The organism is Oceanisphaera sp. (assembly GCF_048268965.1).
Classification (GTDB): domain Bacteria; phylum Pseudomonadota; class Gammaproteobacteria; order Enterobacterales; family Aeromonadaceae; genus Oceanimonas.
In genome coordinates, this window is the sequence record NZ_JBLWUK010000015.1 from 1 (window position 1) to 57,542 (window position 57,542).

General features: G+C 56.5%; 47 protein-coding genes, 2 tRNA genes and 1 pseudogene (1 of these 50 running past the window's edge). 17 read left to right on the top strand and 33 right to left on the bottom strand.

What is annotated here, in order from left to right; all coding sequences use genetic code 11:
* Window positions 1–221 precede the first annotated feature (221 nt).
* The 5 genes and pseudogenes from ACN0VL_RS08520 to rpsU form a co-directional block, all read right to left on the bottom strand.
* Window positions 222–298: transfer RNA gene (locus tag ACN0VL_RS08520), tRNA-Ile, on the bottom strand.
* Window positions 299–489: 191 nt separating this feature from the next.
* Window positions 490–2,328: pseudogene (rpoD, locus tag ACN0VL_RS08525) on the bottom strand (RNA polymerase sigma factor RpoD); the annotation flags it as partial.
* Between the two features lie 229 nt (window positions 2,329–2,557).
* The gene (gene dnaG / locus ACN0VL_RS08530; protein WP_417616406.1) at window positions 2,558–4,336 is read right to left on the bottom strand and encodes a DNA primase; all 1,779 of its coding nucleotides are present in this window, start codon (window positions 4,334–4,336) and stop codon (window positions 2,558–2,560) included.
* An 82-nt stretch (window positions 4,337–4,418) separates the two neighbouring features.
* Window positions 4,419–4,862, bottom strand: a complete 444-nt coding sequence (locus tag ACN0VL_RS08535; protein WP_417616408.1) for a GatB/YqeY domain-containing protein — start codon at window positions 4,860–4,862, stop codon at window positions 4,419–4,421.
* 15 nt (window positions 4,863–4,877) lie between these two features.
* Window positions 4,878–5,093: a 30S ribosomal protein S21 gene (gene rpsU / locus ACN0VL_RS08540; RefSeq protein ID WP_417616410.1), complete on the bottom strand. Its 216-nt coding sequence runs from the start codon at window positions 5,091–5,093 to the stop codon at window positions 4,878–4,880.
* Between the two features lie 180 nt (window positions 5,094–5,273).
* Between rpsU and tsaD the strand changes: the two genes are divergently transcribed.
* Entirely contained in the window at window positions 5,274–6,290 is a 1,017-nt protein-coding gene (gene tsaD, locus ACN0VL_RS08545; RefSeq protein WP_417616412.1) for a tRNA (adenosine(37)-N6)-threonylcarbamoyltransferase complex transferase subunit TsaD, read from the top strand.
* Window positions 6,291–6,373: 83 nt separating this feature from the next.
* Here tsaD and plsY read toward each other — a convergent pair whose 3' ends face one another.
* Window positions 6,374–7,000: a glycerol-3-phosphate 1-O-acyltransferase PlsY gene (gene plsY, locus ACN0VL_RS08550; protein WP_417616414.1), complete on the bottom strand. Its 627-nt coding sequence runs from the start codon at window positions 6,998–7,000 to the stop codon at window positions 6,374–6,376.
* Between the two features lie 147 nt (window positions 7,001–7,147).
* Between plsY and folB the strand changes: the two genes are divergently transcribed.
* Both folB and ACN0VL_RS08560 read left to right on the top strand, forming a co-directional pair.
* Window positions 7,148–7,501 (top strand): dihydroneopterin aldolase, encoded by a 354-nt coding sequence (gene folB / locus ACN0VL_RS08555; protein ID WP_417616416.1) that lies wholly within the window; start codon window positions 7,148–7,150, stop codon window positions 7,499–7,501.
* Between the two features lie 102 nt (window positions 7,502–7,603).
* Window positions 7,604–8,407: an undecaprenyl-diphosphate phosphatase gene (locus ACN0VL_RS08560; protein ID WP_417616418.1), complete on the top strand. Its 804-nt coding sequence runs from the start codon at window positions 7,604–7,606 to the stop codon at window positions 8,405–8,407.
* On the opposite strand, the gene ACN0VL_RS08565 is transcribed toward ACN0VL_RS08560, so the two are convergent.
* The 10 genes from ACN0VL_RS08565 to putA all read right to left on the bottom strand — a co-directional run bounded on the left by ACN0VL_RS08565 (window position 8,404) and on the right by putA (window position 23,052).
* On the bottom strand, window positions 8,404–9,633 hold the full coding sequence (locus ACN0VL_RS08565; RefSeq protein ID WP_417616420.1) for a multifunctional CCA addition/repair protein: 1,230 nt from the start codon (window positions 9,631–9,633) through the stop codon (window positions 8,404–8,406). The two genes, ACN0VL_RS08560 and ACN0VL_RS08565, sit on opposite strands and share 4 nt — an antisense overlap.
* A 54-nt stretch (window positions 9,634–9,687) precedes the next feature.
* Complete coding sequence (fdhD, locus tag ACN0VL_RS08570; protein WP_417616422.1) at window positions 9,688–10,503, bottom strand: formate dehydrogenase accessory sulfurtransferase FdhD; 816 nt, start codon at window positions 10,501–10,503, stop codon at window positions 9,688–9,690.
* Between the two features lie 45 nt (window positions 10,504–10,548).
* Window positions 10,549–10,644, bottom strand: a tRNA-Sec gene (locus tag ACN0VL_RS08575).
* 27 nt (window positions 10,645–10,671) lie between these two features.
* The gene (selB, locus tag ACN0VL_RS08580; RefSeq protein WP_417616424.1) at window positions 10,672–12,597 is read right to left on the bottom strand and encodes a selenocysteine-specific translation elongation factor; all 1,926 of its coding nucleotides are present in this window, start codon (window positions 12,595–12,597) and stop codon (window positions 10,672–10,674) included.
* Entirely contained in the window at window positions 12,594–14,024 is a 1,431-nt protein-coding gene (selA, locus tag ACN0VL_RS08585; RefSeq protein WP_417616426.1) for an L-seryl-tRNA(Sec) selenium transferase, read from the bottom strand. The genes selB and selA overlap by 4 nt, the downstream gene beginning before the upstream one ends.
* Window positions 14,021–14,959, bottom strand: a complete 939-nt coding sequence (gene fdhE / locus ACN0VL_RS08590) for a formate dehydrogenase accessory protein FdhE (protein WP_417616428.1) — start codon at window positions 14,957–14,959, stop codon at window positions 14,021–14,023. The genes selA and fdhE overlap by 4 nt, the downstream gene beginning before the upstream one ends.
* 119 nt (window positions 14,960–15,078) lie before the next feature.
* A complete protein-coding gene (locus ACN0VL_RS08595; protein ID WP_417616430.1) occupies window positions 15,079–15,711 on the bottom strand; it encodes a formate dehydrogenase subunit gamma in 633 nt (210 codons plus the stop codon).
* Window positions 15,704–16,606 carry a formate dehydrogenase subunit beta gene (gene fdxH, locus ACN0VL_RS08600; protein ID WP_417616432.1) on the bottom strand — a complete coding sequence of 301 codons (903 nt, stop codon included), beginning with the start codon at window positions 16,604–16,606 and terminating at the stop codon, window positions 15,704–15,706. Before fdxH ends, ACN0VL_RS08595 begins: the two co-directional genes overlap by 8 nt.
* Window positions 16,607–16,616: 10 nt before the next feature.
* Window positions 16,617–19,679, bottom strand: a complete 3,063-nt coding sequence (gene fdnG, locus ACN0VL_RS08605) for a formate dehydrogenase-N subunit alpha (RefSeq protein ID WP_417616434.1) — start codon at window positions 19,677–19,679, stop codon at window positions 16,617–16,619.
* A gap of 205 nt (window positions 19,680–19,884) precedes the next feature.
* Window positions 19,885–23,052 (bottom strand): bifunctional proline dehydrogenase/L-glutamate gamma-semialdehyde dehydrogenase PutA, encoded by a 3,168-nt coding sequence (putA, locus tag ACN0VL_RS08610; RefSeq protein ID WP_417616436.1) that lies wholly within the window; start codon window positions 23,050–23,052, stop codon window positions 19,885–19,887.
* Between the two features lie 450 nt (window positions 23,053–23,502).
* Here putA and ACN0VL_RS08615 point away from each other — a divergent pair, with 450 nt between their 5' ends.
* Entirely contained in the window at window positions 23,503–24,477 is a 975-nt protein-coding gene (locus tag ACN0VL_RS08615) for a hypothetical protein (protein ID WP_417616438.1), read from the top strand.
* Window positions 24,478–24,840: 363 nt separating this feature from the next.
* Here the strand turns inward: ACN0VL_RS08615 and ACN0VL_RS08620 are convergent, their stop codons facing one another.
* From ACN0VL_RS08620 to ACN0VL_RS08630, 3 genes are all read right to left on the bottom strand, one after another.
* A complete protein-coding gene (locus ACN0VL_RS08620) occupies window positions 24,841–25,458 on the bottom strand; it encodes a TIGR04211 family SH3 domain-containing protein (RefSeq protein ID WP_417616440.1) in 618 nt (205 codons plus the stop codon).
* Window positions 25,459–25,554: 96 nt separating this feature from the next.
* A complete protein-coding gene (locus ACN0VL_RS08625) occupies window positions 25,555–26,820 on the bottom strand; it encodes an inorganic phosphate transporter (RefSeq protein ID WP_417616442.1) in 1,266 nt (421 codons plus the stop codon).
* A gap of 21 nt (window positions 26,821–26,841) precedes the next feature.
* Window positions 26,842–27,522 carry a TIGR00153 family protein gene (locus tag ACN0VL_RS08630; RefSeq protein WP_417616444.1) on the bottom strand — a complete coding sequence of 227 codons (681 nt, stop codon included), beginning with the start codon at window positions 27,520–27,522 and terminating at the stop codon, window positions 26,842–26,844.
* Window positions 27,523–27,689: 167 nt separating this feature from the next.
* Between ACN0VL_RS08630 and ACN0VL_RS08635 the strand changes: the two genes are divergently transcribed.
* Window positions 27,690–29,204, top strand: a complete 1,515-nt coding sequence (locus ACN0VL_RS08635; RefSeq protein ID WP_417616446.1) for a CYTH domain-containing protein — start codon at window positions 27,690–27,692, stop codon at window positions 29,202–29,204.
* 88 nt (window positions 29,205–29,292) lie between these two features.
* On the opposite strand, the gene ACN0VL_RS08640 is transcribed toward ACN0VL_RS08635, so the two are convergent.
* Genes ACN0VL_RS08640 through ACN0VL_RS08650 form a run of 3 tightly spaced genes read right to left on the bottom strand, consistent with a single transcriptional unit; the run spans window position 29,293 to window position 30,669 of the window.
* Window positions 29,293–29,622: a hypothetical protein gene (locus tag ACN0VL_RS08640; RefSeq protein WP_417616448.1), complete on the bottom strand. Its 330-nt coding sequence runs from the start codon at window positions 29,620–29,622 to the stop codon at window positions 29,293–29,295.
* Window positions 29,619–30,245, bottom strand: coding sequence for a hypothetical protein (locus tag ACN0VL_RS08645; RefSeq protein WP_417616449.1), 627 nt, complete (start codon window positions 30,243–30,245; stop codon window positions 29,619–29,621). Before ACN0VL_RS08645 ends, ACN0VL_RS08640 begins: the two co-directional genes overlap by 4 nt.
* A 10-nt stretch (window positions 30,246–30,255) precedes the next feature.
* Entirely contained in the window at window positions 30,256–30,669 is a 414-nt protein-coding gene (locus ACN0VL_RS08650; protein WP_417616451.1) for a YjfI family protein, read from the bottom strand.
* 437 nt (window positions 30,670–31,106) lie between these two features.
* On the opposite strand from ACN0VL_RS08650, the gene glnE reads away from it, so the two are divergent.
* Entirely contained in the window at window positions 31,107–33,965 is a 2,859-nt protein-coding gene (gene glnE, locus ACN0VL_RS08655; RefSeq protein WP_417616453.1) for a bifunctional [glutamate--ammonia ligase]-adenylyl-L-tyrosine phosphorylase/[glutamate--ammonia-ligase] adenylyltransferase, read from the top strand.
* A gap of 150 nt (window positions 33,966–34,115) precedes the next feature.
* Here the strand turns inward: glnE and lpxL are convergent, their stop codons facing one another.
* Window positions 34,116–35,039, bottom strand: coding sequence for an LpxL/LpxP family Kdo(2)-lipid IV(A) lauroyl/palmitoleoyl acyltransferase (gene lpxL / locus ACN0VL_RS08660; RefSeq protein ID WP_417616455.1), 924 nt, complete (start codon window positions 35,037–35,039; stop codon window positions 34,116–34,118).
* 231 nt (window positions 35,040–35,270) lie between these two features.
* Between lpxL and hldE the strand changes: the two genes are divergently transcribed.
* The gene (gene hldE, locus ACN0VL_RS08665; protein ID WP_417616457.1) at window positions 35,271–36,698 is read left to right on the top strand and encodes a bifunctional D-glycero-beta-D-manno-heptose-7-phosphate kinase/D-glycero-beta-D-manno-heptose 1-phosphate adenylyltransferase HldE; all 1,428 of its coding nucleotides are present in this window, start codon (window positions 35,271–35,273) and stop codon (window positions 36,696–36,698) included.
* A gap of 84 nt (window positions 36,699–36,782) precedes the next feature.
* Here the strand turns inward: hldE and ACN0VL_RS08670 are convergent, their stop codons facing one another.
* From ACN0VL_RS08670 to ACN0VL_RS08680, 3 genes are read right to left on the bottom strand one after another with little or no spacing between them, the layout of a single operon-like run.
* Entirely contained in the window at window positions 36,783–37,847 is a 1,065-nt protein-coding gene (locus tag ACN0VL_RS08670; RefSeq protein ID WP_417616458.1) for an ABC transporter substrate-binding protein, read from the bottom strand.
* The gene (locus ACN0VL_RS08675) at window positions 37,844–39,253 is read right to left on the bottom strand and encodes a sensor histidine kinase (protein WP_417616460.1); all 1,410 of its coding nucleotides are present in this window, start codon (window positions 39,251–39,253) and stop codon (window positions 37,844–37,846) included. The genes ACN0VL_RS08670 and ACN0VL_RS08675 overlap by 4 nt, the downstream gene beginning before the upstream one ends.
* Window positions 39,250–39,921 carry a response regulator transcription factor gene (locus ACN0VL_RS08680; protein ID WP_417616462.1) on the bottom strand — a complete coding sequence of 224 codons (672 nt, stop codon included), beginning with the start codon at window positions 39,919–39,921 and terminating at the stop codon, window positions 39,250–39,252. Before ACN0VL_RS08680 ends, ACN0VL_RS08675 begins: the two co-directional genes overlap by 4 nt.
* Window positions 39,922–40,045: 124 nt before the next feature.
* On the opposite strand from ACN0VL_RS08680, the gene ACN0VL_RS08685 reads away from it, so the two are divergent.
* Genes ACN0VL_RS08685 through ACN0VL_RS08700 form a run of 4 tightly spaced genes read left to right on the top strand, consistent with a single transcriptional unit; the run spans window position 40,046 to window position 44,037 of the window.
* Window positions 40,046–41,035 carry a Bug family tripartite tricarboxylate transporter substrate binding protein gene (locus ACN0VL_RS08685; RefSeq protein ID WP_417616463.1) on the top strand — a complete coding sequence of 330 codons (990 nt, stop codon included), beginning with the start codon at window positions 40,046–40,048 and terminating at the stop codon, window positions 41,033–41,035.
* Window positions 41,036–41,046: 11 nt separating this feature from the next.
* Window positions 41,047–41,481: a tripartite tricarboxylate transporter TctB family protein gene (locus ACN0VL_RS08690; protein WP_417616465.1), complete on the top strand. Its 435-nt coding sequence runs from the start codon at window positions 41,047–41,049 to the stop codon at window positions 41,479–41,481.
* A 4-nt stretch (window positions 41,482–41,485) separates the two neighbouring features.
* The gene (locus ACN0VL_RS08695) at window positions 41,486–43,009 is read left to right on the top strand and encodes a tripartite tricarboxylate transporter permease (RefSeq protein WP_417616467.1); all 1,524 of its coding nucleotides are present in this window, start codon (window positions 41,486–41,488) and stop codon (window positions 43,007–43,009) included.
* Window positions 43,006–44,037 (top strand): AbrB family transcriptional regulator, encoded by a 1,032-nt coding sequence (locus tag ACN0VL_RS08700; protein ID WP_417616469.1) that lies wholly within the window; start codon window positions 43,006–43,008, stop codon window positions 44,035–44,037. The genes ACN0VL_RS08695 and ACN0VL_RS08700 overlap by 4 nt, the downstream gene beginning before the upstream one ends.
* A 178-nt stretch (window positions 44,038–44,215) precedes the next feature.
* Here ACN0VL_RS08700 and ACN0VL_RS08705 read toward each other — a convergent pair whose 3' ends face one another.
* Both ACN0VL_RS08705 and tolC read right to left on the bottom strand, forming a co-directional pair.
* Complete coding sequence (locus ACN0VL_RS08705; protein WP_417616471.1) at window positions 44,216–45,919, bottom strand: SulP family inorganic anion transporter; 1,704 nt, start codon at window positions 45,917–45,919, stop codon at window positions 44,216–44,218.
* Window positions 45,920–46,421: 502 nt separating this feature from the next.
* On the bottom strand, window positions 46,422–47,726 hold the full coding sequence (tolC, locus tag ACN0VL_RS08710; RefSeq protein ID WP_417616473.1) for an outer membrane channel protein TolC: 1,305 nt from the start codon (window positions 47,724–47,726) through the stop codon (window positions 46,422–46,424).
* A 213-nt stretch (window positions 47,727–47,939) separates the two neighbouring features.
* On the opposite strand from tolC, the gene nudF reads away from it, so the two are divergent.
* From nudF to parC, 6 genes are all read left to right on the top strand, one after another.
* Window positions 47,940–48,557: an ADP-ribose diphosphatase gene (gene nudF, locus ACN0VL_RS08715; RefSeq protein WP_417616475.1), complete on the top strand. Its 618-nt coding sequence runs from the start codon at window positions 47,940–47,942 to the stop codon at window positions 48,555–48,557.
* A gap of 126 nt (window positions 48,558–48,683) precedes the next feature.
* On the top strand, window positions 48,684–49,160 hold the full coding sequence (locus ACN0VL_RS08720; protein ID WP_417616477.1) for a DUF1249 domain-containing protein: 477 nt from the start codon (window positions 48,684–48,686) through the stop codon (window positions 49,158–49,160).
* Window positions 49,161–49,219: 59 nt separating this feature from the next.
* Window positions 49,220–50,017 (top strand): 3',5'-cyclic-AMP phosphodiesterase, encoded by a 798-nt coding sequence (gene cpdA, locus ACN0VL_RS08725; protein WP_417616529.1) that lies wholly within the window; start codon window positions 49,220–49,222, stop codon window positions 50,015–50,017.
* A 1-nt stretch (window position 50,018) separates the two neighbouring features.
* On the top strand, window positions 50,019–50,588 hold the full coding sequence (locus ACN0VL_RS08730; RefSeq protein ID WP_417616478.1) for a YqiA/YcfP family alpha/beta fold hydrolase: 570 nt from the start codon (window positions 50,019–50,021) through the stop codon (window positions 50,586–50,588).
* A 202-nt stretch (window positions 50,589–50,790) separates the two neighbouring features.
* Window positions 50,791–52,686, top strand: coding sequence for a DNA topoisomerase IV subunit B (gene parE / locus ACN0VL_RS08735; protein ID WP_417616480.1), 1,896 nt, complete (start codon window positions 50,791–50,793; stop codon window positions 52,684–52,686).
* A gap of 13 nt (window positions 52,687–52,699) precedes the next feature.
* Window positions 52,700–54,946 carry a DNA topoisomerase IV subunit A gene (gene parC, locus ACN0VL_RS08740; protein WP_417616482.1) on the top strand — a complete coding sequence of 749 codons (2,247 nt, stop codon included), beginning with the start codon at window positions 52,700–52,702 and terminating at the stop codon, window positions 54,944–54,946.
* Window positions 54,947–55,009: 63 nt separating this feature from the next.
* Here the strand turns inward: parC and mutT are convergent, their stop codons facing one another.
* The 5 genes in view from mutT to rdgB are tightly spaced (at most 50 nt apart) and all read right to left on the bottom strand, a layout consistent with a single transcriptional unit that may run on beyond the window.
* Window positions 55,010–55,417, bottom strand: a complete 408-nt coding sequence (gene mutT / locus ACN0VL_RS08745; RefSeq protein ID WP_417616484.1) for an 8-oxo-dGTP diphosphatase MutT — start codon at window positions 55,415–55,417, stop codon at window positions 55,010–55,012.
* Window positions 55,407–55,598, bottom strand: a complete 192-nt coding sequence (gene yacG, locus ACN0VL_RS08750; RefSeq protein WP_417616486.1) for a DNA gyrase inhibitor YacG — start codon at window positions 55,596–55,598, stop codon at window positions 55,407–55,409. The genes mutT and yacG overlap by 11 nt, the downstream gene beginning before the upstream one ends.
* A complete protein-coding gene (zapD, locus tag ACN0VL_RS08755) occupies window positions 55,595–56,329 on the bottom strand; it encodes a cell division protein ZapD (RefSeq protein WP_417616488.1) in 735 nt (244 codons plus the stop codon). The genes yacG and zapD overlap by 4 nt, the downstream gene beginning before the upstream one ends.
* Window positions 56,330–56,379: 50 nt before the next feature.
* The gene (gene hemW, locus ACN0VL_RS08760; protein WP_417616490.1) at window positions 56,380–57,525 is read right to left on the bottom strand and encodes a radical SAM family heme chaperone HemW; all 1,146 of its coding nucleotides are present in this window, start codon (window positions 57,523–57,525) and stop codon (window positions 56,380–56,382) included.
* Window positions 57,525–57,542, bottom strand: partial view of an RdgB/HAM1 family non-canonical purine NTP pyrophosphatase gene (gene rdgB, locus ACN0VL_RS08765; RefSeq protein WP_417616492.1) — the final stretch only. The gene runs 594 nt beyond the window's last position; 18 of the gene's 612 nt are visible here — the last part of the coding sequence; its start codon lies off the right edge, out of view; its stop codon occupies window positions 57,525–57,527. Before rdgB ends, hemW begins: the two co-directional genes overlap by 1 nt.

Sequence of the window (57,542 nt, forward strand, 5' to 3'; positions counted from 1 at the left end):
GTGTCGGTGGAGGAGGCCCTTTATCCGACCTTTATAGAGCAAGAAAATAGATCTGCTATTTAATCTGTTTGGTATAAGTAGGGAGCCTGAAGGGACACATGATGTTTTCTAACGCTGCTAACTGCAGTTAGCGCCATCGTAACTACAGGTATTACTACAGGTAAAACCGCAGACAACAAAAAAGGGTTAGCGGCTGTTAACCTGCTAACCCTTGCTGTATATGGTGGCCCCTCCCAGACTCGAACTGGGGACCTAACGATTATGAGTCGTGTGCTCTAACCAACTGAGCTAAGGGGCCGAAAGTGGTGGTGATTATAAGTAAAGCCGTGGGGGCTGTCTAGTCGGGTGGGCTGATATCCGTTTGATTTTTAGACGGTTGGCATGGCTTGGTGAAATAAAAGAGGGGAGGCTGAAATTAAAAACACTTGGCAAAAGAAAAAGGGCGCTATTGCGCCCTTTTGTCATTGTGCAGTGTCCGGTGCGTAGAGCTTACTCGTCGAGGAAGCTGCGCAGCACTTCGGAACGGCTGGGGTGGCGTAGCTTGCGCAATGCCTTGGCTTCAATCTGACGAATACGCTCACGGGTAACGTCAAACTGTTTGCCGACTTCTTCCAGCGTGTGGTCGGTATTCATGTCGATACCAAAACGCATGCGCAGTACCTTGGCTTCACGAGCGGTCAGGCCCGACAACACGTCTTTGGTTGCGTTGCGCAGGCTTTCGCTGGTGGCCTGGTCCGCAGGCAACGACAAGGTCGTGTCCTCGATAAAATCACCCAGATGGGAGTCTTCATCATCACCGATGGGGGTTTCCATCGAGATTGGCTCCTTGGCAATTTTAAGGACCTTGCGGATCTTGTCTTCCGGCATGATCATGCGGTGTGCCAGCTCTTCTGGTGTCGGCTCGCGACCCATTTCCTGCAGCATTTGGCGCGAAACACGGTTGAGCTTGTTGATGGTCTCAATCATGTGCACCGGAATACGAATGGTGCGCGCCTGGTCGGCAATGGAGCGGGTAATGGCCTGACGGATCCACCAGGTAGCATAAGTTGAAAACTTGTAGCCTCGGCGATACTCAAACTTGTCTACCGCCTTCATCAAGCCGATGTTGCCTTCCTGGATCAAGTCGAGGAACTGCAAACCACGGTTGGTGTACTTTTTGGCGATGGAGATCACCAGACGCAAGTTGGCTTCAACCATCTCTTTCTTCGCACGGCGAGCCTTGGCTTCACCTATGCTCATGCGACGGTTGATATCTTTAATCTGCGAAATGGTCAGTCTGGTTTCTTCTTCTACCAGCTTGAGCTTGCCAATGGAGCGCAATACGTCTTCGGACACATCTTCCAGTCTGGCAGACCAGGTTTTGCCCGCGGCCAGCTGCTTGTTGAACCATTCTGGATCACTTTCGTTTTGCGCAAACGCCTGCACGAAGGTTTTCTTCGGCATTTTACACTGCTCGACGCACAGCTTCAGGATCAGACGTTCTTGAACGCGTACCCGGGTCATGGTGTCGCGCATGGCATTAACCAGGCGGTCAAACTGCTTGGGTATCAACCGGAATTCGCGGAAGATGTAAGCCAGCCCGGCTATCTCTGCGGCCGCTTCGGGTGAGGTACGGCCTTTGCTGTCAATGACAGCCCGCATGATGTCGTACTGCTCACGCAGGGCACCAAATTTTTCGCGTGCCAGCTCGGGATCGGGACCAGTATCAACTTCTTCCTCGTCCTCTTCGTCCTCATCTTCGTCTTCTTCTTCCAGCTCTTTATCGCTCAGCTCCGAGCCGATGTGCGTCGCGGTTGGCGCTGCAGGCTCGGTAGAGTCTGGGTCGAGGAAACCGGTGATGATGTCGCTCAGTTTGATATCGCCTGCTTCAAAGCGGTCAAACTGGTCAAGCAAAGTGGTAATGGTCTCGGGGTATTCAGACACCGAGCTTTGTACCTGGTTAATACCTTCTTCGATCCGCTTGGCGATGTCGATTTCGCCTTCGCGGGTCAGCAGTTCTACCGTGCCCATTTCGCGCATGTACATGCGCACGGGATCGGTGGTACGGCCAATCTCGGATTCAACAGAAGCCAGCGCTTGTGCTGCGGCTTCGGCTGCGTCTTCATCGGCCGAGGTTTCAGACATCATCAATTCATCGGCATCGGGGGCAGTTTCTACCACCTGAATACCCATGTCATTGATCATTTGAATAATATCTTCAATTTGATCAGAATCGACTATGTCTTGAGGAAGATGATCGTTAACGTCGGCATAAGTCAGGTACCCCTGTTCTTTACCTTTGGCAACGAGAAGTTTAAGCTGTGACTGTGGGGTTTGCTCCATAGAACTCGTCCGGTTAGATGTTGCAAGAGGGTGTAGGCAATTCGGCTCACTTTTATGTGGCGCACAATTAGCCGATTATAACAAAACTTAACCAACGCCGCTATGTTGTTGGTGTGCTTGCCAACACGCCCTGCCTTGATAGTCGGTGAGAGTGTTGCAGCTTTCTAGGGTTGAATATTACCCGCTGACCGGGCCTGTGTTACTTTATGGGGGCGGAGCTCCCAATTTTCAATGTTCAGTTATTACCTGCTTTGCTTTCGCTGAGCAATAGCATGAGTTCTTGTGTTTCTACCGCTGTTAGACCCCCGTGCCTGCTTTTTTGTTGCAGCACTTCTATGCGGCCCGCCAGATAATCGTTAATTAACACCACGAAAATATCCTGCAGCTCTTGCTCTATGTGCTCACCGGCGAATAAATCGTCCGCCATGGCCAACCGCGCGAGTGCCCGGCCAGTGTCATGGCCACGCCAATGTTCAAGCAGTTGGGCTGTGGTGATATCCGGCTGGCGTTGTACCAGGGCTAACAGGCTTTGCAATAAGTCCATTCCCGGGGTCGATAGTTCGGCCAGGTCCGGCATTGGCGGCAGTTTGGCAGCCGCAGCCGGATATTGTAGCACAAGGGCAATGGCTCGGCGAATAGGCGTCAGTTTTATCTTTTTGCCGGCCGGTCTGGTTGCCGGAGCTGATGCTTGTCCGCCCGGTTGCAAACGATGGAACAGCTCGCGAACCCGGCGCTCGTTTTCTCCCCAGTCCAGCTGGCGAGACAGCTGAGTGATCAGCCCCTCACGGGTAAACCCTTCCGGCACTCGAATAATGGCTTCCGCGGCCTTGTTGGCCAATTCATGCTGGCCGGCATCGCCACCCATGGCGTCTTGCGCCAGACGTTCAAATAAGAAGTCACCAAAATCCTGAGCCTGATCCAGCTGCTGGGCAAAGGCATCGGAGCCTAGCTTGCGCACCAGGGTATCCGGGTCTTCACCGTCGGGCAGGAACACAAATTTAAGGCTGCGTCCGTCTTGCAGCAGCGGCAAGGCATTCTCCAGCGCCCGCCATGCCGCTTCGCGGCCGGCCCGGTCGCCATCGTAACAGCAGATGACTTCTCTGGTGGTGCGAAACAGCAGCTGCAGATGCTCGGGGGTGGTGGCCGTGCCCAGGCTGGCGACGGCGTAGTCGATGCCATACTGCGCCAGCGCCACCACATCCATATAACCTTCGACGATTAAAATACGCTCCGGGTTACGATGTGCCTGGCGTACTTCATACAAACCATAAAGCTCGCGCCCCTTATGGAATACCGGTGTTTCCGGCGAGTTTAAATACTTGGGCGTACCATCGCCCAGCACTCGGCCACCAAAGCCGATCACGCGACCACGACGGTCATGAATAGGAAACATGATGCGATCGCGAAACCGGTCGTAAACACGGCCATTGTCGCTTTTAAGCAGCATGCCGCCTTCAATCAGCTGGTTTTCGGCCTCGGTGTTGGTCGCAAACTTGCGTTTTACGCCATCCCATTGCTCGGGTACGTAGCCGATATTAAAGCGCTTGACCACTTCACCGCTCAGGCCTCGGCCTTTCAGGTAGCCAATGGCGGCTTGCGACTGGCGTAGTTGGGCCTGATAAAAACGGCTGATGTCTTGTAGCTGGGCGTATAAATCCTGGCGTACGGCCTTGGCCGCTGCTTGTTGTTGTGGGGTCAGTGAAGAGCGGCTGTTCTCGCGTGGTACTGTCAACCCGTGCATGCCGGCGAGTTCGTCGATGGCATCCAGAAACTCCAGCCCGTCATATTCCATTAAAAAACCCAGCACAGTGCCGTGAGCACCACAGCCAAAGCAATGGTAGAACTGTTTTTCGTGACTTACGGTAAAGGAGGGGGATTTTTCGTTATGAAAGGGGCAGCAGGCCTGGTAGTTTTTGCCGGCTTTTTTCAGTTTTACCCGCTGATCGATAAGATCGACTATGTCGGTTCTGGCCAACAGGTCGTCAATAAAAGATTGGGGGATTCTGCCTGACATTATTCACCGGGAAAGCGAAGAAAAAAACAAAGCCGTGCATCGTAAAGAGGCACGGCCCGTTGGCAGGGAGCAGCGGAAGAGATTAAGCCAGTTTGGCTTTAATGCTTGCGCTGACCTTACCCATATCTGCACGTCCCTGGATTTGCGGCTTGAGCACCGCCATGACTTTGCCCATATCCTGCATGCCACTAGCGCCAGTGTCGGCGATGGCCTTTGCGAGCAAAGCGTCCAGTTCGTCTGCGGTAAGAGGTTGCGGCAGGAATTCCTGCAGCACCACGATTTCCTGGCGCTCACCATCGGCCAGCTCCTGACGTCCAGCCTGCTCAAATTGAGAGGCGGCATCTTTGCGCTGTTTTACCATTTTGGTAACGATGGCAATAATGGCGTTATCATCCAGGCTTTCGCGGCTGTCTATCTCTTTTTGTTTGATCTCTGCCAGCAGCATACGCAAGGTGCCGAGGCGCGCCTTGTTTTTGGCACGCATGGCAATCTTTTGTTGTTCAGACAGTTGGTCTTTTAAGGACACGAGATCAATACCAACTTAGTACAGACGAATACGGCGTGCGTTTTCGCGAGACAGCTTCTTGGCGTGACGCTTGACAGCGGCAGCCTTGGCGCGCTTGCGTTCAGTGGTCGGCTTCTCGTAGTGCTCGCGACGACGCACTTCAGACAGAATACCGGCCTTTTCGCAGGAACGCTTGAAACGACGTAGAGCTACGTCGAAGGGCTCGTTTTCACGTACTTTAATTACTGGCATGTGCCTCTCACCTCGGTTAACTGGTTTTTTAGTAAACCAGTTTGTCTAATAAAAATGGTGCGAAATTTTACTCTGAACCGGAACCTAAAGTAAAGTCCGGTGCGCGGTTCGCTGGTTAAAAAATCACTTACAGGGTAACATAAGTCCCACTTTTTCGACAGCCTTGAATGATAGACCGACATGCGTGTACTAGGAATAGAAACCTCCTGTGATGAAACCGGCATTGCCATATATGACGACAAGCTGGGCATTATGGCTCACCAGTTATACAGCCAGGTGGCGCTGCATGCGGACTATGGCGGTGTGGTGCCCGAGCTGGCCAGCCGGGATCATATTCGTAAAACCATCCCCCTGATTGAAGCCGCTCTGGCCGATGCCGGCTGCAGCAAAGACGATATTGACGGTGTCGCCTTTACTGCGGGCCCGGGATTAATGGGCGCGCTGCTGGTGGGGGCGACCATTGGCCGCAGCCTGGCCTTTGCCTGGAACAAGCCGGCCGTGGCCGTGCACCACATGGAAGGTCATTTACTGGCTCCCATGCTGGAAGAGCGGGCACCGGACTTTCCGTTTGTGGCCTTGCTGGTGTCCGGTGGTCACACCTTGTTGGTGCGAGTAGACGGTATCGGGCGCTATGAAATACTGGGCGAGTCGGTGGACGATGCCGCCGGCGAGGCGTTTGATAAAACGGCAAAGCTGATGGGGCTGGATTATCCCGGCGGCCCGCGTTTGGCAAAACTGGCCGAGCAGGGGCAGGCCAATCGCTTCAGGTTTCCCCGTCCCATGACGGACAGGCCCGGGCTGGACTTCAGTTTCTCCGGTCTGAAAACCGCCACCGCCACCACCATAGCCGCCGAAGGCGATGACGATCAGACCCGTGCCGATATTGCCCATGCGTTTCAGCAAGCGGTAGTGGATACCCTGGCCATCAAGTGCAAGCGGGCATTAAAGCAAACGGGCTTGAATCGTTTGGTGGTGGCGGGGGGCGTGAGTGCCAATGTCTCGCTGCGGGCCCAGTTGAGCGAGCTGATGGACAGCCTGCAGGGTGAGGTGTTTTATCCGCGCAATGAATATTGCACCGATAATGGCGCCATGATTGCCTTTGCCGGTTTGCAACGTTTGAAAGCCGGTGACCAGGAGCCACTGGCGGTACGAGCCCGGCCGCGCTGGCCGCTGGACGAACTAACGCCGGTTGATTAAGAGCCGTGAGGTGTGAGGCGTAATATGGCGAGGGGGACAAGCACCCCGAACCTGCAATATAGTGGTGTTTTACACCTCACGATTCACTTGTCAGGCGGTTTTTTTTCACCCTCTGAGCGTTTGAATCTGTCTAGAATCGGCTTTTCCTGTCGGTGATACAGGCGGCTGATGTTGCCATGATGGCGCAAGATAATCAGGCAGGAGAGCAGGGCAACCGACAGCGTATATTCCGGCTTGATGAAATAGACATACAGCGGGGCGACCAAGGCGGTAAGAAGGGACGCCAGCGAGGAATAGCCAAACAGGCCCAGGCACACCAGCCAGGTCAACAGCATCAGGCCGGTCATGTCCATGCCAAGGGGCAGCAGGGTGCCCAGCGCGGTTGCCACCGCCTTGCCACCGCGAAAATGAAAAAACAGCGGAAACATATGACCCAGGCAGGCTGCCATGCCGATAAAGGCCAGATATAAGGGGCTGATATCCAGATACCACCCCACATAAACCGGCAGTGTGCCTTTTAAAATATCGAGTAACAGCACCCAGACGGCGGCGCTGCGATTACCGGTACGCAGCACATTGGTGGCCCCGGGATTACCCGAGCCATGAGTGCGGGGATCGGGTAAACGGTAGAGCCGGGAGATCAGCACGGCGCTGGAGATGGACCCTCCAAGATAGGCGAGCATGATCATAAATAAGATGAGGGCCGTCATTCGCGGTTTATACCTCGGGGGCAATCCGTTATTATTGCGGGCTTAAAACCGAGCTATTGGTTGGCTAAAGCCTGGAATGCAGGGCCTGCCGCGCAAGCGTGGCTCGATTAGCAACGTATAGCCACAGCTTAACAGAAGATAGAGACTATGGATAAAGTGTTTGTGCAAGGCCTTGAGGTGCTTACCACCATAGGCGTTTATGAGTGGGAAAAGGGTATTAAGCAGAAGCTGCGTTTCGATCTGGAAATGGGCTACGACATTGCTCCTGCCGCCCTGGACGACGATATTAACAAGACGCTCGATTACGCCACTCTGTCAAAAAAGGTGACGCAGCACGCAGAGCAAAATCATGTGGAGCTGGTGGAAACCATGGCCGAGCAGATAGCACAGCTGATTCTGGCGGAATTTGCGGTGCAATCGGTAAAGGTGCGCCTTACCAAGCCCAATGCGGTAGCCAATGCGGCCGGGGTCGGGGTAGAAATAGAGCGCTTCGCTAATTAAGGTGTAAGCTCCCAAAGTTCTAACCGGATAGTTTTGTACCGTCATCAAAGTGACATTGCACTTTGCTAGCCTGTCTCTGTGACAGGCTAAAGGAAATACGTAATGGAAGTACACGCTATATTACTGGCCCTTATTCAGGGGCTTACCGAGTTTTTACCTATCTCCAGCTCGGCACACCTGATCTTGCCCTCGGTGTTGCTGGGGTGGCGCGATCAGGGGATGGCCTTCGACGTGGCCGTGCATCTGGGCAGCCTGTTGGCGGTGTTGTACTACTTCCGCAAGGAGGTCGTTACCCTGACTCTGGCCTGGTCCAGCTCTGTACGTGGCAAAGGGCATAATGCCGAGTCGCGGCTGGCCTGGAGCATAGTGCTGGCGACGATACCGGCCTGTGTGGTGGGGGCGTTGTTTGGCGGTGTGATTGCCGAGTACCTGCGTTCTGGCTGGGTGATAGCATCGGCTACTGTGATATTCGGCTTGTTGCTGTGGGGCGCAGACAAGATGGCGCAGCTGCACAAAGACGAATATCAGGCCGGCTGGCGGGGCGCCTTGCTGTTGGGGTGCGCCCAGGCTCTGGCCCTTATTCCGGGTACCTCGCGCAGCGGCATTACCCTGACCGCAGGGCTGATGCTGGGGATGACCCGAGCCGCCGCCGCCCGCTTTTCATTTTTGATGTCCATTCCCATCATCTTTCTGGCGGGTAGCCACCAGGCGACCGGTTTGATTGGCAGCGGAGCCCTGATGCCCTGGTCGATTATCGGCCTGGGTGTGGTGGTCTCTTTTGCCAGTGCCCTGGCCTGTATTCACCTTTTTCTCGTCCTGCTCAACCGTATCGGTGTCATGCCCTTTGTGTGGTATCGATTAGGGTTGGGGGCAGTATTATTCTGGGTGATGGCCGGGCAGCTTTAAGCGGCCAGCCAGAGTCTGAGCTGCTGCAGGCGGGCGTCAGCAATGGCCTCGCCGATGGCCGGGCCTTTCAACCCCTGCGCCACAAACGGCCCGGCGGTAATGGTTCTCAGCTCGCACAACCATTGCCACAGCAGTTCCCGCTGGGGGTAAGGACGTTGCTCGAAGCCGGCTCTGCCCTGCAAGTCAGCCTGGGCACACAAGAGCAACTGGGCGAAACGCTCGGGCTTTCGCCAGGCATCGGTCTGCTGAAACAACTCCAATATATCTTCGGCCTGCTCCGGCGTTGGGTTGACCAGCCGATGCAGGCAGATATGCCAGCGGCTCATGAGGATGGCCAGCTCCTTGTGTTCGGTGGGCACCTTGAATCGTGCGCACAGTGCCGCTATCGGTGCTACTCCCAGTTCGCCATGACCGTGATGGCCGGGCCACTGGTCCGAAGGGGTCAGCGCCTTGCCGAAATCATGGCAGAGGGCGGCAAAACGGCCGGGAAGCTCCGCACCCAGTTCGGCGGCACGTTTGAGCACCATCATGGTATGCAGGCCGGTATCGATTTCCGGATGCCACTGCTTCGGGCCGGGTACACCGAACAGCGCGTCCATTTCCGGAAACAGGGCCTTGAGCGCACCGCACTGACGCAACACCTCGAAAAACACCTGGGGGTTGTCGCAGGCCAACGCCTTTTCCGTTTCTTTCCATACCCGCTCCGGGGTGAGCGTGCTCAGCTCGCCACTGGCGGCCATGTTCTGCATCAGGGCCATGGTCTCGTCGGCCACACTAAAGCCCAGGTGGTGAAAGCGAGCGGCAAAACGGGCTACTCGTAACACACGCAGAGGGTCTTCGGCAAAGGCATCGGACACATGGCGCAAGGTGCGGGCGCTAATATCGGCCTGACCATGATAAGGGTCGAACAGGGTGCCATCTTCGCCCTGGGCGATGGCGTTAATGGTGAGATCCCGGCGACTCAAGTCTTCTTCCAGGGTCACCTCGGGGCCAAAGTCGCAGATAAAGCCGGTATAGCCGGTACCTGCCTTGCGCTCGGTGCGCGCCAGGGCGTATTCATCCTTGCTTTTGGGATGCAGGAACACCGGGAAGTCTTTGCCGACTTGCTGATAGCCCAGTTGCAGCAGCTGTTCGGGCTGGGCGCCCACCACCACGTAGTCGCGATCGTATACGGTTAAGCCCAAGAGCGAATCCCGTACTGCGCCTCCCACTAGATAAATGTCCAACGGTTATTCCTCAATCAAGATGGTACGCCTTCGGTGAGCGGACCAAAGAGGTCGTCAGGCGTAGTGAGAGCACTCAGACGCCGCATAGACTCTGGGTTGCTGCTGATAGGGCAAGTGTATCAAGTTGAGCCGATAGTGCCGAGCCTGTTCTACCGCCAGCAGGGTGGGCGCGCTCAAGGTGAGCAGGGTAGGATTGTGTGTGCGCACCATCTTCAAGATCAGCTCTATGCTGCAACGGCTGGTCACCAATATCATGCCACTTGGCGGGTTGGGTTGCCGGTGCCGCCAGCCCAGTAGTTTATCGAGGGCATTATGGCGGCCCACGTCTTCACTGGCATGTTGTATCTGACCCTGTTCATCGGCAAAAAAAGCGGCGTGCAGGGCGCCACAGTCTCGATTCAATTTTTGCCAGTCAGGCAGTTGAGCGCGCAGCCCCATCAGCGCCTCTGTGCCGGGCAGCGGACTGGCCGACAAAGGAGGCAGCTTGGGTAAGGCGGCTTGCAAAGACTCTATGCCACACAGGCCACAACCGGTACGGCCAGCCAGATTGCGCCTTTGCTCCTGCCAGGGCTGATGGCAGCGGTTGGCCAGGGTCACGCTGGCGATGATGGCATTTTGCTGACGAGTAAATTCGAGATCATGAATATCCCTGTGATGCCGGATAATGCCTTCCGTCAGCAGGAAGCCGATAATAAAGGCTTCCAGCTGATAGGGGCTGACCATCATCACCGCATGGTTCACACCATTGAGGGTAATGGCTAACGGGACTTCATTGGCCAGGGTATGCGTTGTGCCTTCCAGGGTGTTGACAGTCTGGCTGGGGGCCAGGTTATCGAAGATAGCATCGTCCATCATATTTTCCTGCGCCATAAGATGACTCGCAATGAGCTTTGGGACAAGGTGGGTGCAGTGTTATGGCGGAAAGTAGTAGGAGTCGAACCTACCTGGGAGCGTCTAACACCCCCAACCGGGTTTGAAGCCCAGCCGCACCACCGGATACGATTACTTTCCACAAACATTTACATTGCCAACATGCGGCTAGCTTGTAAACAGCATATTGTCGGAACGGATAAAATGTTTGTCCTGCAAGCGCCGACTATAGCCAATGCGTTGAAAGAACTCGAGTATTTGCAGGGTTCTTTTTCGTCCCAGCCCGAGCTCATCTCTAAGCTCGGCGGCTTTAACACCTTGATCCTGGGGATACTGGCGCAAGAGCTGGGCGAGTTGTTCAATATGCTGATGATGATAGAGCAAATCGGGTTGTACCTGATAGAGCTTGCCGTGTTGCACCAGTTTGCGGCCAAGTTGGCGAATGTCTTGCTCGGGAACCTCCAGCAGGGTCGCCATGTCTCGCACCCAGGGAGGATCATAGCGCCCCTGGTGGGACAAGCTCAGGATTTGCTCCGCCAGGTGCTGCTCTTGTTCACTGAAGCTGACGGTGTGCTGGGGGAGGTGATACCAGGCTCCCTTAACCCTAAGGCGTTGCTGTTGCACCAGGGTGTGTAATGCACTCTGCCACAGAGACAACGGCATGGAGGGATCCGTCATGCGGCGCAATCGGGCAGCCTCTATACCCGGCTCATCGGGATAGCGTTGGTGGGCCTGCTCCAGTGTGGTTTCAATCCGCTGCAGCAGGGGTTGCCACACCCCTTGATGAATCAGCACCGCCACTTGTTTGCTCGTGGCCGGCTTGAGCCACACGGATTCATCGGGCAGGGCAAGCTGTTCGACCTCTCCCTTGACCAGGCGCTGCAAGTCCGGGGAGGCGATGCCGTAAGGGGCCTGCTGCAGCAAGGGGGCCAGGTTCTGGCTGGTCAGGTAGTCGGCAATGGCCGCCAGCCAGGCCAGGCGAGCCGGGGAGCGACGTTTGCGGTCCGGGCCCTTGGCATCCAGCACGCGGCCGCCGCCTAGGGTGTGCCTGGCCTGGGCGTTGCGAATAATAAAGCGATCGCCGGGCATGGCACACAGGGGGCGCTCGAAGACCAGTTGCGCCAGGGTCTGCTGCCCCCCATGCACCGACTCCTGAACCAGCGGAACCAGATGCGCCATGACATGATCCGCCCCTATATGCACATGCAAAGGGGTCCAGGTGGTGAGCGGCTGAGGCAGATTGGCGAGCAGCTGCAGCTCGACATCCATGCGCATTGAGGGCGTAAAACAGCGCTCATCGGCCAGCCAGTCGCCGCGATTGACGGCCTCTTTGGCAATATTGGCGATATTGAAGGCGCAGCGCTGGCCGGCATGGGCGCGGGTGTCGGGTCTGTTTTGCGCATGAATGCTGCGTACCCGGATGGGGGTATTGGCGGGCATCAGGCGTAACCGGCTCTCGCCTTGCAGATCGAATGCTCCACCGTGTACCGTGCCGGTGACCACAGTGCCTTGCCCCTTCAGGGTAAAGGCGCGGTCTATGGCCAGGCGAAACAGGCCGGTACGGGTCGTGGCTTGTTGCCGGCGGGCCTCTTGTTGGTGGGCTATTTGTTGTAAATAGGAGCTTAGGTTTGCTATGCCTGCGCCCGACAAACTATCGATGATAAAATGCGGCGCCGTGGCCAAAAACGTATTGGCCAGCGCCTGACTCAGCTGCTGTTGTGTCCGGGCCAGTTGCTCTGGCTGGGCCTTGTCTTGCTTGGTGATCACCACGCACCCTTGTGACAGCCCCAGCAAGGATAAAATAGCAATATGCTCAATGGTTTGCGGCATGATGCCATCATCGGCCGCCACCACCAGCATGGCATAGTCGATGCCGGTGGCTCCCGCCACCATGGTATGGATGAGCCCTTCATGGCCGGGGACATCCACAAAGCCCAGGGTGATATCCTGATCCAGCTGCTGATAGGCATAGCCCAGACTAATGGTAATGCCTCTTTCCTGTTCGTCTTTTAACCGGTCGGTATGGATGCCGGTCAGCGCACGCACCAGGGCGGTTTTGCCGTGGTCAATATGACCTGCTGTACCAATAATCATAACCGGGTATGACTCCATCTTTCTTGTAGCATCTTTGCTTGCTGATCCGTCAGGCAGCGGCAGTCCAGGTAGAGGGTGTTTTTATGAATGCGACCCAGTATGGGTTGAGGCTGAGTGCGCAACCAACGCTCCAGGTGCATGATCTGGCGTCCCGCTTTTTCCGGGCCTTGATACTGGATGGCCAGCCCATAACTGGGCAGGGAGTCAATCGGCATGGCGCCGCTGCCAATCTGGCTGTGCATGGCCACACAGGTCACCTGATAGTCCTCACCCACGGCTTGCTGCAGGCTGGGTTGCAGCTGTTGTGCCTGCTGCTGTATCTCTGGCTGGGGACGGGTCAGTAGCCGCAGGGTGGTCAGGCGTTCGGGTAATAATTCGGGGCTGCGATATAACGCCAGCACCGACTCCAGTGCTGCCAGGGTTAATTTCCCCACCCGCAAGGCGCGCTTTAAGGGATGTTTTTTAATGGTCTCAATCAATGCCTTGCGACCGACAATAAAGCCCGCTTGCGGCCCGCCAAGCAGTTTATCGCCACTGAAGGTCACCAGATCCACCCCGACTTCCACCGTCTCTCTGACGGTGGGCTCGTGGGGCAGGCCCCATTGTGCCAAATCGACCAGGGTGCCACTGCCCAGATCCACGGTAACTGGTACCTGGTGCTGCTGGCCGATCTCGACCAGCTCGGCAAGGGTGGTTTCCTTGGTAAAGCCCACTACCGCATAGTTGCTGCAGTGTACCTTCATCAGCATGGCGGTACGCTCATTGATGGCACGCTCGTAGTCGGCATAATGAGTGCGGTTGGTGGTGCCTACTTCCACCAGGGTGCTGCCCGCGCTACTCATGATGTCGGGGATACGAAATGAGCCACCAATTTCCACCAGCTCGCCGCGAGAGACCACCACTTCTTTTTGTGCGGCCAGGGCGTTGAGCATCAGCAGTACGGCGGCGGCGTTGTTATTCACGACGGTGGCGGCTTCGGCGCCGGTCAATTCGCAGATCAGCGCTTCAACCAGGCTGTCTCTGTCACCGCGCTTGCCACTGGCCAGATCAAACTCGAGATTGGTGGCTTGAGTCAGTACCTGAGTAACGGCGGCCACGGCGCTGTCGGGTAATAATGCGCGACCCAGATTGGTATGCAGCACTGTGCCAGTAAGGTTGATGACGGTTTTCAGCTTGGGCTCGGTTAAGGCGGATAACCGCTGGACGAGCTGTTGGATAATGTGTGCGGGCACCACTTCGCTCTGGGGCAGTTGCTGCTGAACGGCCCGCGAGCGCAAGTTGGCCAGCAGCAAGCGCAATTGCCGGGTGACCAGCGTGCGCCCGTATTGATCGATGACCGGGATTAACTCGGCCTGATGCAGCAGCTTGTCCAGGGCCGGCAAGTCCGCAGGCCGGGCGAGCAGGTGCTGGGGAGGGAGGGATATCATGATGCCGGTTCCGCAATTTGCCACAAGTAAGGGTTGTTATTGGCGCGAAAAAACTGTGCTTCGCCCATCAGAATATCCAGGGGGAGGCTGGCCAGATCATCGGCAAAGGCCTCGGCGAACTGATCTTTATCGAGATACAGAATCTTGCGGTAATGCTGGCAATGATCACACGACTCCGCCTTGATGGCGGGGCTGCCCTCGTCCAGGGTGTGATAGGCAATCGTCTTGGTATCTTCGCAGTGGGTGCAGGTCACCCGCACAATATGCCATTGGGCCGCGCATAACGAACAGGTGGCGTAACGGATCTGCTCTTTCGGGCCGCCCAGCTGTACCGTGCTGGAAACCGGCTGGCTGCCACAGCAAGGGCACAGGCCAAAGGGCGTGCTGGCGGGGAGCTGCTTGCTATCTAGCCTGGCGGTTAACTGCGCCCAATAGACCTGTAAAGCCGCCATGATAAAAGGCGCGCGGGCGGGGTCTATGTCCTCCAGCTTTTGGGTGAGCAGGGCATCGGCCTGCTGCTCCACCAAACCGGGCGATGTCTTGGTGTCGGCGGTCAGCTGCGTCACCTTGTCGTGCACCGCAGCGGGTAAGTCCTCTTGCTGCAATAACTGCTCGAGAATGGCAGCCAGCATGGCACGCCAGGCGTCATCCCGAGGGTGGGTGCTGGCACTGAACAGGGGCATGCCATGGGCCTGAGCCTGGGCAAGCTCCAGTTCATTAATCGGGGGCAATGACCAGTCTTGCTCAAAGGCCTGATGCTGCGCCTCGGCCAGCAGGGCAATCAGCAACAGGTAATCCTGCACAGGATTGTCGGTGGCCAGGTCTCTCAGCCGTTGGGCCCGGGTGCTGAAGGTATCTGATTTGGGAAGAATGAGACGAGGAATGCTGGTGCGATCCAGGGTTTCTATTTCGCCACGGGTAAGAATTCGCTGCATGATCACTCCTTTGATAACAACGGTAACTGAATATAAAAGGCCGTCAAACGAACAACGTCATTTGACGGCAAGTTGCGGTATCGGCGATCAGAACCAACTGTCTGCTTACTTCAAGCCGCTTACTTCAGGCTGGAATCGCGCATCTTCTTGCGATACCACTTTCGGTGATGCTTCCAGGCCCATCCCGGTGAAACCGTACCCCGGGTCATGGCCCGTACCGAGCCCTTGACCCAAATGCCCGCGTATATATGCACTATAATGGCGCAAATAATGGCAAAGGCAAACAGGGCATGCAGCAGCGATGACAGGCGTATCAGGCCCACCGGAAAGCCGAAATAGGCTCGCCACATCACGATACCCGTCAACAGCAAACCAATCATCAGTACGATCAGTGACCAGAACAGCAGTTTCTGGCCGCCGTTGTACCTGTCTGCTTCGGGCACGCCTTCCTCTTGATGAGAGATCACCTTGGGCACCGCTTTTAACCAGGCCTTGTCGTCGTCGGTGATCTTGTTGTCTTTTCTAAGTTGCAGCGCAAAGCAGGCAAAGCTGACAAACATCACCACACCAATAAAGGGATGCAGGATGCGGGTCCAGGTACCGCCTCCCAACAGGTTGCTCAGCCAGAACAGGGCCGGATGAAATAACGCCAGGCCGGAAATGGCCAGTAGCACGAAGGTCAGCGCAATCAGCCAGTGATTAAGCCGCTGATTGGCCGTGTAGCGAACAATTTCCTTGTGGTCGTTAGCCATTTCTTTCCTCCTTGGCCGCCTGTTCGTCAGCCTCCGTCACCTCTGAGGGCCGATTGCGGATATAGTGCGCCGCCCCAACCAGCGCCGTCAGCACCATGGCCGCCACCCCAATGGGCTTGGCCGGCCCCTTCCACAGCGAGACAATGCCACTGATGGTGGGGGCCTTGGGCAAGTCACTGTATAGCTCGGGCTTGTCCGCGTGATGCAGAACATACATCACATGGGTGCCGCCTACGCCATCGGGATCGTACAGGCCCGCATTGTCGTAACCCCGGGATTGCAGATCGGCAATACGCTCGGCGGCGTGCTGCTTCATGTCATCCTTGGAGCCAAATACGATGGCACCTGTGGGGCAGGTTTTCACACAGGCCGGCTCCTGTCCGACCGATACCCGGTCGACACACAAGTTGCACTTGTAGGCTTTCTTATCCGTCTTGGAAATACGCGGCACATCAAAGGGGCACCCGGTGACACAGTAACCACAGCCGATGCAGTGCTCCTGGTTGAAGTCGACGATGCCGTTGGCATGCTGCACTATGGCACCGGGAGAAGGGCAGGCCTTTAAACAGCCCGGATCTTCACAGTGCATGCAGCCATCCTTGCGAATGAGCCACTCCAGATCGCCGTCATCTTTTTCGTGTTCGGCAAAGCGCATCAAAGTCCAGGTGTTTTCGGTCAAATCTGCCGGGTTGTCATAGACCCCCACGTTATGGCCGACCTCGTCACGCAGGTCGTTCCACTCCATGCAGGCCACCTGGCAGGCTTTGCAGCCGATACATTGCGAGGTATCGATGAGCTTGGCAACGCCCCCGCCTTGCACGGGGGACTGACGAACACTGGGTGAAGGAGTGGTGGTCGCCGAGCGACGTTTGATATCCATTGCTTCTGAAGCCATGATTTTCTCCTTACACCTTTTCGACGTTGACTAAAAAGGACTTGAACTCGGGTGTTTGCGAGTTGCCATCCCCCACCGAAGGGGTGAGCGTATTGGCCAAAAAGCCGGGTTGGGTTACACCCACAAAGCCCCAGTGAATGGGAATACCGATGTGGTGCACCCGCTTGCCGTCGATATCCAGACCACGGATCCGCTTGGTAACCACCGCCTTGGCTTTGATGTAACCACGGTTGGAAGACACCTTGACCATGTCTCCCTGGTCAATGCGCAGCTCTTTCGCCAGCTCGGCCCCAATTTCAACGAACTGTTCCGGCTGAATGATGCTGTTGAGCAGCACATGTTTGCTCCAGTAGTGGAAGTGCTCGGTCAGGCGATAGGTGGTGCCCACATAGGGGAACTGGTCCGCCTTGCCAAACTCGGCCTTGTCATCATCAAACAGACGGGCCGCCGGGTTGCTGGTCGCCTTGTCATTGTCTTTAAACAAGGGGTTATAACCCAGTGGCGTTTCGAAAGGCTCGTAGTGAGTGGGGAAGGGGCCTTCGGCCATGCCACCGCGGGCAAAAAAGCGCGCCACGCCCTCGGGGTTCATGATAAAGGGACCCATACCCTCACCCGGTGCCTCGTCTGCCTTATAGTCGGGCACATCGGCTCCGGTCCACTTGCTGCCATTCCAGTGAATGAGCGAGCGGCTGGGGTCGAACGGATTCCCCTGACTATCACATGAGGCGCGGTTATACATGACGCGGCGGTTGGCCGGCCATGCCCATGCCCAGTTCAGCGTCTGACCTATGCCGGTGGGGTCACTGCTGTCCCGACGCGCCATCATGTTGCCTTCCTGGGTCCAGGAGCCGGAATAAATCCAGCAACCCCCCAGGGTCGAGCCGTCGTCCCGCATTTCGCCAAAGCCGGCCAACTGCTCGCCGGCCTTGCGAATGACGTTACCCCTGTTATCGGTCAAATCCCTCAGGGCCCGGCCATTCAGTTCTTTGGCCAATTCCTCGGCCGTGGGGGCGTAAGGGTTGGCGTAAGGCCAGGACAGCTGAGTGATGGGCTCGGCAAAGGTGCCGCCTTCCTGCTCGTACAGTTGGCGAATATGCTGATACAGGGTGGCCATGATCTCGATATCGGTCTTGGCTTCTCCCGGTGGCTCGGCGGCTTTCCAGTGCCATTGCAACCAGCGTCCGGAGTTGACCAGGGTGCCGTCCTCTTCGGCAAAGCAGGAAGTCGGTAAGCGGAATACCTCGGTTTGAATGTCGGCTGAGTTGACGTCATTGGACTCGCCCGCGTTGCGCCAAAACTCGGAGGTTTCGGTCACCAGAGGGTCCATGATCACCATGAACTTAAGCTGGGACAGGGACTTGATCATCTTGGCCTTGTTGGGCGCCGCCGCCAAGGGGTTAAAGCCCTGACAGATATAGCCATTCATCTTGCCCTGGTTCATCAGCTCGTAAACCTGGAGCATGTCGTAGGGTTTATCCAGCTTGGGCAGGAAGTTGTACCCGAAGTTGTTTTCCTGACTGGCGTGCTCGCCCCACCAGGCCTTGCCCAGGCTGGCGTAGAACTTTTTGTAGTTCTGCCAGTAGCTCAGCTGGTTGTCTCGCAGCGGTTTGGGTGAACGTTTGGCAATGTACTGATCGAAGTCCTGCTCCGACTCATTGGGCAGGGTGAGGTAGCCCGGCAGCAGGTTGCTCATCAGGCCCAGATCCGTCAACCCCTGGATATTGGAGTGGCCGCGTAGCGCGTTCATGCCACCACCGGCAATCCCGATATTCCCCAGCAGCAGCTGCACCATGGCGCCGGTACGAATGATTTGCGAGCCAATGGAGTGCTGAGTCCAACCCAGAGCATAGAGTATGGTCCCGGCCCTGTCGGGCGTATGAGTGGAGGCCAGCAGTTCACACACCTGCAGGAATTTAGGAATGGGGGTGCCACAAACCCGCGCCACCATCTCGGGGGTATAACGGTCGTAATGTTTCTTCAACAGCTGATAAACACAGCGGGGGTGCTGCAGGCTGGGATCGGACGCGACCTTGCCCTGGGCATCCAGCTGGTAATCCCAGGAGGATTTATCATAGCTGCGACTTTCTTCGTCATAACCGGAGAAAATACCATCGTCGAAGGCGTAGTCTTCATGGACGATGAATGACAGATCGGTGTAGTTTTTTACGTACTCATGCTGGACCTTGTTGTTATCAATCAGGTACTTGATAACCCCGCCCAGGAAGACGATATCGGTACCGGTACGAATGGGCGCATACAGATCGGCGACCGAAGCGGAGCGGTTAAAGCGCGGATCCACCACGATCAACTTGGCGTTGTTATGTGCCTTGGCTTCCGTTACCCATTTAAAACCACAAGGATGCGCTTCGGCAGCGTTCCCTCCCATGATCAGCACGACGTCGGCATTTTTAATGTCGACCCAATGATTCGTCATAGCGCCACGGCCAAAAGTTGGGGCAAGACCTGCCACCGTAGGACCGTGTCAAACGCGTGCTTGGTTATCGAATGCCAATATGCCCAGGGGGCGTATTACCTTGTGGGTGATATAGCCCACTTCGTTACTGCTGGCCGATGCTGCCAGCATGCCGGTAGTCAGCCAGCGGTTAACGGTTTTGCCATCGTCTGTCTGCTGAATGAAGTTCGCGTCGCGATCATCCTTCATCAATTTGGCGATGCGGCTGTAGGCCTGCTCCCAGGAGATGCGTTGCCAGGTATCCGAACCCGGAGCACGATATTCAGGATAGGTCAGGCGGTTGGGGCTGTGAATGAAGTCCACCAATCCGGCCCCTTTCGGGCACAGGGTACCGCGGTTGACCGGGTGATCATGGTCCCCTTCAATGTGCATGACGCTGGGTCTGGCATTTTTTGCGCCGTCCCCCATGCTGTAGACCAGAATGCCGCAGGCAACAGAGCAGTAAGGGCAGGTACTGCGGGTTTCTTTCGCGCGCGACAGCTTGTATTGCCGGGCGGCTGCCACGGCCGGGGTGGGTGTCATACCCAGCATCGCCATGCTCGAACTGGCTAGCGTTGCCCCCGTTATCTTGAAAAAATCGCGCCGACTCAGGTTACTCATGGACACTCTCCTTGTAACACAAAGTTCCAGTGGTCGTTATGGTGCGATAGCTGACGACTATCGCACGTCATTAGCATTATATGGGTAACATGGATGGGCAAGATGAATCCCATCGAGCTACCCAGTCAGCCTAGACCAGTTCATTAGGCTCCGCCATGGGTCCACCATAGCAGGGCGTAAAAGGGTTTCAAGAGGCTCTGCCTACTTAGCCTTCACCCAACGACAACAGGGTGGCGTTGCCGCCAATGGCGGTGGTGTTGTTACTGATGGTTTTTTCGGTAATAAAGCGGGTGAGGTAGTGCGGCCCACCTGCTTTGGGGCCGGTGCCAGACAAGCCTTGTCCGCCAAAAGGCTGTACCCCCACCATGGCACCAATCTGGTCACGGTTGATGTAGATGTTACCCGCATTGACGCGTTGCGCTATCTCATCGGCAAACGAGGCATTACGGCTGTGAATACCCAGCGTCAGGCCGTAGCCGGTGTTGTTGATATCGTCTATCACCTTGCCGATATCTTTCGCCTTGAAGCGCACCACATGCAAGATGGGACCAAACTGCTCTTTTTTCAGCTCGCCGATGGCGCTTATCTCCAGCGCCGTGGGGGGTATATAGAAGCCCTTGTCACAGCCGTTGCTTAATGATGTTTGAGCAATAACGGTGTTGCCGGCGGCTTGCATGGCAGCCAGGTGGGCCATGAGTCCGGCCTGAGCATCCTTATCGATAACCGGGCCCACGTCGGTAGACCACAAGGCGGGATCGGCCACACTAAGTTCATTCATGGCGCCCTTGAGTATCTCCAGCACCCGCTCGGCGATGTCTTCCTGCAAATACAAAACCCGTAGCGCCGAGCAACGCTGGCCTGCACTTTGAAAGGCAGCGCGCACCACGTCCCGCACCACCTGCTCGGGCAGGGCGGTTGAGTCAACTATCATGGCATTTTGACCACCGGTTTCGGCAATCAGCGGAATAATGGCGCCCTGGCGTTGGGCAAGGGTTTGGTTGATGCGCATGGCGGTGTCGGTTGAGCCGGTAAAGCAGACGCCGGCAATGCGCGGATCGGCGGTCAGTGCCGCGCCAACCGTGGCGCCATCCCCCGGCAAGAGTTGCAATACTTCGGGCGGAATACCGGCCTGATGCGCCAGCGAAGTGGCAAGTTGCGCGATCAGGCTGGTCTGTTCGGCCGGTTTGGCCAGCACCGTATTACCGGTAACCAGGGCCGCGCTCACTTGCCCCAGAAAGATGGCCAGCGGGAAGTTCCAGGGGCTGATACAGACGAAGGGCCCCCGGCCTTGCGCCAGCAGCTGGTTATGCTCTCCGGTGTAGCCGGGCAGGGTACGGGGCGTCATCAGGCTGCGGGCCTCGTTGGCATAATAACGGCAAAAATCAACGGCTTCCCGCACCTCGTCTATGCCATCTTGCAGTAACTTGCCGGCTTCGCGGGTACACAAAGAGATAAACTCGGCTTGATGGGCCTCCAGCAAGTCGGCCAGTTTTTCCACTGCCTGTGCCCGTGCCTCTACCGGCGTATTGCGCCAGGCGACAAAGGCGTTCTGGGCGATGCCCACAGCCTGCTCAACGGTGGCCTGGTCGGCGAAGTAGACCTTACCAACGGTTTGCTCATGATCCTGCGGGCTGAATACCGTGGTGGGGGTGCCGCTGGTTCTGGCTTTGCCCCCTACCAGTGCACTGGCCTGCCAGTGCTTGTCGTTCAGTTTATGCAGCGCACTAAAAAAGGGGGTGCGAATGCCTTCTATGTTGATGTTCAGGCCACGAGAGTTCAGGCGATCGGCAAAGATGGCCAGCGGCAAGGGGATCCTGTCATTCGCCAGGCTGTCATATTCGGCCAGGGTCTCTCTGGGGTGAGTCACCAGGCTATCGATGGGGGTTTTCGGGTCCACCAGCTTATGCACAAACGAGGTGTTGGCGCCGTTTTCCAGCAGGCGACGCACCAGATAGGGCAAGAGGTCTTTATGGGCACCGACCGGGGCATAAATACGGCACGTTAGTCCCGGGTGTTCGGCCAGAACCGCGTTATACAGCTCTTCGCCCATGCCATGCAGACGTTGAAATTCGTAATCCCGATTGTTGGCCATGGCCATCACGGATACCACGGTATGAGCGTTGTGGGTGGCAAACTGCGGATAAATGGCGCCATCGGTGGCGTCACTCAGCAGGTAGCGGGCACAGGCCAGATAAGAGATATCGGTGCCGGCTTTGCGGGTAAACACCGGATAACCGTCGATGCCGCCTTGCTGGCAGAGCTTGATCTCGCTGTCCCAATACGCGCCTTTCACCAGTCGCAACGGAATTTCATCGCCTTGCTCTCGGGCGAGGGCCGTCAGCCAGCACAGTACCGGCAGAGCCCGTTTGGAGTAGGCCTGGATCACTATGCCCAGTCCTCCCCACCCCTGATTCACCGGATCCCGATACAGGGATTCGAACAAGTCGAGCGAGAGCTCGAGACGGTCCATCTCTTCGGCGTCTATGGTGACAAACACGTTTAACTTGCGTGCCAGCTCAAGCAGTTTGAGCACGGTGGCCTTCAGTTCGGTGAGTACGCGCTCGCGGTTGGCTTCTTCGTATCTGGGGTGGAGTGCCGACAGCTTGATCGAAATGGAAGGGCGAGGAACCGAGCTGTTCTCCAGTGATTCGCCCCCCACGGCGGCAATGGCGTTGGCGTAGTCCTGATAATATTTGTCGGCATCGGTGGCGGTCATGGCCGCTTCGCCCAGCATGTCGTAAGAGTGGGTATAACCTTGCTGGCGTGCCTTGCGGCTGGCTTTGAGTGCTTCCTTGATGTCGCGACCCAGCACAAACTGTTTGCCCATGATCTTCATGGCGGCATACATGCCCGAGCGCACCATGGGCTCGCCCATGCGGTTGATCATCCGGTTGAGCACATTGGCGGGGTTGCCATCCAGCTTCTTGTCCATGCGAATCACCTTGCCGGTGAGCATCAGGCCCCAGGTGGAGGCGTTGACCAGCGTCGAGTCACTTTGGCGGAAATATTTGGCCCAGTCGGCACCGGATAACCGGTCTTTAATCAGCTCATCGGCGGTGTGGCTGTCGGGAATGCGCAGCAGGGCCTCGGCCAGACACATTAAAATGATGCCTTCCTGGGTGTCCAGGCTGTATTGCTGCAAGAAGGCATCGATGCTATCACCGCCATCGCTTTCTTTACGCACCCGGGTCACCAGATTGTGAGCCTGTTCCTGAACCTGCGCCAGAGCCTGGCGGCTGGCAGGCACCTGCTCGAGCAAGGCGGCCAGATAGGTATTCTCGTCAACGATATAGTTCCGGGTGATGGCTTGACGCAGGGCCGGTAAATCGCTGGGGGCGTAACGGGGGGCAAAAGCATCGGCAACGGTAAACATAATGGCACTCCTAACATGGCGGTGGCGAGCGAGCTAAACAAAATCAACGCTTGATAATGTATACGATTTTAAGGCGGTTAATAGCTTTTCATTGGCTGGTAACCAAAAAATGCGATCTTAATAGCACATATATGCAGCATTACGGCTTTGGATGCCACCTTTCGTATACGATATGGGTGCGGCGAGCTGTTGTTAATATAGTAGAGTTCTGCTGGGGCGGCTGACTGGCTCACCCTGGCCGGGCGTGGCCTCGGCGCCGAGCGTGTGGTGAGGCTGTCTCTGAGTGGGAGAGGAGGCGACAGCTTTTTTGGGGGGGCGAGCGGAGTGCCGCTGGGTGTCGTAGAGCGGCTCTGTCCCCGACAACCGGCAAGGGCAAATGGTGGGCGCATTGTTTGCGTGGCGCGTACCGCCTATAATGCGCGCTCATTTTATCTGTGGTAAGCAAGCTCTGTGCACTATCAACGTCTTCCTAAAGGGCATTTTGCCTTATCTGTGGTTTATCTGATCACCGGCGCCTCCATTGCCGCCTCTATGGTCTTTTCTTTGCTGCTGTTTCTTTCTCTGGAGCAAGGCCTGCTGATGAAGCTGATGTTTGGCGGCCTGGCCCTGGTGTTTGAGGTGGGCAAGTTTTATATCTGGTACGAAATGGGCGAACGCGTCAGTCGACGCGACTCTATCGGGGCGGCCAAGGCATTGTGTTTTTACGCCGTGCTGGCCGGGTTATCCATCGCCGGCAGTGTGGGCGGTATTAATGCTGCGACCAATACCCTGATGGAAAGCGACGCCGCCAAGGCGGCCGAGGTGCAAAGCTATACCGACAAGATTGTTGGCCTGGAAAGAGAAATAGAAATCAACGAACAGGCGGCACAGGCTTACATCGATATGAAGCGCATCGCCAACGGCATGACGGCAATGCTGGCGCGCAATGCCGAGTTGCGCGCGCGCCAGGATGAGTTGCGCCGTGAACGGGATCAGGTGGCCATCACCAGCCAAAGTTCGCTGATGGGGCTGATGACCAGCCTGGCCGATGGCCTGGGCTGGCCGCTATCGCGGGTGCAGTTTGGAATAGTGGCGGCCTTGTCTATCTTGCTGGATTTCTTTGCGGCCTTCTTTATTGCCTTGCTGGGTGACGAAATTCGTTTTCGACGCAGCCAGAAGAAGCAAGCGCTGCCCGCTACGGCCGAGGCTGACAGCGAACAAGAAACAGCCGAGCCTTTGCTACCGGTTCGTCCCGATTACTATCATGAGGTGGTGAACAAGCTACGGACAGGCGAGCTGCGTTGTGCCAAGGGCGCGGTATCGCGCATGCTGGAAAAGCCGCTGGAAGAAGTGGAAGATATTTTTCACTGGCTGCTGCAAGACGGTGTCGTGTATCGCAAACCCAACCGGCACTTTGCCCTGAGCCAGAAAACCGACCAGTCTTAAAGGCAGCTATAAGCCTGCCTCTTAGTCACAACTATATTAGTGTGGCTTGTCAGGCAGAGGTCACTACTCCCCCGACTCGCCGTAAAGACGGTCCCTGTAGGCTCAGCAGGGACGGCATTTGCCGAGCGTCGCAGGGATGCGGCTTAGCGCGTTGGCGGAGGCAACCCTACTGTCTCTGTGCACTATTTACGTACTGACAAACTTGTGGCTAAGAGACAGGCCATAAGCTATAAGCCTGAGTGTTGATGGGAATGTGAGGAATGAGGGGGAAGCGATAACTTCCTTGTCAGCAGGTTCGGAGTTTGACACCTGACTCCTAACTCCTCACTCCTAACGACTTACTCCTCACTCTTCTTCCGTGGCTTAGTTCATCCAGCGGCCGTTATTGCGCTTGCGGCGTAGTGGCACCATGGGCAGCAGTATGCCAAACAGGAGGCCGGCACCGGCCACGACGCCCCCGTTTACCAGCCAGTCCAGTCGCATCTGGTGCTCCCTGTCGTCCATCAGGCTGGTGAGGCGCTGGTTTTCACTTTCAAGCAGGGCATGCTGCTGGCGCAGCGCATGCAATTGCTCGTTCACCTGGGTCAGCTCCTGCTCTTGTTGCTCCAGGCGCGTACTTTTATCCCGTATATCCTGTTGATGACGCTCATCCGCCGATCCCAGCAGCTGTTTGGTGTGCTCCAGCTCGGCTTCCAGCAGAGGCAGTCTGGAACGAAAGCTCTCGTTGCCTTGTACAAACTGACCGTCTACCCAGCCGGTGCGTCCCTTGGCATCCCGAATCTGCACATATTTGGTCTGCGCATCACGGCTCAGCTCCACCACGGGCTCGCCCGCTTTAACGGTGCCAATAATACGAAATTTGTTGCTGGAGCCAGCGTGCAGATAGGCGTACACATCATCAGAAATATAACGGTTGGCCGCTTCTGCCATGCCAAGCCAGGGCAGGTAGCATAACAGTGCTACAAGAAGTTTCGCTTTCACCTAGGGTTCCTTCAATCTCAACGATGAAGTCATGGTAAAGGGTGCAGGGAAAGAGGACAAGAAGAAGGGGGCAAGATTGCCCCCTTGAAGTGCTGTTTAGCTAAAGAGCCACTTGATAATGTAGTAAAAGATAATGGACAGAATAGCGCCGGCGGGCAGCGTGACTATCCAGGAAACCACTATATTACGCAGTACGTTAAGGTTGAGTGCCGCAATACCGCGCGCCAGGCCGACCCCCATGACGGCACCCACCAGGGTCTGGGTGGTGGAGATGGGCAGTCCGGTGCCGGATGCGATCACCACTGTCGCAGCAGTAGCAAGCTGAGCGGCAAAGCCGCGGCTGGGCGTGAGATGGGTAATACCCGTGCCTACCGTGGCCATTACCTTGTGGCCCAAGGAGGCCAGGCCAATCACAATACCAATGCCGCCCAGAGGCAGTATCCACCAGGCAATGCTGGATTTAGCGGCAATTTCACCCGAGCTTTGTACTATGCTCACCACGGCAGACAGCGGGCCAATGGCGTTGGCCACGTCGTTGGAGCCGTGAGCAAAGGCCATGGCACAGGCGGTGACCACCATCAGAATGCCGAACACTTTCTCTACGTTAGAGTAGTGCATGTCCTTGTCATCCTGGGGATCGTATTGCTTGCGCTTGATGTAGATGCTACTCAGTACGGCGGCCAGCAAGGAGACGCTGATCGAGAGTATCCAGCCTTGCACCTCGCTCATTTCCAGACCCACGTGCTTGAGACCCTTCTTCAGGGTGACCAGGCACAGCACCATCACGGTAAAGAAAATGTAGGCAGGAACGTATTTCTTGGCGGCAGCTAACGGGTTGTCGGCGTTGAAAATCAGTCGTTGCACACTGATAAAGGTAAAGTAGGCCAACACGCCGGAGAGCGCCGGGGTGATAATCCAGGAGCCGACCACACCGGCCACCTTGTTCCAATGCACGGCATCCGAGCCCAGAGAAACCAGGGCAAAGCCAATAATGGCACCTATGATGGAGTGGGTAGTAGAAACCGGCCAACCGTAGTAAGAGGCCAGTAACAGCCAGGTACCTGCAGCCAGCAGAGAGGCAATCATGCCAAAGACCAATAGGTCGGGCGTATCGGAAAAGGCGGCGGAATCTATGATGCCATTCTTGATGGTAGAGGTAACTTCCCCCCCGGCCAGATAAGCGCCGGCAAATTCGAAGATCATGGCGATGATGATCGCCTGTTTGATGGTCAGCGAACGCGTTCCCACCGAGGTGCCCATGGCATTCGCCACATCGTTTGCACCTATGCCCCAGGCCATGAAAAAGCCGAAGAGCGCCGCCACCAGAATAAGCATGGTGCCGTAGTTAGCGATGATATCCATTTGTATACCTTGTTATTTCGCTCAGGAGCGGGAAAGCATCAGCTCTAAACGGGAACCGACCCGTTCGGCCTGATCTGCCAGATCACCGACCCACTCAAGGATCTTGTACAAGAACATGATGTCGATAGGGTTATAACCCTCTTCAATGTCCTGCAGCTGCCTACGCAGTTTAGCCTGCATGACATCGGTGTCATCTTCTATGAGGTCGAGTTGATGGATCATTTCGGAAACCAAATCCATTTCCCGCCCTTTAAAGCCGATTTCCAGCAGCTCGTCGAGCTCGTCAATGGCCTTGGCTGCCTGGGCGGTGGCGTCGATGCACCGGTTGAGATAAACCATAAAGTCAGGTTTGAGTTCGAGCGGTATCAGCATCTGACGACCGACTATGCGTCCCGAAATATCTTTTGCCTTGTTGGCGATCTTGTCTTGCTGCGTGAGCAACTCCAGCATGTCGGTGCGTTCCACCGGCATGAACAGGCCACGAGGAAGTTTGAGGCGGATTTCCCGCTTCAGGGTATCGGCTTCTCGTTCGAGTTGGGATATACGTCGCTGAATCAGTGCGGCTTGTTCCCAGTCCTTTTCCCACATGGCGTCGAAGAATGGAACCAATTGCTGCGCAGCTTCGTGCACTTTTACGACATGTTTTTGCAGCGGTTTGATAGGGGACTTGGCAAAGAGCCCCAAAATAGTATTTACTGACATGGCTAACCCTGTGTCGGTGAAAAAACACTCGATACATAAATGTGGCGCGAATGGTAACTTAACTACAATAGCAAGAAAACAGCATTTTTATGAGTACACTTGTATTTGCTGCTACTTTTTAAGTATTTAACTATAAAAATCAAAAGGTTGGAGATTTAAGGCACCCTATGGATACTGAAATTGAGCTTAAGTTTCTTGTCTCATCCGACATGGGTAGCCGATTGCCCACTCTGTTGCAATCTTACAAGATTAGTCAGCACGACCAGCAACACCTGGCCAATACTTACTTCGACACCGCCGACCTGGCATTAGGCAAGATAAAAGCCGGGCTGCGGATCCGCAGCCAAAACGGCAAAATGGAGCAAACCGTCAAGCTGGCCGGCAGCCAGGTGGGGGGTTTGCATCAGCGTCCTGAATACAATGTGCCGCTGACCGTTCATAGTCCGGACTTGTCACTGTTTCCGGCCCACATCTGGCCCGAAGCATTGAATGTTAATCGGGTACAGCAGTCCTTACAGCCGCTGTTCAGCACCGATTTTTTGCGTCGGCGCTGGCTGTTGACCATCGAAGACACCGACATCGAGCTGGCGCTGGATGAAGGAGAGGTACAGTCCGGAGAGCAGCGTGAAACCATTCATGAACTGGAGCTGGAGCTGGTAAAGGGCGATGTGTCACAGCTGTTTGAGCTGGCCGATGAGCTGGTCAAGGCGGGCGGCCTCCGTTTGGGCACGGTTTCCAAGGCGCAGCGGGGCTATCGCCTGGCCGGTTTTAGTACGCCTTCCCGGCTGCAGATGCTGGAGCCCTTGCCATTAACGGCCGCCGACAACTGCGAACAAACCATGATAGCCCTGCTGCACAAGGGCCTGTATCACTGGCAATACCATGAAGAAGGCTGGCTGGCCGAGCCGGGCGACCGGCTCGACTGGTTGATGCAGTTGCGCGAAGGCGTGTCTCTGGTGCATCAAACCCTGCTGCTGTTTGGCGACCAGGTATCGCGCCATGTTAACAGTGGTTGGGTAGACGATTTATTGTGGCTACAGCAACAGCTTTCCTGGCTGGATCGGGCGCAAATGCTGGCGTACCTGACCGCAGACAAGGGGCACTACCTGCGCCGCCTGGATTGCCAGAAGTCGGTGCTTACTCACTTGCAGGAGCAGCAACAAAGGCTACCTGACGAAGCCCGGCTGGAAGCGCTGTTTTACAGTGCCCGCTATGGGCGCCTGATGCTGGGGCTGACGCATTGGTTGTACCGACAAGACTGGCGAGCCGGGTTGGCCGCTACACAAACGGCGCAACTGGCGGCCCCCGTGGGTGAACTGGCTCGGCAGCGACTGGAAGACAGCTGGCATATATTGCGCCACAGTGCCCTGGGCGAGCCCAGCCTCGACGGGGAACGTTATATTCAGCAGAAGGGCAAACTCAGGCGCAACCTGATGATAGGGCTGTGTTTTAGCTCTCTGTATCCTGAAGCGGATCGTATCGGGTTTCGTATGCCCTGGCTTGATATTCTGCGCGGCATAGAAGATTTGGATATGCTGTCGCCGTTACAGGATGTCAGTGAACAACTGGATGCCACCGAGAAAGACGAGCTGGAGCAGTGGCTGGCTCGCAAGCAACAGTTTCTGCTGGAGGCGCTGGAGCAATCCCGTGCCCAGGCCTTGCAGATGAAGCCATACTGGTAATCATTGACGTAAAAAGAGGTGAAGAGTAAGGGGGAAGAGTTCAGTATTCACCCTTCACCCTTCACCCTTCACCCTTCACCCTTCACCTTCACTTATCCAGCGACTGACTGTAGCTGAGCAATTCGTCCATCACCTTGTGTTTTATTTCCAGCTGCTGGCTGGGCTGCAGCCCATAACGTTCGGCCAGAAAAGCATAATCCTCTGGGCTCAGCGACACCGTCAGCCGAGGCCGCTTGGGTTTGCTGGCAACGGGCAGGGTGAGAATATGGCGAATTTGATCCGAGGGGCTCAGGCCGTTATCCAGCGCCTGACGTCGAATTTGATATTGCAGCGTTTCTTCCATGTCGAAGGCCACCTGTACCGCCTTGGCGGCGCGTGCCGAGCTCTGCCATTTTTGCGGCAGCTTGCGCGAACTCATGAACGCGCCTCCAGCCGTTGTTTCAGCCGGGCCAGGACCTGCTCGGTACTCGATCTCTCGGCGGTGGACGGCAGGACATCGGGCTCGGCATCTGCCGCCTGTTGCCGCTCTCGCGCCCGAATATCGGTCAGCGCCTGTTTGGCATTGACCGGCGTTAATTCCGAGTGATGCTGGCGGATGGTGGTCAGGGTTTTGCGCACACATGCGGTATTGTTGGCCATGGTCAGCTGTCGGCACAGGTCATGATAATGACGTTCGGCCCCCGAGCTGCGCTGTTGGTAATAGGCTTGTTGCTTGAGTCGGCGAGCCAGGGTCTGTTGGGCCATCTCCAGCTGATTTTCGACCTCGGCGAGCGCCGTGGCCAGCAGATGTGCCTGCTGTGGCTGGCCATCGGCCAACGCCTGCAAGGTGGCTTGCTCTTGACTGATTTGTTGCTGCTGCAGTGATGCCTGGTGCCGGCGCAGTTGGGCTATCTCGAGACTCAATTGTTGATGTTGTCGCTCCAGCCCCTGCATATGCAGCCTGGCATGACGGCAATCGCGCTCTAGCTGCACCCGAACATCATTCGCATCCTGATGCTCATCGCCATGCAGGCTGCGCAGTACCTGACCTAATACACTCATCAGCCGGCCCTCATAATAAAAACTCTGCCATATCTTCGATGACTTCCAGGCAGTTATCGCTCAACACCGCCAATTCGTGTTCAATATCGTGCAGGCTGGAATTAAGCGACAGGGCGCCGAACACCACATACCAGTCATCAAGGCGGGCAAAGGCCGACAGCGGCATGGGAATGTTCATGTCGAGCATGGCTTCCAGCATGGCGAGACGACGCTGAGGATCAACCTGACTTTCGTCCCACAAATAGCTGATGCACAGTAATTGATCATCGGAGGCCGAAATAAATAACGGCAGCTCTTCCCGGCCTTCTACGGCGACTTTAAGTACCTCTACATCGCCCGAGATGGGAAAACACTGAAAACGAAACCCCGTGCTCGACGGTGTATCACGCCGTTCGAGGTGAAGGGCGATAACTGAAAGATCCATCAATATATCCTGACATAATAAGACTAGGGTCTGTTGACCTTTCGAGATGATTTTTGCAGCAGTTTGTGGTGTCTTTATACAAGGCAGCGCTTATGCCATGTAGTTATTCTCCATAAATAAGCGCTAACACCGTAGAAAGGCGCCACAAACGCTGCCCTTCGGGTTCGGCTAAACGCGTTTTTCTCTTTGTTGAGCGGGGTCTTGCTTAGAGCGACTAGGCTACAACCCGCTCGCCGCGATAAAAACGCGTTTAACTCGAACAAAATTTAACCGCGAAAGGTCAACAGACCCTAGGACAGACTAAAGCAGCCTTGGGCCTCGGCGCAAGCCCGGGTGAAAATGCCTTATCGGGATCAGGGTGCGCTGTGCAAGGGCGACAACAATGATAATCTGCAGTGAGATGCCTGCAGACGTAAAAGGATAAAGAGATGGTCGAGATGCCCCCCCTGCTTGTGAACCAAGCCGACAAGCACTGGTCCCGTTTTGCCGAGCGTGCCGCCGAGGTGGTGGCACAGCTTGACGAGTCGCGGCGTGCCCGGCTGCATGCGTTATTTGCCTGCAGCGACTTTGCGGCCGACAGCCTGTGCCGGCAACCCGAGCTGGCGCTGGAACTGGACGATACCCGGGACTTGCATAACAGCGACCGGGCCGCCGGTTATTCCTCTGCCCTGGCGCAACAGTTGTCCGGCGTCACGGATGAAGCGGCCTTGCTGCGCACGCTGCGCCGCTTTCGTCGGCGTGAGCTGTTGCTGATTGCCTGGCGCGAGATGCTGCTGGGCGCCGAGGTGGAAGAAAGCTTTGTGCATATCTCGGCGCTGGCCGATGCCTTGATAATGGCGGCCTATCACTGGCTGTATCAGCATCAATGCAGCACTTTGGGTACCCCCACCGATGCCGAGGGCAATGGGGTGCCCATGCTGATTTTGGGTATGGGCAAACTGGGTGGCCACGAGCTGAATTTTTCTTCCGATATCGATCTTATTTTTACCTTTCCCCATAACGGCGTTACGCGGGGAGGGCGCCGCGAGCTGGCCAACCAGCAGTTTTTTATCCGTTTGGGGCAAAAACTGGTGAATGCGCTGCATCAGACGACCGCCGACGGCCAGGTGTATCGGGTGGATATGCGGCTGCGCCCGTTTGGCGAGTCGGGACCGTTGGCGGTCAGCTTTGCCGCCATGGAGGATTACTACCAGCACCATGGCCGCACCTGGGAGCGTTATGCCATGGTCAAGGCGCGGGTGATTAACGACGAGGGGACCTACAACCGCGAGCTGCAGGCCATGCTCAAACCCTTCGTGTTTCGCCGCTATATCGATTTTGGCGTGATCGACTCCCTGCGCCAGATGAAGGCGATGATTGCCGCCGAAGTGCGTCGCAAGGGCCTGCACGATAACATCAAGCTGGGTGCCGGCGGGATCCGTGAAATTGAGTTTATTGCCCAGGTATTTCAGCTGATCCGCGGTGGCCGAGAGCCGGCGTTGCAGGTGCGGCATTTGCCGAGCGCGCTGGCTGCAGCGTGCGAGTCCGGGGCGCTGACGGCGGCCGAAGCCGAACAATTGCATCAAAGTTATCGTTTCTTACGTCGGGTCGAGAACTTCTTACAAGCGTTTGATGATCAGCAAACGCAAACGCTGCCTACTGACGAGCTGAATCGCAGCCGGCTCGCCTGGCTGATGGGACATTCAAACTGGGATGATTTTTACCAGGCGCTACGCCAGGCCATGGAGCAGGTTCGTCTGCAATTTGATGGCCTGATTGGTGACAATACCGAGGCGGAAGAAGAAGGCGCGCCACAAATCTGGTTCGATCTCTGGCAAACCGACCTGGATGAATCGGAATTGATTCCCTTGTTGCAAGAGCAGGGCATTAACGAAGAAAAAGCCACCCGCCTGGCTCGTACCCTGTATCACTTTAAAGAGGAATGTCCGCGCCGGGCAATGGGGCCTCAGGGCAGGCAGGCGCTGGACAAATTGATGCCGGTGTTGCTCGACAAGATTAATCAGTCCGAGACGCCGGGCCTGCTGTTTGCCCGCCTGCAAAATCTGCTGCTTAAAATCGCGACCCGTACCGCTTACTTGCAGTTACTGGTAGAAAACGCCGGCGCACTCACCCAGCTGATCCGGCTGTGTGAAGCCAGTTCGCTGGTGGCGGAGCAATTGGCGCGTTACCCGATTTTGCTGGATGAACTGCTGGTGCCGCAGGTGTTGTACAACCCCATTCCCCTCGAAGAATACCGGGATGAATTGCGGCAGTTCTTGCTGCGGGTGCCGGAAGACGATGTCGAGCAGCAAATGGAGGCGCTGCGTCAGTTCAAGCAGGTGCATCTGCTGCGCATTGCCGCCGCGGACATTGCCGGCGCCTTGCCCCTGATGAAGGTCAGCGATCACCTGACCTGGCTGGCAGAAGCCATCGTCGAGGAAGTCGTCAACCAGGCCTGGACGCAGATCAGCGCGCGACACGGCGTGCCCGCCATGCTGGCAGACAGCCCGCACCGCGGGTTTGGCGTAGTGGCCTATGGCAAACTGGGGGGCATAGAGCTGGCCTACAGCTCGGATCTGGACTTGGTATTTGTGCACGAGGCGGGGCTGAAAGGCCAGACCAATGGTGATAAACCACTGGATGTAAGGCAGTTTTATCTGCGTTTGGCGCAACGCATCATTCATTTGTTCAGCACCCGCACCGCCAGTGGCGTGCTCTATGAGTTGGACATGCGCCTGCGGCCCAGCGGCAATTCGGGCCTGATGGTGAGCCCCCTGGATGCCTACCAGAACTACCTGCAAAATGAGGCCTGGACCTGGGAGCATCAGGCGCTGGTACGCAGCCGCCTGATCGTCGGTAACAGCACCTTGCATCGGGAGTTTGAGCGGGTGCGTCGTGAGGTACTGGGCAAGCGGCGCGACAAGGTGGCACTGGCCGAAGAGGTGGTCAGGATGCGCGAGAAGATGCGCCAGCATATGCTCAAGGCCGGTGCCGGAGAGTTCCATCTCAAGCAGTCGGTGGGCGGCCTGGCCGATATCGAATTTTTAACCCAGTACCTGGTGCTGGCCTACGGAGATGAGTACCCGGATGCGCTGATCCGCTGGTCGGACAATATTCGCATTCTGGAAGCCGCAGTAGAGGTTGGCTTGCTTGAGGAAGAGGAAGCCCAACAGTTAAAAGTCGCGTATTGCGCCATCAGAAACCGGGGCCACAGGTTAAGCCTGCTGGATCAACCCGGCCGGGTACCGGATACCGAGCTGGTTCAGGAAAGAGACTGGGTGATCGCCAGCTGGAATAAATGGCTGCAAACCCCGTGAAGGGGTAGAGGTGAGGCGTGAGGAGAACAAACCAGCCCCGAACCTGCCAGAAGGGTTGTTCACCTCACACCTCACACCTCACACCTCACACCTTACACCTTACACCTTACACCTTACACCTTACACCTCACCCTTCACTCCTTACGGATATTAATACCGGTAAGGCACCCCTTCGGGGGTGGTCTTGAAGCGGCGGTGCAGCCACATGTATTGCTCGGGGGCCAGGCGGATGGCGGCTTCAATGACCTGGTTGCTGGTGATGGCGTCTGTCACGTCGTCACCGACCGGGAAGTTCGCGATGGGCGGCTGGATCAACAAACGGTAGCCGTCTTTTTCACGCAGCGTAAAACAGGGCAGGGTCACGGTTTTTTTCACCCGCGCCAGGGTGGCGGTACCGGTAATGGTGGCGGCCTGCTCGACGGCAAAGAAGGGGACAAATACGCTGGCATGACGGCCGTAGTCGTGATCCGGTGCATACCAGAGGGCATCACCCTGGCGCAGCGCCTTGAGCATACCCTTGATGTTGAGCCGGTCCACCAGATACTTGTTGGAGCGGCAGCGGCCCTGTACCTGTGCATATTCCAGCACCGCATTGGTATTGGGGCGATAGACACCGACGCCGGGCCTATACAGGCCAAACTGGCGCGCGTTAAGCTCCAGCGTTAAAAAGTGTGCCGAGAGCAACAGCATGCCCTGGCCCTTGGCCACGGCGGCATCCACGTGCTCGGTGCCTTCCATGCGGGTAATGGCGCGCATGCGCCAGTGTGGCCAGAACCAGGCCATGCCGGTTTCAAAGATGGCGCAGCCTACGCTCTCGAAATTGGCTTTCAGGGTGTGTTCCCGCTCCCTTTCGCTCTGCTCGGGCAGTGCCAGCTCCAGATTACGGCGTGCGATGTTAACGCGGGACTTGAGCAGGCGCATGGACAGCCGGCCCAAACCGCGGCCCAATGCCATTTGCAGGCGCCAGGGCAGCAGGGTCACCAATAGCCACAGCAGGCCAAGTCCCAGCCAGTTGAATGCATAGCGTGGATGTAATAGCGCCAGGGTAAAAGGGGGAATCCGAGAGTCTTGCATAACAGTCGCCATGATCAATTAGTGTCGGAATTCTAATTAACTTGGCCGCGAATGACCACCAATACAAAAACCGTGAAGAGTGAGGTGTCAGGCGTGAGTGGTTAAAACACAGAATCGACAGATCTGGATGTTATTCCTCACCCCTCACGCTTCACTCCTCACCCAGACCCGTGTTTTTACCATCGATTGTGATAATATTTCGACTTTCCCCTGTTCAAAAGAGTCGGAACCATGAAGATCAAGTTACCGGAATTCGATAGTGCCAAGGTGTTGGTGGTAGGAGATGTGATGCTGGATCGTTACTGGTCCGGCCCCACTGGGCGTATCTCACCCGAGGCACCGGTACCTGTGGTCAAGGTCGAGCACAATGAAGAACGGCCGGGCGGCGCGGCTAACGTGGCACTGAACGTGGCGGCCCTGGGTGGCAAGGGGCGCTTGCTGGGCCTGACCGGTAACGATGAGGCGGCTACCGCGCTGCAGGATAAAATGCAGGGCGTCGGCGTGGAGTGCGACTTTGTACGCTTATCGACTCACCCTACCATTACCAAGTTGCGGGTAATGAGCCGTAATCAGCAACTGCTGCGCCTGGACTTTGAAGACAGCTTCGCCCCCGACGATGCCGCGCCGCTGACCGAGAAAACCCGGGCGGCATTAAGCCAGGCTGGGGTAGTGGTGTTATCGGATTATGCCAAGGGGGCGCTTACCCAGGTACAAACCCTGATCCAGGCCGCCAATCAGGCGGGTGTGCCTGTGCTGGTCGACCCGAAAGGCACCGACTTTGAAAAGTATCGCGGTGCCACCCTGCTCACCCCCAACATGAGTGAGTTTGAAGCCGTGGTGGGCAAGGTGAAAGACGAGCAGGAGCTGGTCGCCCGTGGCCGTGAGCTGATCAATAAATTCGAGTTCAAGGCGCTGCTGGTCACTCGCTCCGAGCACGGCATGACCCTGATCCATGCGGATGGTGACGAGCTGCATCTGCCCGCTCAGGCCCATGAAGTGTTCGACGTGACCGGTGCCGGCGATACCGTCATCGCGACCCTGGCCACCAGCCTGGCCGCCGGCTTGCCGCTGGATGAAGCCTGTGCCCTGGCCAACGTGGCCGCCAGCATAGTGGTTGGCAAGCTGGGAACGTCCACTGTGTCCGCCATCGAACTGGCCAATGTGCTGTATGGTTCGCCCGAGTCCGGCATGGGGGTGGTGAGCGAGCAGCAGTTGAAATACGTGATGGATGCGGCCCGTCGTCGCGGCGAAAAAATCGTGATGACCAACGGTTGTTTCGATATTTTGCACGCCGGTCATGTGTCTTACCTCAGTCACGCCCGTCAACTGGGTGATCGCCTGATAGTGGCGGTGAATACCGATGCCTCGGTACGGGCGCTTAAAGGCGACGGCCGGCCGGTGAATACCGTAGACAGACGCATGGCGGTATTGGCCGGCCTGGGCGCGGTAGACTGGGTGGTCCCCTTTGCCGAAGACACGCCGCAGCGCCTGATTGCCGAAACCCTGCCCGATGTACTGGTGAAAGGCGGCGATTACAAGCCGGAAGAAATAGCCGGCTTCGAAGAGGTCACCGCCAACGGTGGCGAGGTTAAGGTACTGAACTTCGAAGAAGGCTGCTCTACCACGGCCATCATTCAGGCTATTCGTACTCGCGGATAAAAAACAACGGTCAGCGCTAAGCAAACAGCCTGAAAACAAGCCCACAACAGACGCCGTCTGTTGTGGGCTTTTTCTTTCCCTTCACTATTCTGGCTCTGGCACAGTGAGAATGGAGTTGGACCAGGCATCAATAAAATGTTGTTTGACCAAGGGGTCCTGGGGCGGCAGTAGCGCGGGCGTCAGCGGGATCAGCGTGACCGGGCCTTGAGCCTGAATGGCGGGGCGTAGTTGTCCTGAGTCGGGTTCCAGCACCGGGTGCAGGCCGCCTTGTGCCAGTAATGCCTGGCCCTGATCCGACAGCATCAAGTCGATGAACTCGCCGGCCAGAGTGGCATGAGCTGCGGTTTTGGGGATCAGAGCCAGCCGCATCAGCATCAGGGTATAGTCGTCGGGCGCCATGGCCGCCAGCTGGGGGTAACCTGGTAACACCGAGGCCACATAAGAGCCCAGCAGGTTATAACCGATGGCCGCCTCACCTTTGGCAAGACGATCCAGCATATCGTTACTGCTGTCATCAATCTGCACCTTAAGGCTGCCGAAGGCTTCCAGCAGCCGGCCATACATCAGCCCCTGCTGGCTGTCTTGACTGGCCAGCAAATACCCCACGCCGCTGGCCGCAATATCATAGGTAATAATGTGATTGGCAAAACGGTTGGGATCTTGTCGCAACAGGGTGAGCAGTTGCTGGCGACTGTGCGGCAGCGGGTGAGGGCCAAGCTGCTCTCGGTTGAAAACGGTCAGTATCGGCTCGAAGGTAAAGGCGAACAGCTCGTGTCGCCAGTGTACCTGGCTGGGTAAAGACAAGGTTTGGGCCGAGCGATAGGGGCGAGCAAAACCGTCGTTGACCAGTTTAAGCTGTAAATCCATGGCCGAACTCAGCAACAGGTCCGCCGGTGAGTGGGGGGATTCCTGTAAAAAGCGCTCGTATAACTCTTGTGAATTGAGATCCACAAAACGGATGCCTAATTGGGGATGTTGCTGCTGAAAGTGACGGAGCAGCGGTTGCAGGTGGCGGTAGTCGGTGGCGCTGTAAATAACCAGTTGCTGCTGCATGGGGGCGGCGGCGGGTTTTAAAAACTCCTCCGTCGCTTGTGTGGTTGCGGTTAATAATAGCGATAGCCACAGCAAGCCTAAACGAAGCCGATTCATGGGGCGCTCCTGTCAGTGTTAAAACGGATTTCGACTTCCAGCCCGCCAGGCTCATTGTCATGCAGATGAATGTGGGCGCCGTGATGTTCGGCTACATCTCGTGCTATGGCCATGCCCAGGCCCGACCCCAAATAGCGATGCTGGCTGCCCCGATAGAAGCGGGCGAATACCTTTTCTCGCTCGCCAAGGGGAATGCCAGGGCCGGAGTCGCGAATGAGTATGGCCGGTGCCGGCGAGGTGCGCAGTATTATGTCTACCCGGGTGTGGGCGGGCGCATGGGCAACGGCATTATCGATAAGGTTGTTCAGCATCTGGGTGATCGCTATCTCGTCTCCCTGGATCCACAAGGGCGAGGCGGCCGGCTCGAAAGAAAGCTCGACCTGCCGTTGCAACGCCGGTACCGCCAGCGCCAGACATACCTTTCTAGCGGTGGCGTTCAGCTCTAGCGGGAGCAGTTCCTGGCTGTGAAAACGATGATCCAGCATGGCCTGATTCAATAGATGATTTACCGTCAACGACAGTTGATCGCATTGTTCAATCAGCCCGGCCAGCAGTCGCTGTCTTTTCTCTGTATCTGGCTCGTCCCGGGCATTTTCGCTCAAGGCGCGCAGGCTGGCGAGGGGCGTACGCAACTGATGGGCGGTCACCGAGGTGGTGGACTCCATGCGCTCCAGCATTTGCTGTTGGCGCGCGATAAAGTGATTGATGGTGTGCAGCAGCGGCAGCGTTTCTTTGGGGACCGGTAACGACAGCGGGGTCAGATCTCGTGGGCGACGTCTGGCCAGAGCGCGGGCAATCAGGGTAAAAGGACGCAGGGCATAATAGATACCCAGCCACAATAGCAGCAGGGCGCTGAATAACAGCCCCAGAATAAGCTCCAGTGCCGGGTACAAAATCTCATCGCTGAGCTGCTCACGAGCGAGACGGGTTTGTGCCAGCTCGATTTGAATTTCATCGAAGGGCTGCCGTTCGGTATTCAGGCGGGTCAAGCGCGCCACCCGTACCGGCTCACCGGAAAAGTGAGCATCAAAGAAGTCAGGCTGTTGCTGGGTCAGTGGCCGTTGTGCCGGCGTTTTCGGCGGTGGCGAGGGTAAAGATCGGTAGCCGGTCAAGAAGTTGCCGTTGATACTGATGCGATAAAAAACACGATCCTGGGGAGCCTGGGCCAGGGTGGCAAAAGCGGACACAGGTATATCGACAATAAAGCCTTGCTCACCGTGGCGCACCGCATTGGCCAGTTGCAGTATGGCGCTGTTGAGCATGATGTCGTAACTGCGGTCGGCGGTTTTTTTGCTGTAAGACACCATCAGTCCGGTGGCCAGCAGGCTCAGGCCGATGAGGACCACGGTACTGAGTAACAGCAGCCGTCGGCGCAGGGGGGGATGGTGGCCAGGCTGCCCACTCACGAATCGACGACCCGTGCCACATAGCCCAGACCGCGCAGCGTCTGTATCTGTAATGAGCTGCCGCTCAGCTTTTTGCGCAGCCGCGCCACATACAGCTCTATGGTATTGGCCGACGGAGTTTCATCGGCGTTAAACAGCTTTTCGGTCAACTCTTCCTTGCTCATCACCCGCTCTAATCCACTCAGGAAAATTTCCAGCAGCCTGAATTCGCGATTAACCAGAGGGCAGGGTAATTGATCGATGGTGACCGTTTTGGCATCTCGATTAAAAACGAGATTGCCGTGCTCACTGATGTTGGAGGCATAGCCCTGCTGGCGCCGTAACAGGGCGCGCACCCGGGCTTCGAGCTCACCAAAGTCGAAGGGCTTGGTGAGATAATCGTCAGCTCCCAGATCCAGCAGTTTGATGCGATCGTCAATTTGATCCCGGGCGGTAAGAATCAATACTGGCGTGTCGGTTTTGCGCTGGCGCAACTCTGCCAGCACCCCTTCGCCGCTAAGGCCGGGCAGGTTGAGATCCAGAATAATCAAATCGACTGCCTGATTGCGTAGCCAGTCGACGGCCTGGCGGCCATTGCCAATTAAATCTGTGCCATGGCCCAGTTTCTGTAGCCGATTGGCGATGGCTTCACCCAGCACTGTGGTGTCCTCTATCACAAGAATACGCACGATTTTATCCTCAGTTTCGCCATGACAGCTTGGTGACAGCTTAGGGGGGTAACATGTCAGATGTTAACAACTTGTTTCCTGATGAAACAAGTAATAGATGGAATCACCTCAAGGAGATAACGAGATGAAATTACCCCCTCTGGTTCATGCTGTTCTGGGTGCCGGTTTACTCTTGATGGGCACCGGCGCAGCCCATGCCGATTTTACCCCCAAAAAACCGGAATGTATCGCACCGGCCAAACCGGGCGGCGGTTTCGATCTTACCTGCCGTATTTTAACGTCCAGTCTGGAGAAATCCGGCCTGCTGGATCAACCTATGCGAGTGACCTTTATGCCCGGTGGTGTAGGAGCGGTCGCTTATACCCACATGAACAGCAATCGACGTACCGATGACAATGCGGTGGTGGCGTTCAGCTCGGGATCGTCTCTTAACCTGGCACTCAGCAAGTTTGGCAAGAATCTGGACGTGGATGATGCACGCTGGTTAGGCGCCATTGGTACCGACTACGGCGCTATTATCGTCAAGGCCGACGCGCCCTGGAATAACCTGGCCGAGCTGGCTGCCGATATTCAGGCCAACCCGGGCAAGCAGGTCGTGGGCGCGGGTGGCACTGTGGGCAGCCAGGACTGGATGAAGGCGGCGTTCTTCTATCGTCAGCTGGGACTGGATCCACGCAGCATGCGTTATGTGGCCTACGAAGGCGGTGGCGATGCCATGGCGGCCGTGCTGGGTAACCATATTCAGGTTTATCCTGGTGACATGTCCGAAATCAAGGGGCAGCTGGATGCAGGAATAGTTCGGGTGTTGGCGGTGTTGGCGCCGGAGCGTCTGGATGGTGACTATGCCGAAATTCCGACCGCGACAGAGCAGGGCTTCGATGTTGAATGGCCGATCATGCGTGGTTTCTACATGGCACCAGAAGCGTCCGACGAAGCCTATCAGTACTGGGTGAAGCAGTTTAACGACCTGTATCAGACCGATGCCTTTACCGAGGTGCGTAACAACCAGGGTTTGTTCCCGTTATCCATGTCTGGCGACGAGTTTGAAGCCTATATCAAGGCTGAAGTTGGGAAGTTTCAGGAATTATCTCGTGAAATGGGTCTACTTAAATAAGGAATGACATCATGGCCGATCGTCTTTTTTCACTGGTCTTGATGTTGGCAGCGGTGGCCCTGGGGGCCGCCGCCTGGCAGCTTGAAGTGCCTTTTCAATATGAACCTGTTGGGCCCAAGGCGATACCTTTGATCCTGGCGGTATTGCTGTTTGCCTGCTCGGCGTGGCTGGTCATCAAACCCAGCCGCTTCAAGGGCGAGTACGGACGCAGCATCTTTGTCCGCCACCTGCTGGTGGTCTTGGGTTTGGTGGCGTATGCCTGGAGTTTCGAAATTCTGGGTTTCATTCTATCTACCTGTCTGGTGGGTACCGTATTTGCTCGGCTTTTTGGCCTGGCCTTGGGTAAAGCCGTGTTGTACTCGGTGGCGCTTGGCGCCGTGGGTTATGTGCTGCTGAGTGTGGTGCTGGAGCTGAACGTGCCGGCCGGCACCCTGTTTGGAGGTTGATGGTATGGATGTGTTGACTAGTTTAGCCATGGGGTTTGCCGTTGCCTTGACGCCAATGAATTTGGCGCTGGTACTGGCAGGCTGTTTTTTTGGCACCCTGATGGGAGCACTGCCGGGCATAGGGCCGATTAATGGCATCGCCATTTTATTACCCTTGGCCTATTCCATGGGCCTGGAGCCGGCCTCCGCCATCATTTTGCTGGCGGGTGTCTATTATGGCGCCGAATACGGTGGTCGAATTTCCAGTATCTTGCTTAACGTACCCGGTGATGCAGGGGCCATCATGACCACTCTCGACGGTTATCCCATGGCCAAACGGGGCGAGGGCGGTCGAGCGCTGGCGTTGTCGGCGGTTTCCTCTTTCGCAGGCTCCATGGGCGCCCTGATCTTGCTGGTTATTTTTGCCCCTGTGCTCACGCGGGTGGCGGTGACCTTTGGCCCGTCAGAGTTTGTGGCATTAATGGTATTTGCACTGTGTTGCCTGGCCTCCATGGTCGGCTCTCGACCGATAAAAACCGTGGTGGGCACCGTCATTGGTCTGGTGCTGGCGACCGTGGGCGTAGACTCGGGAACCGGTGTATTACGCTTTACCTTTGGTTTAACCAGCCTGTTCGATGGCGTCGACTTTTTGGTGGTGGTCATCGGCATGTTTGCCATCAGCGAAATCTTGTTGTTGGTCGAACATCACTATGGTGGTAGCAGCAAAATAGACAAGGTAGGCAAGTCGTTCGTCAAGGTTGCCGATCTGGTGGCGGTGCGCTGGGTTGTGCTGCGCTCTACCCTGGTTGGCTTTGTGATTGGCGTATTGCCAGGCACAGGCGCCTCCGTGGCCAGTGCCGTGGCCTATGGCACCGAAAAGCGCATGGCTGGCGAGAATAACGAGTTTGGCCAGGGCGATATACGGGGCCTGGCGTCACCGGAAGCGGCCAATAACTCGGCGGCGGTGGGGTCCATGGTGCCCATGCTGACCTTAGGGATCCCGGGTTCGGGCACCACAGCCATTCTGCTGGGCGCGCTCTTGCTGTTTGATGTAACGCCGGGTCCCTTGCTGTTCAGTCAGCAGCCCGATATTGCCTGGGGTCTGATTGCCTCCATGTTTTTGGGCAACATTGCCTTGTTGGTCATGAACTTGCCGCTGGTGGGTATTTTCGTGCGCATGCTGAGCGTACGCCAGGCCTATCTGGTGCCGGTGATCGTGATGTTGACCTTCGTGGGTATCTACTCGATTCACGGTGCCAGCTTCGACCTGTTCTTCATGATTTTGCTCGGCGTGTTTGGCTTTATCTTGCGCAAACTGGACTTCTCACTGGCACCGGTGATTCTTGGTCTGGTGTTGGGTGGAGTGCTGGAAGACAACTTGCGCCGCGCCTTGTCGATCAGTGCCGGTGACTGGAGCATCCTGTTTAACAATGGCGTGACTCTCAGCCTGTGGGTGTTCAGCGTACTGGTGCTGGTGCTGCCGTTGTTAATGGGCTGGCGCAAACGCCGCCGTGCCGCCTTTTTGCAGAGTGAAGCAGGACAGGCATGATGATTTGGCTGCGCACCTGTATCTTGGGTGCGGCCGGTGGTTGGCTGGCTCATAGCGCCGGCTTTCCATCGGACTGGCTGCTGGGGGCCATGCTGGTTGTGGCCCTGGCTGCCATGCTCGGATTAGATGTGCGTTTGCCCAAACGTTTGCTGGCGCCGATTCAGGCCTGTTTAGGTGTGGCCGTCGGCCTGCGTCTGGAGTTTGATTTCCCCGGGCCCGGCTCGTTACTGTTTAGCGTGACCGGGCTGTTATTGTGTTTGGCTACCCAAATCCCGCTGGGGCAGTATGTGTTGCGGCGTTTGGGATGGTCGTCCCAAGAAGCGGTGATGGGGGCGTCGCCAGGTGCCTTGTCGATCATGGCGGCACTGGCTACCCAGCTGGATAACCCGATACGGGTGATACTGTCGCAAACGGTGCGGGTCATTGCCCTGGTGGCTTTGGTGAGCGTCATTATGTTGCTGGAGTGGGTGCCCACCCTGGCAGCGCCGGCCAGCCAGGAGTTGTCTTTGGTCACGACCGCCTTGTTAGTGTTGGTGGCCTGGGTGGTGGGCAAGGGGGCGGAACGGTTAAGGATCCCTGCCAGTTATATTCTGGCCGGGGTGGCCGTATCTGCAGGTTATGCGGCCTGGACTGGCGTGTCGGCCGTGCCGGTGACGGGCCTTATTCCGGTGAGCATGATACTGCTGGGTGCCTTGGTAGGCAGCAGGTTAAAGCCCTTGCCGGCTAAAGAGATGGGCCAGCTGCTGCTGGTTGGCTTGCTGATCAGCCTGTCGAGCTCGGTGATTGCCCTCGGCTGGGCGGCATTGGTGGCCTGGTGGTTACAATTGCCGGTCTTTCAGGTGTGGCTGGCCTATGCCCCCGGTGCGGTAGAAGCGATGATTTATCTGGCCTTGGTGACGGGGTTGGAGCCCTCCTGGGTTATCTTCCATCATGTGTTGCGTATCTTGCTGCTCGGATTATGTGCCGGTTGGCTGATGCGACGAGCCGGAGCCGGTGAAAAAATAGCGAACGAAAAAGGGAAGGCGTAACGCCTTCCCTTTTTTCATTCCTAAGCAGTAGCGGATGTGGATGCTGTGGCCAGTTTGCTTAAAAGGCCAACGACTTCTTTGCCACGGAATACACGGAAGATTCATCCTTCACTTCACCCTTCACTCTTCTCCTTCACCCTTCTCCTTCACCCTTCTCCTTCACCCTTCTCCTTCACGTTTACTTACCCAATGCCTGCCAGGCGTCAAACTGGCTCAGGAATACCTGGCCGGTTAGTTGTTCCAGAAAGTCACTCTGTTTCAGGCGGTCCATGACCGGGCCTTTTACTTCCGACAAGTGAAAGGTCACCCCGCTGTCGTGCAGCCGGTGGTTAATGGCTTCCAGGCTCTCCAGTGCCGAGGCATCAATCAGATTGACCGCCGGGCACATCAACACGAAATGCTTGATTTGAGGCTGCTGTACTATGAGGGCGTAAATGCGGTCTTCCAGGTGGCGAGCATTGGCAAAATACAGACTTTCATCGATGCGCAAGGTCATCAGCTTTGAGCTGGTTTCTACCTGATGACGGTCGATATTGCGAAAGTGTTCACTGTTCGGTACCCGGCCCACCACGGCACTGTGCGGCTTGCTGGTGCGATATAAAAACAGCAGCAAAGACAGGCTGACGCCGGCAATAATGCCCAATTCTACTCCCTGGATCAGGGTGAGCAGTATGGTGGCCAGCATGGCGGAAAAATCACTGCGAGAATACTGCCAGGTGCGCTTGAGCGCTCCCAGATCAATCAAGGATAACACCGCCACTATGATGGTGGCGGCCAGGGTCGCCTGAGGCAGGTAATACATTAATGGCGTAAGAAACAGGGCGGCAAGGGCGATGCCCAGCGCCGTGAAAGCCCCCGCCGCCGGTGTTTGGGCACCGGCATCAAAGTTGACCACGGAGCGTGAAAAGCCACCGGTCACCGGAAAGCCGCCAGCCAGTGCCGAGCCTATATTGGCCGCCCCCAGGCCAATCAGCTCCTGATTGGGCTCGATGCGCTGGCGCCGTTTGGCCGCCAGGGTTTGCGCCACCGACACCGACTCCACAAAGCCCACCAGGCTGATGAACCCGGCTGACACCAGCAATTGCTGCCACAGCTCACTATTGAAGGAGGGCAGGGCAAAACCGGGCAAACCGGCAGGAATGATGCCGACCACTCGCACCCCGGATTCGGTCAGGTCGCCGGCCCACACCACCGCAATGGTCGTGATCACCGCCAGTATGGGGGCGGTTTTAGACACCAGAGTCGCGATATGGGCTGCCAGCCCACAGCGAGTCAACAAGGGGGTTAGCCCCTTTCGCGACCAGAACAGAAACAGCAGGGCACCACCACCTATGCTCAGGGTGAAAAGATTGGTGTGCTGCAGGTTACTAGCCAGTGCCAGCAGCATATCCAGCAGATTGTGGCCGCTGGCGCTGATGCCCAGTAAATGCTGCAGCTGACTGGCAGCAATCAATAGGCCGGATGCGGTAATAAAGCCGGAAATAACCGGGTGACTTAAAAAGTTGGCCAGCAGGCCCAGTTTAAAGATGCCCATCAGCAGCAGGATAATGCCAGACAGCAAGGCCAGTACCACGGCCGCTGCAATATATTCGCTGGTGTTTGTCAGCCCCAGCCTGCCCACGGCGGCGGCCGTCATCAACGAAATGACCGCCACCGGCCCCACCGACAGCGTGCGGCTGCTGCCAAACAGGGTATATGCCAGCAAGGGCAAGATACTGGCATAAAGGCCGATCTCGGGAGGCAAGCCTGCCAGCATGGCATAGGCCAGCGATTGGGGGATCAGCATGATAGTGACGATAACGGCCGCTATCATGTCACTGGCCAGAGTGTGCCTGTTATAGACACCGAGCCAGCTTGTAAGGGGCAAATAGCGTGAGATCATCGACATCCCTTGGGTTATACCAATCTAAGTAAAAACATGATCTATTTTAAAGCTGAGTACCAGAGGAAACAGAGTCAACTCCCACGACACGCCATAAACCCATCCCTGGGGGCTCGGGAAATGACATCCCTGTCATTTCACGGTCGTGGGAGCCGAACTCTGTTGCCTCTCCACAAGCACTGAGTTGTCTGTAGATAGCACCTACAGGTAACTCCGCAGCTTGGGGCGGATGAAGGGATCTACTCCACCGACCATCACATGACAAGGATGTCATGTGCTTGAGCGCCACAGGGAAGTGCTTGCAGCGTGTCGGTGGAGTAGACCCTTCGTTCGGCCTTACTGAGCAGCCAAATAGACCAGTTACTTACTCAGTTTGGTATTAGGCGCAAACAGAACAAGGCAGTCAAGCTGACGCTTAACTACCCTGAAGCCGTCATGATAAAGGCCAGTTCCATCGACAAGAACGGTGCCGATGTCTGATTGCTTGCGGCCTGTATTCGCCTTACTTTCTCATCAGGCCGTTATTAATGTCGACCAGATCTTGCATGGTTAAATTACCGGCCGCCTGTCTGAGCTGCAACTGGCTGATAATGTAGTTGTAGCGAGCGGTAGACAGGTTTTGTTTGGCGTTATAAAGCTGGCGCGTGGCATCAAGCACATCGACTATGGTGCGGGTTCCCACTTCATAACCGGCTTCGGTGGCATCCAGGGCACTTTGTGCCGAAATAACAAATTGCTCGAAGGCACGTACCGAGCCGGCTGCCGCGCTCACGTCGTTATAAGAGGAGTACACCTGGCTTTGCACCGCACGAAAGCTGCGCTCCAGCTGCTCGCTGGCGGCCACATAGCCGAACTGGGCCTGCTTCACCTGAGAGGTGGTGGCACCGCCACTATAAATCGGCAGATTGAAAGATAATCCCACCAGGCCTTCGTTCACGGTGCCATCCTGAGTACTAACGCCGGTATTGCCTCTGATATCCGTGTAGTTGCTGCTTACACCAGCATTGAGGTCCAGGGTGGGGTGATGACCGGATTGAGCCAGGCCAATTTGTTCGTTGGCAATGTCTTTGGCAATCCGCTGCTGATGTAGCTCCAGGTTTTGCTCGAGGGCGATTTCCAGCCACTTATCGGCGGCAATCACCGATTTTTGCGGGCTAAAGGAGTCGGTATTGAGTTTGTTGAGCTGGGTATAGCTCATGTTGGTGAGCTCGCGCAACGCTTCCTTGGCATTGTTTACCGCGTTTTCGGCGCTGATTTCTTCGGCTAATGCCTGATCATATTGCGCCTGTGCTTCGTGCACGTCTGTCATGGCGCTTAAGCCCACTTCAAACCGCTGTTTGGTTTGGTCGAGCTGGCGGCTCACCGCTTCCTTGTTGGCCTGCACAAAGCTTAAGGCATCCTCAGCACTCAAGACGTTAAAATAAGCCTGAGTGGCGCGCAAAATCAAATTTTGTTGGACCTGGTTGTAGATCACATCGGCCTGAGTGGCCTGCTTTTCGGTGATGTCGAGGTTGACCCAGGCCGACTTGCGATACAAGGCCTGACCCAGTTGCAGGTTGGCACTGGCCGTATTACGGTCGCTGCGGCTACTTTGTATGTAGTTGGCATCGGCGCCTAAATTAATCTGTGGCAATAACGGGGCGCGAGATTCGTTCACTTTCTCGAAGGCGGCATCACGCACGGCCTTGGCCTGGCGCACCTGCGGGTCATTACTGGTCGCCTGCTGGTAGATATCAAGCAAATCTTCGGCCTGGACCGAGCCTGCCGCGCAAAGCAATATTAGGGACGATAACAGCGTTTTTTTCATTGGTTTTGCCTTACATAACAGATGAGCAAGGATCGCCGTGCTGGGGGCTGGCAGCCGGGAATGGTTGGTTAAGTGTAAGAGTAACATCACTATTCTGGTTGGACATTGTATAAAACAATCCCTTTTTAATGCAGAGTTACCCATGAATGAACGTTCATTCACTTTTAGCGCTAGTCTAAAATTTACCGGTTAAAAGTCAAGAAAGGAGTCGAAATGAGTATAAACAAACCCGCCCAGTTTGGGCATCAGGACGTCAAACTGCTGGCGGAAGAGGTCGGCTATCAAGGTTTTTTTCGGCTGCTGCGGCTACGATTACAACACAAACTCTTTGCCGGTGGCTGGAGCCAGGAGATCACGCGAGAGTTGTTCGACCGTGGCCATGCGGCGGCCGTGTTGCCTTACGACCCGGTGCGGGATGAAGTTATCTTGATCGAGCAGTTCAGGGTAGGGGCTGTGTATAGTGAAGCCAGCCCCTGGCTGCTGGAAGTGGTGGCCGGCATAGTGGAAGAGGGGGAGTCGGAAGAAGAAGTGGTACGGCGCGAGGCCCAGGAAGAAGCCGGCCTCACGCTGAATACTCTGACCCGGGTAATGAGCTATTTCCCGAGCCCGGGTGGCTGTGGCGAGCGCATCACCCTGTTCGTGGGCGAGGTGGATGCCAGCGAGGCGGTGCTTCATGCGGGATTGGCCAGCGAGGGTGAAGATATTCGCGTGCATCGCGTGCCTCGAGAGCAGGCCATGCAGTGGCTGGCCGAAGGCAAGATAGACAACGCCAGTAGTATCATAGCGCTGCAGTGGCTGGCGCTGCAGCGAACGAACGGCCAGGGAGCATAACGCCAACCGGGCCAGCTCCCTCGGTACTGTGCTGTGTAATACTTGGCCGAACGGATAAAAAACTGGTGTAATAGGGGTAGTAGCGCTAGTCCACCGCCTTTGGTGATTATAAAGGCGGATAAACTGATGTCAGCCGAGGTTGCTGGCAAGGAGATAAATTTGACAGCCAAGGTGAGCGCCCGCAAACACGTACCCGATTTAAAGTCGCTGCAGCGCACCTGTGATGTGAACTACATGTCCTTGATGAGGTTGTTGCCATCAGGAGCCATGGTGGGTGAGAGCGTGTCGGTTGGCATTAGCGAACAGGTGTTGTTTGTATTGAAGGTGCTGGAGACCGCGCCTTACACCTGGCATGTGTCCATCGAGCAATGCACGCCACGCTTGCCTTCCTTTATGCGAATGAAGATTACCGTCAGGCTTTATCATGACGTAAGAATGGCCGAAGTGTGTGCCAGCCAGCAGACATTAACCCTGCGTTCGAGTTATCATTACCCTAATGCCAAGATGCATCATCGCAATGAAAAAGAGCAGGTAAACCTCTTTCTGGCCGAATGGCTGAAATGTTGCCTACAACACGGATTTAGTACGGTCAAACAGATTTGAATCAAACTCGTCTTCAGTTAGATACCATTGATATCACACCACACCGCCCCGACGGCGTGGTGGAGCTGTTGCAAATTACCGATACCCACCTTTTTGCCGACAAAGACGCCGACTTTCTGGGGATTGCCCCCTGGCACAGCGGACGAGCGGTGGTGGACGCCATCATCGAAAATGAGCAGCTGGCGCAGGCGCCGCCTCATGATCTGATTTTGGCAACCGGTGATTTATCACAAGATCATACCCCTGATTCTTATCGTCATTTCGGTGAGCTAATGAGTCGGCTGGCACCGCCGGTATTCTGGTTGCCGGGCAACCATGACGATGCGGCTTTAATGCAGGCCGAGCTGGATCGGGCCGGCATCAGCAACGCCAAGCATCTGCTCTGTGGCCAGTGGCAAATATTGCTGCTGGATACCCAGCTTGCAGAGCAAACCCACGGCGAGTTGTCAGCGGCGCAACTATCCTTGCTTGAGCAAGCCATTGAGCAATACCCTCGGCACCATCTGCTGCTGGCGGTGCATCATCAGGCAATACCCGTGGGCTGTGCCTGGCTGGATCAGCATAACCTGCGCAATGCCGGGGCCATGCAGGCACTGCTTGCCCGGCACCAGGCCTCAAAAGTGGTGCTGTGCGGCCATGTGCATCAGGGATTTGATCAACGCCACCAGGGCGTTCGTTATCTGGCCAGCCCCGCCACCTGTATTCAGTTCAAGCCCCTGTCTGACGACTTTGCCCTCGACAGCATGGCGCCAGGCTGGCGTGCCATTTCGCTGTACCCCGATGGCCGCTTGAGCACCCAGGTGTGGCGATTGCCACCTCATAGTTTCGAACCCGACTTTAGTGCCACCGGATATTAAGATGTCTACCCTTCTGTATTTGCATGGCTTTAATTCGTCGCCAAAATCCATTAAAGCGCAGCAGATGCTGCAATATCTGCAACAAAAACGGCCGGACATTGATTTTATCTGTCCGCAACTGGCTACCACGCCGGCCGCAGCCTGGGCACAGATACAGGCGATTTGTGACCAGATCAGCGGGCCATTTGGCGTGGCCGGCAGCTCCCTGGGCGGCTTTTTTGCCACCCGGGTAGCCGAGCAGTATGGCGTGCGCGCCGTGGTCATCAACCCCGCGGTCAATCCGCATATTTTGCTGCAGGATTATCTGGGCGAGCAGCTTAATCCGTATACCGATGAGCGATACCAGCTTGGCGAACAGCATATGCAGGAGCTGAGCACGCTGCGTCTGGATGCTCCCGGCTGCATGGAGCGCATCTGGCTGTTGCAACAGCAAGACGATGAAGTGCTGGACTATCGCGAAGCCCTCGACTATTACCGCTTCGCCCGAGTCTGCATTCAAAAAGGCGGCGATCACTCCTTTGTCGGCTTCAATCATTACTGCGCACAAATCATCCGCTTTCTGCAGCTGTAGAAATACCGTGATGGGTCAGGCGTGAAGCGTGAGGTGTGCACAGGGACTGGCGCAGTGAGCGGTTAGGCACAGGGTGTCAGACGCCGGTGTGGTTTCTTCCTGTTCGTCCTTCACGCCTTGCCCCTCACCGCGCTTAAAGCTGACAGCCACTAGCGGTAGGTAGTAAGATGCAGATCACGAATTCTGATTATTTAGGGTCAATATGACATCGAGTCAATATACTGCTGATGCCATTGAGGTACTCAATGGCCTGGAGCCGGTGCGTCGTCGTCCCGGCATGTATACCGATACTACTCGCCCTAATCACCTCGGCCAGGAGGTCATCGACAACAGCGTTGATGAGGCACTCGCCGGCCACGCCAGCAAGATTGAAGTGATACTGCATGCCGACCAGTCACTGGAAGTGATCGACAACGGTCGCGGCATGCCGGTCGACATTCATCCGGAAGAAGGCATTTCGGGCGTTGAGCTGATTTTCTGCAAGCTGCATGCGGGGGGCAAGTTCTCCAATAAAAACTACCAGTACTCTGGCGGCCTGCATGGCGTCGGTATTTCGGTGGTCAGTGCCTTGAGTTCACGACTGGACGTCACTATCCGTCGCGGCGGCCAGGTCTACGAGATGGCCTTCGAGCACGGCAACAAGGTGAACGAGCTGACTGTCACCGGCACCTGTGGCCAGCGTAATACCGGTACCCGCGTCCATTTCTGGCCCGATGCCAGCTATTTCGATTCGGCCAAGTTTTCCGTTACCCGCCTCAAGCACCTGCTAAAAGCCAAGGCGGTACTGTGCCCGGGTCTCAGTATTCACTTCGTTGACAAGGTCAACGACGAAACCCAGGAGTGGTGCTATCAGGACGGCCTGCAGGATTACCTGCTGGAGTCGGTCAAGGATTATACCTGCCTGCCAGAGCAACCCTTTGTGGGCAACTTCAGCGCGGAACATTCGGCAGTGGAGTGGGCCCTGACCTGGCTGCCCGAGGGTGGCGAAGGACTGGGCGAGAGCTACGTCAACCTGATCCCGACCCCCCAGGGCGGCACCCACGTGAATGGTTTGCGCCAGGGGCTGCTGGATGCCATGCGGGAGTTTTGTGAATTCAGAAACCTGCTGCCCCGTGGCGTCAAGCTCACGCCGGACGATATCTGGGAGCGCTGTGCCTATATTCTGTCGGTAAAAATGCAAGACCCGCAGTTTGCCGGGCAAACCAAAGAGCGGCTGTCGTCGCGCCAATGTTCGGCCTTTGTCTCGGGTGTGGTTAAGGATGCATTCAGCCTGTGGCTCAACCAGCATACCGATCTGGCCGAGCAAATTGCCGAGCTCTGTATCAGCAGTGCCCAGCGCCGCTTGCGTCAGGCAAAAAAGGTGGTGCGCAAAAAGGTCACCCAGGGGCCGGCCCTGCCGGGCAAACTCACCGATTGTGCCTGCTCGGATCCCATGCGTGGCGAGCTGTTTCTGGTTGAAGGTGATTCCGCCGGCGGCAGTGCCAAACAGGCGCGGGATCGTGAGTTTCAGGCGATCATGCCGCTACGCGGCAAGATCCTGAACACCTGGGAAGTGGAGCCGGGCCAGGTACTGGCGTCGCAGGAAGTCCACGATATTTCGGTGGCCATCGGCCTGGATCCGGACTCGACCGACCTGAGCGATTTACGCTACGGCAAGATATGCATACTGGCGGATGCGGACTCGGATGGTCTGCATATTGCCACCCTGCTGTGCGCCCTGTTTGTCCGCCACTTCCGCTTCCTGGTCGAACAAGGCCATGTCTATGTGGCCATGCCGCCCTTGTATCGCATCGATTTGGGCAAAGAGGTGTATTACGCCCTGGATGAAGACGAGCGCGACGGCGTGCTGGAGCGGATTAAAGCCGAAAAGAAACGGGGCAAAGTACAGGTGACTCGCTTTAAGGGACTGGGTGAAATGAACCCCAAGCAGTTGCGTGAAACCACCCTGGATCCCAACACCCGTCGACTGGTGCAGCTGACGGTGGATGACATGGAGAGCACCACCAAACTGATGGATATGCTGCTGGCCAAAAAGCGCTCCGGCGATCGTCGTGAATGGCTGGAAGCCAAGGGTAACCTGGTCGATCCCCTGGCCTGAGGACAGAACTTAAATGAGTAATAACGATTTTACGATGGAAGGCGTAGAACGCCTGCCGTTGCATACCTTTACCGAGCAGGCTTACCTTAATTACTCCATGTACGTCATCATGGATCGCGCCTTGCCCCATATAGGTGATGGCCTGAAACCGGTACAGCGCCGCATTATTTATGCCATGAGCGAGCTGGGGCTGTCGGCCCTGTCCAAGCATAAAAAGTCGGCCCGTACCGTGGGGGACGTGCTGGGTAAATATCACCCCCATGGTGACTCCGCCTGTTACGAAGCCATGGTGTTGATGGCGCAGCCGTTTTCTTACCGTTATCCACTGGTGGACGGCCAGGGTAACTGGGGGGCGCCGGATGATCCCAAGTCGTTCGCCGCCATGCGTTATACCGAGGCCCGTCTGTCTCGCCATGCCGAGCTGCTGTTATCCGAGCTCGGTCAGGGCACGGTAGAGTGGATCCCCAACTTCGATGGCACCATGAAAGAGCCGCGCATGTTGCCGGCCCGCCTGCCGCATATTCTGCTCAATGGCGTCACCGGCATTGCCGTGGGCATGGCGACCGACATACCGCCCCATAACATTCGCGAACTGGCCGCCGCCTGCGTGCACTTATTGGCGAATCCCAAGGCGAGCGTGAGCGAGCTGATGGAGTTTGTGCACGGGCCGGATTACCCCACCCATGCCGAGATCATTACCCCCCGGGCGGATATTCAGAAAATATACGAAACCGGTCGTGGCAGCATCAAGATGCGCGCCGTCTACGAGATGGAACAAGGGGATATTATCATTACCTCCTTGCCGCACCAGGCCAGCAGCGGCAAGATCCTGGAGCAGATAGCGGCCCAGATGCAGGCGAAAAAGCTGCCCATGGTAGCGGATTTGCGTGATGAGGCGGATCATGAAAACCCCACGCGGCTGGTGATTATTCCGCGCTCGAACCGGGTCGATGTCGAACAGCTGATGCAGCACCTGTTTGCCAGCACCGATCTGGAGAAGAGCTACCGCGTAAACCTGAACATGCTGGGACTGAACAACAAGCCCCAGGTGAAAAGTCTGGATATGATTCTGGACGAATGGCTGACCTTTCGCCGGCAAACCGTGCGTAACCGCCTGCAGCACCGGCTGGATAAAGTGGAAGCGCGGCTGCACATTCTGGAAGGCTTGTTGGCCGCGTTTTTGAACATTGATGAAGTCATCGAGATCATTCGCCGCGAAGACGAACCCAAGCCGGTGTTAATGGCGCGTTTCGAGCTCACCGAGATACAGGCTGAAGCCATTCTGGAGCTGAAATTACGCCACTTGGCCAAGCTGGAAGAAGTGAAGATCCGCGGTGAGCAGGATGAGCTGGCTGCCGAGCGGGACAAGCTGACCTTACTGCTGAGCTCCGAGCGTCGCTTGAATACCCTGATCAAGAAAGAGATCCTGGCCGATGCCGAAAAGTACGGGGACGATCGTCGCTCGCCGCTTATTGAGCGAGCAGAAGCCAGGGCATTGAGCGAGAAAGAGCTGATCCCCAGTGAGGCGATCACGGTTGTGCTCTCGGAAAAAGGCTGGATCCGGTCGGCCAAGGGGCACGATATCGATGGTGCCAGCCTGAGCTATCGGGCCGGGGACGGCTTTCTGGATGCGGTTAATGGACGCAGTAACCAGATGGCGGTGTTCCTGTCCAGCATAGGCCGGGCCTATGGCCAGGATGCCCATGGCTTGCCCTCGGCCCGCAGCCAGGGCGAACCCCTGTCGGGGCGTTGTAACTTGAGCCCCGGCGAGCAGGCCAGTTTTGTGCTGATGGGCGACGACGAACGGCTGTTCCTGCTGGCGTCCGATGCGGGTTATGGCTTTGTGTGCCGCTTTGCTGACATGGTAAGCCGCAATAAAAACGGCAAGGCGTTGCTCACCGTGCCCGCCGGCGGTCAGGTGTTGAAGCCGGTGCTCATAGAGCAGCTGGCCAGCAGTCAGTGTTTGGCGGTGACCAATGAAGGCCGCATGTTGTTGTTTCCACTGCAGGACTTGCCGCTGTTGGGCAAGGGCAAGGGCAACAAGATCATCGGCATTCCTTCGGCCAAGGTGCAGGCCCGGGAAGACTTCATCAAGCAGCTGGTGGTGGTGCCGGAAGGTGCCAGCGTGACCCTGTATGCCGGCAAGCGTAAACTCACCCTCAAGCCTGCCGATCTGGCTCACTACCAGGGTGAAAGGGGCCGCCGCGGTGCCTTGTTGCCCCGAGGGTTGCAACGGGTAGACAGTCTGGAAGTCGAATAAAAACGTGAGGGGTGAGGGGGGAAGGCGTGAGGAAAAACAGACCCCTCACCCTTCATTCACCCCTCATGCCTTTTGCAATGTCTCGACTATCGGGCTGTTGGCGGCGGGAAAGTCGTACTGGCCTAGTTCGTCTACCGGTACCCAGCGGCTGGGTTGGCCTTCAAGCCCACTCGGTTCGCCGCTGAAGGCGGTCACTTTACGGATGGCCAGGGTGACGAGCTTGTCGCCGTAGTCGTGCTCTATCTGCATCAACGGCTGGCAGGCCTGCACTATGATGCCCACTTCTTCTGCCAGCTCCCGGGCCAGTGCCTGAGCCACAGTTTCGCCGGCTTCGACCTTGCCGCCGGGAAACTCCCACTTGTTTGCCTGGTGCTGACTGGCGCCACGGCGGCAGATAAAAATTTCGCCCTCGGTATTTTCAATCACCCCCACCGCTACCAGTACCGATTTCTTGACGGTATCAGTACTCATTTTCATTATCCTGATCCGGTAGCCAGGCCGGGTCACCGGGAATACGCTTTTCTTCGTCTGCCCACTCGCCCAAATCAATCAGTTGGCAACGCTTGCTGCAAAACGGACGAAACGGGCTTTGCTCGCTCCATTCCACAGGCGTCTTGCAGGTGGGGCAGGTAACGGTGAGAACTTTATTCATTTAATATTCGCCAATTCAAATTCAACATTACCGATTTCATGATTATCAACCGGCATAAAGCGGATGGTATAGCGGTACTTGTTACCACTGACTACCGGGTAAATGGCCTGATCGGCCGGCAGACGCAAGCGGATAATATGGGTGTGTGCCGCATCGTCCTGAAAAAAGCCGTTGTTGGCTACCTGAGACTGAAACTGGCCGGTTTCGCGCCACAGGGTAAGTTGTAGCTCCAGCCCTTGTTGTAACAGCTGTAGCTGGGCCAGCCAGCCATCAATGTCTTGCTGCTGGTTTTCCCGGGGCTGATGCAGCCAGTAATGCAACTGCGGCACATCAAAGGAGCACAGGCCACCGGGTATGGCAAAGCGGCTACGAATGGCCGTGAGCAGCTTGTCTTCACGCAGTTGCTGGCCAAAACGTGACGCTCTGGGGAGTTGCTGGCTTAACTCGGCCAGCTGTTGCTCCAGCTGGGCCAGTGCGGCGGCATCGATCCCCGGCACCTGGGCCCAGGCGGCCAGCTTTTCTTTTTGAATGGACAGATCTTTGGCCAGATCGGTGCGAATATCGCAGCGTTCCAGCAGCTCAATAATATCGAGCAGTGCTTTAAAGAGGGCAATGGTCTGGCCGCTGGCAGTCAGACTGCGGCATTGCTTGATTTGTTGCAGCAAGTCGTTGAGGCGCAGGTAATTGCGACATTTTTCATTAAGCGGGTATTCGTAAACCAGTGATGACATAAGGCTCCTGCCCACAGGTAAAGGCGATAATGGCGGCAATGTTACCCGTATCAGTCGGTAATAAACAAATCGAGCAAGCGGTTTAAAAAGCGTCGCCCCAGTGGCGTTACCTGCCAGTGAGTGTCGGTTTCGTCCAGCAGTTCTAGCCGCAAGGCCTCTGTCAGCGGGGTTTCCAGCAGGCTTGCAGACTGCCCGGTAAGCTGCGGGAATTCCTGTTTGGGAATCGCCTCGAACAGCCGCAACCGATTCATGAAATATTCCAGCGACAGATCCTGCGTGGCTATCGGCCAATACTGATCCAGGTAAGGACGGTTGGCTTCTAGATACCCCTTGGGGTGCTTGACCTTGACGGTGCGAACCAGCTTTCCTTCTAACGGTAGGGTGATTTTACCGTGGGCGCCACAGCCAATGCCTAAATAATCGCCAAAGCGCCAGTAGTTCAGATTATGCCGGGCCTCGAATCCGGGTTTGGCATAGGCCGACACTTCATACTGCAGGTAGCCGTTGGCCAACAGCAGGGCGTGACCCTGCTCATAAATATCGGCCAGCGTTTCGTCTTCTGGCAGGGCCGGCGGACGGGAGGCAAAGGGCGTATTGGGCTCTATGGTCAGCTGATACCAGGATAAGTGGGGCGGGGACAGGGCGATGGCCTGTTCCAGATCCGACAAGGCGTCGCTCAGGCTTTGCTCGGGCAGGCCATGCATCAGGTCGATATTGAAGCTGTTTAGCCCCACGGTCGCCGCTTCCTGTGCGGCGAAGCGTGCCTGCTCGGGATCATGAATACGGCCCAGGCGGGCCAGTTTTTCTGGCTGAAAGCTTTGAATGCCAATCGAGATGCGGTTGACCCCGGCTGCTTTAAAGCCGGCAAAACGACCGGCTTCTACCGTGCCCGGGTTGGCTTCCAGGGTGATTTCCATGGCGTCTGCAAACGGGATCAGTGCCTTGATGCCATCGAGCAACCGCTTGATGGCCTCCGGGCTCATCAGGCTGGGGGTGCCGCCACCAATAAAAATACTGTGTAACGGACGGCCCTGGGCCAGGTGAAGATCCTGGCGCAGATCCTCAAGCAGGGCACTAATATACGCCTGCTCGGGAATCGCTTCTTTCAGGGGGTGAGAGTTAAAGTCGCAATAGGGGCATTTTTGCACACACCAGGGAATGTGCACATAGAGGCTGAGCGGGGGAAGATGCAGCATCACGATTGCTCTTGCGG

What these genes read in the sequence shown, in the direction of transcription:
- dnaG (WP_417616406.1), bottom strand. Translation starts at nt 4,336, where the DNA reads ATGTCAGGCAGAATCCCCCAATCTTTTATTGACGACCTGTTGGCCAGA.
- rpsU (WP_417616410.1), bottom strand. Translation starts at nt 5,093, where the DNA reads ATGCCAGTAATTAAAGTACGTGAAAACGAGCCCTTCGACGTAGCTCTA.
- tsaD (WP_417616412.1), top strand. Translation starts at nt 5,274, where the DNA reads ATGCGTGTACTAGGAATAGAAACCTCCTGTGATGAAACCGGCATTGCC.
- plsY (WP_417616414.1), bottom strand. Translation starts at nt 7,000, where the DNA reads ATGACGGCCCTCATCTTATTTATGATCATGCTCGCCTATCTTGGAGGG.
- folB (WP_417616416.1), top strand. Translation starts at nt 7,148, where the DNA reads ATGGATAAAGTGTTTGTGCAAGGCCTTGAGGTGCTTACCACCATAGGC.
- ACN0VL_RS08560 (WP_417616418.1), top strand. Translation starts at nt 7,604, where the DNA reads ATGGAAGTACACGCTATATTACTGGCCCTTATTCAGGGGCTTACCGAG.
- fdhD (WP_417616422.1), bottom strand. Translation starts at nt 10,503, where the DNA reads ATGGCGCAGGAAAATATGATGGACGATGCTATCTTCGATAACCTGGCC.
- selB (WP_417616424.1), bottom strand. Translation starts at nt 12,597, where the DNA reads ATGATTATTGGTACAGCAGGTCATATTGACCACGGCAAAACCGCCCTG.
- selA (WP_417616426.1), bottom strand. Translation starts at nt 14,024, where the DNA reads ATGATATCCCTCCCTCCCCAGCACCTGCTCGCCCGGCCTGCGGACTTG.
- fdhE (WP_417616428.1), bottom strand. Translation starts at nt 14,959, where the DNA reads ATGCAGCGAATTCTTACCCGTGGCGAAATAGAAACCCTGGATCGCACC.
- ACN0VL_RS08595 (WP_417616430.1), bottom strand. Translation starts at nt 15,711, where the DNA reads ATGGCTAACGACCACAAGGAAATTGTTCGCTACACGGCCAATCAGCGG.
- fdxH (WP_417616432.1), bottom strand. Translation starts at nt 16,606, where the DNA reads ATGGCTTCAGAAGCAATGGATATCAAACGTCGCTCGGCGACCACCACT.
- putA (WP_417616436.1), bottom strand. Translation starts at nt 23,052, where the DNA reads ATGTTTACCGTTGCCGATGCTTTTGCCCCCCGTTACGCCCCCAGCGAT.
- ACN0VL_RS08625 (WP_417616442.1), bottom strand. Translation starts at nt 26,820, where the DNA reads ATGGATATCATCGCTAACTACGGCACCATGCTTATTCTGGTGGCGGCG.
- ACN0VL_RS08630 (WP_417616444.1), bottom strand. Translation starts at nt 27,522, where the DNA reads ATGTCAGTAAATACTATTTTGGGGCTCTTTGCCAAGTCCCCTATCAAA.
- ACN0VL_RS08635 (WP_417616446.1), top strand. Translation starts at nt 27,690, where the DNA reads ATGGATACTGAAATTGAGCTTAAGTTTCTTGTCTCATCCGACATGGGT.
- ACN0VL_RS08640 (WP_417616448.1), bottom strand. Translation starts at nt 29,622, where the DNA reads ATGAGTTCGCGCAAGCTGCCGCAAAAATGGCAGAGCTCGGCACGCGCC.
- ACN0VL_RS08645 (WP_417616449.1), bottom strand. Translation starts at nt 30,245, where the DNA reads ATGAGTGTATTAGGTCAGGTACTGCGCAGCCTGCATGGCGATGAGCAT.
- ACN0VL_RS08650 (WP_417616451.1), bottom strand. Translation starts at nt 30,669, where the DNA reads ATGGATCTTTCAGTTATCGCCCTTCACCTCGAACGGCGTGATACACCG.
- glnE (WP_417616453.1), top strand. Translation starts at nt 31,107, where the DNA reads ATGCCCCCCCTGCTTGTGAACCAAGCCGACAAGCACTGGTCCCGTTTT.
- lpxL (WP_417616455.1), bottom strand. Translation starts at nt 35,039, where the DNA reads ATGCAAGACTCTCGGATTCCCCCTTTTACCCTGGCGCTATTACATCCA.
- hldE (WP_417616457.1), top strand. Translation starts at nt 35,271, where the DNA reads ATGAAGATCAAGTTACCGGAATTCGATAGTGCCAAGGTGTTGGTGGTA.
- ACN0VL_RS08670 (WP_417616458.1), bottom strand. Translation starts at nt 37,847, where the DNA reads ATGAATCGGCTTCGTTTAGGCTTGCTGTGGCTATCGCTATTATTAACC.
- ACN0VL_RS08685 (WP_417616463.1), top strand. Translation starts at nt 40,046, where the DNA reads ATGAAATTACCCCCTCTGGTTCATGCTGTTCTGGGTGCCGGTTTACTC.
- ACN0VL_RS08690 (WP_417616465.1), top strand. Translation starts at nt 41,047, where the DNA reads ATGGCCGATCGTCTTTTTTCACTGGTCTTGATGTTGGCAGCGGTGGCC.
- ACN0VL_RS08695 (WP_417616467.1), top strand. Translation starts at nt 41,486, where the DNA reads ATGGATGTGTTGACTAGTTTAGCCATGGGGTTTGCCGTTGCCTTGACG.
- ACN0VL_RS08700 (WP_417616469.1), top strand. Translation starts at nt 43,006, where the DNA reads ATGATGATTTGGCTGCGCACCTGTATCTTGGGTGCGGCCGGTGGTTGG.
- ACN0VL_RS08705 (WP_417616471.1), bottom strand. Translation starts at nt 45,919, where the DNA reads ATGATCTCACGCTATTTGCCCCTTACAAGCTGGCTCGGTGTCTATAAC.
- tolC (WP_417616473.1), bottom strand. Translation starts at nt 47,726, where the DNA reads ATGAAAAAAACGCTGTTATCGTCCCTAATATTGCTTTGCGCGGCAGGC.
- nudF (WP_417616475.1), top strand. Translation starts at nt 47,940, where the DNA reads ATGAGTATAAACAAACCCGCCCAGTTTGGGCATCAGGACGTCAAACTG.
- ACN0VL_RS08720 (WP_417616477.1), top strand. Translation starts at nt 48,684, where the DNA reads ATGTCAGCCGAGGTTGCTGGCAAGGAGATAAATTTGACAGCCAAGGTG.
- ACN0VL_RS08730 (WP_417616478.1), top strand. Translation starts at nt 50,019, where the DNA reads ATGTCTACCCTTCTGTATTTGCATGGCTTTAATTCGTCGCCAAAATCC.
- parE (WP_417616480.1), top strand. Translation starts at nt 50,791, where the DNA reads ATGACATCGAGTCAATATACTGCTGATGCCATTGAGGTACTCAATGGC.
- parC (WP_417616482.1), top strand. Translation starts at nt 52,700, where the DNA reads ATGAGTAATAACGATTTTACGATGGAAGGCGTAGAACGCCTGCCGTTG.
- mutT (WP_417616484.1), bottom strand. Translation starts at nt 55,417, where the DNA reads ATGAGTACTGATACCGTCAAGAAATCGGTACTGGTAGCGGTGGGGGTG.
- yacG (WP_417616486.1), bottom strand. Translation starts at nt 55,598, where the DNA reads ATGAATAAAGTTCTCACCGTTACCTGCCCCACCTGCAAGACGCCTGTG.
- zapD (WP_417616488.1), bottom strand. Translation starts at nt 56,329, where the DNA reads ATGTCATCACTGGTTTACGAATACCCGCTTAATGAAAAATGTCGCAAT.
- hemW (WP_417616490.1), bottom strand. Translation starts at nt 57,525, where the DNA reads ATGCTGCATCTTCCCCCGCTCAGCCTCTATGTGCACATTCCCTGGTGT.